The sequence below is a fragment of the Clostridioides sp. ZZV14-6150 genome (assembly GCF_020657875.1).
Lineage (GTDB): Bacteria > Bacillota > Clostridia > Peptostreptococcales > Peptostreptococcaceae > Clostridioides.
Map to the genome: position 1 here is coordinate 1 of NZ_JAGWDA010000009.1, position 57,671 is coordinate 57,671.

At 27.3% G+C, this 57,671-nt stretch carries 65 protein-coding genes and 1 pseudogene (1 of these 66 running past the window's edge); 12 read left to right on the forward strand and 54 right to left on the reverse strand.

Going from position 1 to position 57,671, the window contains the following annotated elements; genetic code table 11:
* From KGF41_RS11500 to KGF41_RS11680, 37 genes are all read right to left on the reverse strand, one after another.
* On the reverse strand, positions 1 to 864 hold an 864-nt coding region (locus tag KGF41_RS11500; protein WP_227856676.1), incomplete at its 3' end, for a BppU family phage baseplate upper protein.
* Positions 840 to 1,061: a hypothetical protein gene (locus tag KGF41_RS11505; RefSeq protein WP_227841709.1), complete on the reverse strand. Its 222-nt coding sequence runs from the start codon at positions 1,059 to 1,061 to the stop codon at positions 840 to 842. The genes KGF41_RS11505 and KGF41_RS11500, both read right to left, overlap by 25 nt.
* A 2-nt stretch (positions 1,062 to 1,063) precedes the next feature.
* Positions 1,064 to 2,992 carry a tail fiber domain-containing protein gene (locus tag KGF41_RS11510; RefSeq protein WP_227841710.1) on the reverse strand — a complete coding sequence of 643 codons (1,929 nt, stop codon included), beginning with the start codon at positions 2,990 to 2,992 and terminating at the stop codon, positions 1,064 to 1,066.
* A gap of 16 nt (positions 2,993 to 3,008) precedes the next feature.
* The gene (locus tag KGF41_RS11515; RefSeq protein WP_227841711.1) at positions 3,009 to 4,655 is read right to left on the reverse strand and encodes a phage tail protein; all 1,647 of its coding nucleotides are present in this window, start codon (positions 4,653 to 4,655) and stop codon (positions 3,009 to 3,011) included.
* 37 nt (positions 4,656 to 4,692) lie between these two features.
* The gene (locus KGF41_RS11520; protein ID WP_227841712.1) at positions 4,693 to 5,478 is read right to left on the reverse strand and encodes a phage tail family protein; all 786 of its coding nucleotides are present in this window, start codon (positions 5,476 to 5,478) and stop codon (positions 4,693 to 4,695) included.
* A gap of 12 nt (positions 5,479 to 5,490) precedes the next feature.
* Complete coding sequence (locus KGF41_RS11525) at positions 5,491 to 12,243, reverse strand: phage tail tape measure protein (protein ID WP_227841713.1); 6,753 nt, start codon at positions 12,241 to 12,243, stop codon at positions 5,491 to 5,493.
* Between the two features lie 189 nt (positions 12,244 to 12,432).
* Positions 12,433 to 12,801 (reverse strand): hypothetical protein, encoded by a 369-nt coding sequence (locus KGF41_RS11530; protein WP_227832651.1) that lies wholly within the window; start codon positions 12,799 to 12,801, stop codon positions 12,433 to 12,435.
* Positions 12,798 to 13,361: a major tail protein gene (locus tag KGF41_RS11535; RefSeq protein WP_227841714.1), complete on the reverse strand. Its 564-nt coding sequence runs from the start codon at positions 13,359 to 13,361 to the stop codon at positions 12,798 to 12,800. The genes KGF41_RS11530 and KGF41_RS11535 overlap by 4 nt, the downstream gene beginning before the upstream one ends.
* Before the next feature lie 52 nt (positions 13,362 to 13,413).
* Positions 13,414 to 14,037: a major tail protein gene (locus KGF41_RS11540; protein ID WP_227841715.1), complete on the reverse strand. Its 624-nt coding sequence runs from the start codon at positions 14,035 to 14,037 to the stop codon at positions 13,414 to 13,416.
* 72 nt (positions 14,038 to 14,109) lie between these two features.
* The gene (locus KGF41_RS11545) at positions 14,110 to 14,439 is read right to left on the reverse strand and encodes a hypothetical protein (RefSeq protein ID WP_227841716.1); all 330 of its coding nucleotides are present in this window, start codon (positions 14,437 to 14,439) and stop codon (positions 14,110 to 14,112) included.
* 12 nt (positions 14,440 to 14,451) lie between these two features.
* Positions 14,452 to 14,835 (reverse strand): HK97-gp10 family putative phage morphogenesis protein, encoded by a 384-nt coding sequence (locus tag KGF41_RS11550; RefSeq protein WP_227841717.1) that lies wholly within the window; start codon positions 14,833 to 14,835, stop codon positions 14,452 to 14,454.
* 13 nt (positions 14,836 to 14,848) lie between these two features.
* Entirely contained in the window at positions 14,849 to 15,184 is a 336-nt protein-coding gene (locus tag KGF41_RS11555) for a phage head closure protein (protein WP_227841718.1), read from the reverse strand.
* On the reverse strand, positions 15,171 to 15,461 hold the full coding sequence (locus KGF41_RS11560; protein ID WP_227841719.1) for a head-tail connector protein: 291 nt from the start codon (positions 15,459 to 15,461) through the stop codon (positions 15,171 to 15,173). The genes KGF41_RS11555 and KGF41_RS11560 overlap by 14 nt, the downstream gene beginning before the upstream one ends.
* 91 nt (positions 15,462 to 15,552) lie before the next feature.
* Positions 15,553 to 16,710, reverse strand: coding sequence for a phage major capsid protein (locus tag KGF41_RS11565; RefSeq protein WP_227841720.1), 1,158 nt, complete (start codon positions 16,708 to 16,710; stop codon positions 15,553 to 15,555).
* A 16-nt stretch (positions 16,711 to 16,726) separates the two neighbouring features.
* The gene (locus KGF41_RS11570; protein WP_227841721.1) at positions 16,727 to 17,503 is read right to left on the reverse strand and encodes a head maturation protease, ClpP-related; all 777 of its coding nucleotides are present in this window, start codon (positions 17,501 to 17,503) and stop codon (positions 16,727 to 16,729) included.
* Positions 17,504 to 18,685, reverse strand: coding sequence for a phage portal protein (locus KGF41_RS11575; protein ID WP_227841722.1), 1,182 nt, complete (start codon positions 18,683 to 18,685; stop codon positions 17,504 to 17,506).
* 33 nt (positions 18,686 to 18,718) lie between these two features.
* Positions 18,719 to 20,434, reverse strand: coding sequence for a terminase TerL endonuclease subunit (locus tag KGF41_RS11580; protein WP_227841723.1), 1,716 nt, complete (start codon positions 20,432 to 20,434; stop codon positions 18,719 to 18,721).
* Positions 20,434 to 20,913, reverse strand: a complete 480-nt coding sequence (locus KGF41_RS11585) for a phage terminase small subunit P27 family (protein ID WP_227841724.1) — start codon at positions 20,911 to 20,913, stop codon at positions 20,434 to 20,436. Before KGF41_RS11585 ends, KGF41_RS11580 begins: the two co-directional genes overlap by 1 nt.
* Positions 20,914 to 21,114: 201 nt before the next feature.
* The gene (locus KGF41_RS11590) at positions 21,115 to 21,558 is read right to left on the reverse strand and encodes an HNH endonuclease (protein WP_227841725.1); all 444 of its coding nucleotides are present in this window, start codon (positions 21,556 to 21,558) and stop codon (positions 21,115 to 21,117) included.
* Positions 21,548 to 21,934, reverse strand: coding sequence for a hypothetical protein (locus tag KGF41_RS11595; protein WP_227841726.1), 387 nt, complete (start codon positions 21,932 to 21,934; stop codon positions 21,548 to 21,550). The genes KGF41_RS11590 and KGF41_RS11595 overlap by 11 nt, the downstream gene beginning before the upstream one ends.
* A 4-nt stretch (positions 21,935 to 21,938) precedes the next feature.
* Complete coding sequence (locus tag KGF41_RS11600; protein WP_227841727.1) at positions 21,939 to 22,151, reverse strand: hypothetical protein; 213 nt, start codon at positions 22,149 to 22,151, stop codon at positions 21,939 to 21,941.
* A gap of 295 nt (positions 22,152 to 22,446) precedes the next feature.
* A complete protein-coding gene (locus KGF41_RS11605) occupies positions 22,447 to 23,019 on the reverse strand; it encodes a hypothetical protein (protein ID WP_227841728.1) in 573 nt (190 codons plus the stop codon).
* Positions 23,020 to 23,089: 70 nt separating this feature from the next.
* Complete coding sequence (locus KGF41_RS11610; protein WP_107612365.1) at positions 23,090 to 23,320, reverse strand: hypothetical protein; 231 nt, start codon at positions 23,318 to 23,320, stop codon at positions 23,090 to 23,092.
* Complete coding sequence (locus KGF41_RS11615) at positions 23,278 to 24,294, reverse strand: ParB/RepB/Spo0J family partition protein (protein ID WP_227841729.1); 1,017 nt, start codon at positions 24,292 to 24,294, stop codon at positions 23,278 to 23,280. Before KGF41_RS11615 ends, KGF41_RS11610 begins: the two co-directional genes overlap by 43 nt.
* A gap of 40 nt (positions 24,295 to 24,334) precedes the next feature.
* Positions 24,335 to 25,084 carry a ParA family protein gene (locus KGF41_RS11620; RefSeq protein WP_227841730.1) on the reverse strand — a complete coding sequence of 250 codons (750 nt, stop codon included), beginning with the start codon at positions 25,082 to 25,084 and terminating at the stop codon, positions 24,335 to 24,337.
* Positions 25,085 to 25,114: 30 nt separating this feature from the next.
* Positions 25,115 to 25,543 carry a hypothetical protein gene (locus KGF41_RS11625; protein ID WP_227841731.1) on the reverse strand — a complete coding sequence of 143 codons (429 nt, stop codon included), beginning with the start codon at positions 25,541 to 25,543 and terminating at the stop codon, positions 25,115 to 25,117.
* 6 nt (positions 25,544 to 25,549) lie between these two features.
* A complete protein-coding gene (locus KGF41_RS11630; RefSeq protein WP_227841732.1) occupies positions 25,550 to 25,738 on the reverse strand; it encodes a hypothetical protein in 189 nt (62 codons plus the stop codon).
* 17 nt (positions 25,739 to 25,755) lie between these two features.
* Positions 25,756 to 26,208 (reverse strand): hypothetical protein, encoded by a 453-nt coding sequence (locus KGF41_RS11635; protein ID WP_227841733.1) that lies wholly within the window; start codon positions 26,206 to 26,208, stop codon positions 25,756 to 25,758.
* Positions 26,209 to 26,223: 15 nt separating this feature from the next.
* Complete coding sequence (locus KGF41_RS11640; protein WP_227841734.1) at positions 26,224 to 26,811, reverse strand: Holliday junction resolvase RecU; 588 nt, start codon at positions 26,809 to 26,811, stop codon at positions 26,224 to 26,226.
* Between the two features lie 47 nt (positions 26,812 to 26,858).
* Complete coding sequence (locus KGF41_RS11645; RefSeq protein ID WP_227841735.1) at positions 26,859 to 27,155, reverse strand: hypothetical protein; 297 nt, start codon at positions 27,153 to 27,155, stop codon at positions 26,859 to 26,861.
* A 33-nt stretch (positions 27,156 to 27,188) separates the two neighbouring features.
* Entirely contained in the window at positions 27,189 to 27,659 is a 471-nt protein-coding gene (locus tag KGF41_RS11650) for a hypothetical protein (protein ID WP_227856677.1), read from the reverse strand.
* A gap of 18 nt (positions 27,660 to 27,677) precedes the next feature.
* On the reverse strand, positions 27,678 to 28,109 hold the full coding sequence (locus KGF41_RS11655) for a hypothetical protein (protein WP_227841737.1): 432 nt from the start codon (positions 28,107 to 28,109) through the stop codon (positions 27,678 to 27,680).
* Positions 28,102 to 28,512 carry a hypothetical protein gene (locus KGF41_RS11660; protein ID WP_227841738.1) on the reverse strand — a complete coding sequence of 137 codons (411 nt, stop codon included), beginning with the start codon at positions 28,510 to 28,512 and terminating at the stop codon, positions 28,102 to 28,104. The genes KGF41_RS11655 and KGF41_RS11660 overlap by 8 nt, the downstream gene beginning before the upstream one ends.
* Before the next feature lie 51 nt (positions 28,513 to 28,563).
* Entirely contained in the window at positions 28,564 to 29,343 is a 780-nt protein-coding gene (locus KGF41_RS11665; protein WP_227856678.1) for a hypothetical protein, read from the reverse strand.
* Positions 29,344 to 29,615: 272 nt separating this feature from the next.
* Positions 29,616 to 29,816, reverse strand: a complete 201-nt coding sequence (locus KGF41_RS11670; RefSeq protein WP_227841740.1) for a hypothetical protein — start codon at positions 29,814 to 29,816, stop codon at positions 29,616 to 29,618.
* A 52-nt stretch (positions 29,817 to 29,868) separates the two neighbouring features.
* Entirely contained in the window at positions 29,869 to 30,138 is a 270-nt protein-coding gene (locus tag KGF41_RS11675; protein ID WP_227841741.1) for a hypothetical protein, read from the reverse strand.
* Positions 30,139 to 30,152: 14 nt separating this feature from the next.
* On the reverse strand, positions 30,153 to 30,302 hold the full coding sequence (locus KGF41_RS11680; RefSeq protein WP_227841742.1) for a hypothetical protein: 150 nt from the start codon (positions 30,300 to 30,302) through the stop codon (positions 30,153 to 30,155).
* Positions 30,303 to 30,424: 122 nt separating this feature from the next.
* On the opposite strand from KGF41_RS11680, the gene KGF41_RS11685 reads away from it, so the two are divergent.
* Positions 30,425 to 30,988: a hypothetical protein gene (locus KGF41_RS11685; RefSeq protein ID WP_227841743.1), complete on the forward strand. Its 564-nt coding sequence runs from the start codon at positions 30,425 to 30,427 to the stop codon at positions 30,986 to 30,988.
* Here the strand turns inward: KGF41_RS11685 and KGF41_RS11690 are convergent.
* Both KGF41_RS11690 and KGF41_RS11695 read right to left on the reverse strand, forming a co-directional pair.
* Positions 30,974 to 31,387, reverse strand: coding sequence for a hypothetical protein (locus tag KGF41_RS11690; protein WP_227841744.1), 414 nt, complete (start codon positions 31,385 to 31,387; stop codon positions 30,974 to 30,976). The genes KGF41_RS11685 and KGF41_RS11690 overlap by 15 nt on opposite strands.
* Positions 31,388 to 31,411: 24 nt before the next feature.
* A complete protein-coding gene (locus KGF41_RS11695) occupies positions 31,412 to 31,615 on the reverse strand; it encodes a hypothetical protein (protein WP_227841745.1) in 204 nt (67 codons plus the stop codon).
* A 130-nt stretch (positions 31,616 to 31,745) separates the two neighbouring features.
* Here KGF41_RS11695 and KGF41_RS11700 point away from each other — a divergent pair, with 130 nt between their 5' ends.
* The 6 genes from KGF41_RS11700 to KGF41_RS11725 all read left to right on the forward strand — a co-directional run bounded on the left by KGF41_RS11700 (position 31,746) and on the right by KGF41_RS11725 (position 35,876).
* On the forward strand, positions 31,746 to 32,243 hold the full coding sequence (locus KGF41_RS11700; RefSeq protein ID WP_227841746.1) for a helix-turn-helix domain-containing protein: 498 nt from the start codon (positions 31,746 to 31,748) through the stop codon (positions 32,241 to 32,243).
* Positions 32,244 to 32,356: 113 nt separating this feature from the next.
* Entirely contained in the window at positions 32,357 to 32,851 is a 495-nt protein-coding gene (locus tag KGF41_RS11705; RefSeq protein WP_227841747.1) for an ImmA/IrrE family metallo-endopeptidase, read from the forward strand.
* Positions 32,852 to 32,967: 116 nt separating this feature from the next.
* Positions 32,968 to 33,657 carry a YbjQ family protein gene (locus KGF41_RS11710; RefSeq protein WP_227841748.1) on the forward strand — a complete coding sequence of 230 codons (690 nt, stop codon included), beginning with the start codon at positions 32,968 to 32,970 and terminating at the stop codon, positions 33,655 to 33,657.
* Positions 33,658 to 33,763: 106 nt separating this feature from the next.
* Complete coding sequence (locus KGF41_RS11715) at positions 33,764 to 33,946, forward strand: type II toxin-antitoxin system HicA family toxin (RefSeq protein ID WP_227841749.1); 183 nt, start codon at positions 33,764 to 33,766, stop codon at positions 33,944 to 33,946.
* A gap of 65 nt (positions 33,947 to 34,011) precedes the next feature.
* Complete coding sequence (locus KGF41_RS11720; RefSeq protein ID WP_227841750.1) at positions 34,012 to 34,416, forward strand: type II toxin-antitoxin system HicB family antitoxin; 405 nt, start codon at positions 34,012 to 34,014, stop codon at positions 34,414 to 34,416.
* Between the two features lie 77 nt (positions 34,417 to 34,493).
* Positions 34,494 to 35,876: a recombinase family protein gene (locus tag KGF41_RS11725; RefSeq protein ID WP_227841751.1), complete on the forward strand. Its 1,383-nt coding sequence runs from the start codon at positions 34,494 to 34,496 to the stop codon at positions 35,874 to 35,876.
* A 30-nt stretch (positions 35,877 to 35,906) separates the two neighbouring features.
* Here KGF41_RS11725 and KGF41_RS11730 read toward each other — a convergent pair.
* Positions 35,907 to 36,023 (reverse strand): annotated as a pseudogene (locus KGF41_RS11730) (ABC transporter ATP-binding protein); the annotation flags it as partial.
* A 113-nt stretch (positions 36,024 to 36,136) separates the two neighbouring features.
* Positions 36,137 to 36,727 (reverse strand): TetR/AcrR family transcriptional regulator, encoded by a 591-nt coding sequence (locus tag KGF41_RS11735; RefSeq protein ID WP_227828477.1) that lies wholly within the window; start codon positions 36,725 to 36,727, stop codon positions 36,137 to 36,139.
* 276 nt (positions 36,728 to 37,003) lie between these two features.
* Here KGF41_RS11735 and KGF41_RS11740 point away from each other — a divergent pair, with 276 nt between their 5' ends.
* Positions 37,004 to 37,237: an ATPase gene (locus KGF41_RS11740; RefSeq protein ID WP_227433254.1), complete on the forward strand. Its 234-nt coding sequence runs from the start codon at positions 37,004 to 37,006 to the stop codon at positions 37,235 to 37,237.
* 229 nt (positions 37,238 to 37,466) lie between these two features.
* Here the strand turns inward: KGF41_RS11740 and KGF41_RS11745 are convergent, their stop codons facing one another.
* From KGF41_RS11745 to add, 5 genes are all read right to left on the reverse strand, one after another.
* Entirely contained in the window at positions 37,467 to 39,854 is a 2,388-nt protein-coding gene (locus KGF41_RS11745) for a cell wall-binding repeat-containing protein (protein ID WP_227841752.1), read from the reverse strand.
* 193 nt (positions 39,855 to 40,047) lie between these two features.
* Positions 40,048 to 40,803, reverse strand: coding sequence for an acyl-CoA dehydratase activase (locus KGF41_RS11750; RefSeq protein ID WP_227841753.1), 756 nt, complete (start codon positions 40,801 to 40,803; stop codon positions 40,048 to 40,050).
* Between the two features lie 22 nt (positions 40,804 to 40,825).
* The gene (locus tag KGF41_RS11755) at positions 40,826 to 41,977 is read right to left on the reverse strand and encodes a double-cubane-cluster-containing anaerobic reductase (RefSeq protein WP_227856679.1); all 1,152 of its coding nucleotides are present in this window, start codon (positions 41,975 to 41,977) and stop codon (positions 40,826 to 40,828) included.
* A 197-nt stretch (positions 41,978 to 42,174) separates the two neighbouring features.
* Positions 42,175 to 42,912, reverse strand: coding sequence for an EcsC family protein (locus tag KGF41_RS11760; protein WP_227828473.1), 738 nt, complete (start codon positions 42,910 to 42,912; stop codon positions 42,175 to 42,177).
* A 74-nt stretch (positions 42,913 to 42,986) separates the two neighbouring features.
* A complete protein-coding gene (add, locus tag KGF41_RS11765) occupies positions 42,987 to 43,976 on the reverse strand; it encodes an adenosine deaminase (protein WP_227828472.1) in 990 nt (329 codons plus the stop codon).
* 261 nt (positions 43,977 to 44,237) lie between these two features.
* Between add and KGF41_RS11770 the strand changes: the two genes are divergently transcribed.
* Together KGF41_RS11770 and KGF41_RS11775 are read left to right on the forward strand one after the other, a co-directional pair.
* Positions 44,238 to 45,491, forward strand: a complete 1,254-nt coding sequence (locus tag KGF41_RS11770) for a sodium/glutamate symporter (RefSeq protein ID WP_227828471.1) — start codon at positions 44,238 to 44,240, stop codon at positions 45,489 to 45,491.
* 96 nt (positions 45,492 to 45,587) lie between these two features.
* Positions 45,588 to 45,812, forward strand: coding sequence for a FeoA family protein (locus KGF41_RS11775; RefSeq protein WP_003423664.1), 225 nt, complete (start codon positions 45,588 to 45,590; stop codon positions 45,810 to 45,812).
* 261 nt (positions 45,813 to 46,073) lie between these two features.
* On the opposite strand, the gene KGF41_RS11780 is transcribed toward KGF41_RS11775, so the two are convergent.
* The 8 genes from KGF41_RS11780 to KGF41_RS11815 all read right to left on the reverse strand — a co-directional run bounded on the left by KGF41_RS11780 (position 46,074) and on the right by KGF41_RS11815 (position 56,586).
* Positions 46,074 to 46,517: a FlxA-like family protein gene (locus KGF41_RS11780; RefSeq protein ID WP_227828470.1), complete on the reverse strand. Its 444-nt coding sequence runs from the start codon at positions 46,515 to 46,517 to the stop codon at positions 46,074 to 46,076.
* Between the two features lie 71 nt (positions 46,518 to 46,588).
* Positions 46,589 to 47,974 carry a sensor histidine kinase gene (locus KGF41_RS11785; protein ID WP_227850409.1) on the reverse strand — a complete coding sequence of 462 codons (1,386 nt, stop codon included), beginning with the start codon at positions 47,972 to 47,974 and terminating at the stop codon, positions 46,589 to 46,591.
* A gap of 1 nt (position 47,975) precedes the next feature.
* A complete protein-coding gene (locus tag KGF41_RS11790; protein ID WP_227856680.1) occupies positions 47,976 to 48,683 on the reverse strand; it encodes a LytR/AlgR family response regulator transcription factor in 708 nt (235 codons plus the stop codon).
* Between the two features lie 296 nt (positions 48,684 to 48,979).
* Positions 48,980 to 50,287: a sarcosine reductase complex component B subunit beta gene (grdF, locus tag KGF41_RS11795; RefSeq protein ID WP_227828467.1), complete on the reverse strand. Its 1,308-nt coding sequence runs from the start codon at positions 50,285 to 50,287 to the stop codon at positions 48,980 to 48,982.
* Positions 50,288 to 50,372: 85 nt separating this feature from the next.
* Entirely contained in the window at positions 50,373 to 51,659 is a 1,287-nt protein-coding gene (grdG, locus tag KGF41_RS11800) for a sarcosine reductase complex component B subunit alpha (RefSeq protein ID WP_227828466.1), read from the reverse strand.
* A 279-nt stretch (positions 51,660 to 51,938) separates the two neighbouring features.
* Entirely contained in the window at positions 51,939 to 53,264 is a 1,326-nt protein-coding gene (locus KGF41_RS11805; RefSeq protein ID WP_227840758.1) for a sigma-54-dependent transcriptional regulator, read from the reverse strand.
* A complete protein-coding gene (locus KGF41_RS11810) occupies positions 53,261 to 55,255 on the reverse strand; it encodes an ATP-binding protein (RefSeq protein WP_227856681.1) in 1,995 nt (664 codons plus the stop codon). The genes KGF41_RS11805 and KGF41_RS11810 overlap by 4 nt, the downstream gene beginning before the upstream one ends.
* Before the next feature lie 83 nt (positions 55,256 to 55,338).
* Positions 55,339 to 56,586 (reverse strand): GntP family permease, encoded by a 1,248-nt coding sequence (locus KGF41_RS11815; protein WP_227850412.1) that lies wholly within the window; start codon positions 56,584 to 56,586, stop codon positions 55,339 to 55,341.
* 232 nt (positions 56,587 to 56,818) lie between these two features.
* Between KGF41_RS11815 and KGF41_RS11820 the strand changes: the two genes are divergently transcribed.
* Both KGF41_RS11820 and KGF41_RS11825 read left to right on the forward strand, forming a co-directional pair.
* Entirely contained in the window at positions 56,819 to 57,364 is a 546-nt protein-coding gene (locus tag KGF41_RS11820; RefSeq protein WP_227840755.1) for a helix-turn-helix domain-containing protein, read from the forward strand.
* Between the two features lie 12 nt (positions 57,365 to 57,376).
* A protein-coding gene (locus KGF41_RS11825) for a YjjG family noncanonical pyrimidine nucleotidase (protein ID WP_227856682.1) crosses the window boundary here: on the forward strand, positions 57,377 to 57,671 show its start. It continues 392 nt past the right edge of the window; 295 of the gene's 687 nt are visible here — the first part of the coding sequence; it begins with the start codon at positions 57,377 to 57,379; its stop codon lies off the right edge, out of view.

Here is a 57,671-nt window from a genome sequence, read left to right on the forward strand (position 1 = left end):
TACTAACTCATTAGCTTCTCTTGCTTCTTCACTGGTTTTTCTTACCTCTTCACTTTCTTTTCTTACTAACTCATTAGCTTCTCTTGCTTCTTCACTGGTTTTTCTTACCTCTTCACTTTCTTTTCTTACTAACTCATTAGTTTCTCTTGTTTCTTCACTGGTTTTTCTTACTTCTTCACTTTCTTTTCTTACTAACTCATTAGCTTCTCTTGTTTCTTCACTACTATTTCTTGTTTCTTCATTACTATTTCTTACTAATTCACTTGATTTTCTTACCTCTTCATTTTCTTTTCTTTTTAATTCATTAGCTTCTCTTGTTTCTTCATTATTATTTCTTGTTTCTTCATTTTCTTCTATTAAATTTTCCAATTTTTCAACTCTGGTAACTAAAATATCATTATCTTTTAAAACTTCTTTGACTTGACTTATTAATAATACTAAAACGCCAAATTCATCCGCATTTTCAATATCATCATCATTTACAAGCCCTTCTTCTACTCTATAATAAAATCTTGGAGATTCTAAAGACCCCTCACTATTTATAGCCATAAGTGTAAATGGGTTTATACCTGCACCTTTCAAAGCTTCCCTAGTAATTGGAATCTCTACTTCTCCATTTTCTGCATCTAATATGACACATGGAGAGTTCACCTTATTACCTACATTCTTCCATATGTTAACTATTACATCATAGTTACTTAAATCAATTATCTTTCCATCATTTTTTAGTTGTGCTTTAATAAAAGCTGTATTAATATCATTTTCACTATATATTATCTTTTTTACTATATTTTTCCTATTTTCATATTCTGAAAAATCTATTTCTAAAAAATATTGTTTTACTTCATAATCTCTGTTTCGCATTGTTCAACACCCTCTACATTTTCAGATAGTTTTTTAAGCGATATAATATTTTCTTCTAATTCTTTTATTTTTTTATTATTATCTTTTAATTCTACATCTTTTTGCATTGCTATACTCTTATAGAGCAACATATTCGACATACTCTTATTTAGTTCTTCTTTTACATTCTCATATAAAATTTTAAAATCTACATCCATTTTTATTCTCCTTTACGCAAGCCTTGTATATTTTCTTCCAATTTTTTTATTTTATTTTCCAATTCTTCTCTTTTTAATACTTCTTCTTTTAATGCTGCTGCCACAACAGTTGTATAACCAGATACACTAAATTTTAATCCTTCATCGCCATAATCATAAATAAACATTTCTCCAACTTTTGTATCTTTTATATCATTTGCTATAAATCCAACCTGTTTGTTATTCTCTTCTTCACTAAAATTTTTATAATTAAATGTAGCTATTTTTAAATCATTTTTTAAAAAGTCTAGAAAAGGAGTTTCTGTATTCATCAAAAAAGACCTTTTTCTTGATAAACCTATATAGCTAATATTTTCTTTAAATTTACTGTCTGATGTACTTCTAACATCATCACATCTTAAAGTATCGCAATAAACATTTCTCCATGTGTTATAGTTTTGACCTAAATCAGTTCTGCTTTGGTCTGGAAAAAAAGAATATGGGTCATTAGTAAAACAAAATCTTGCATTTCCACACTGAACAAAAGCATCATCTTGTTTCACTTGTAATCTTACCTCACCATCAACAAATATGTTTGCTCCATATCTATTTATAAACAAATAATTTTCATTATATTTTAATCTTACTGCACTTCCTTTTACAGAACCGTCACTTTCTTGTGCATCTAAACATATAGTTGCACTACTATCTTCAAACAGCCGAATAATAGGGTCGTGACCTTTCGGAGTTGTTAAACAATCACATGCAATAGAACCATTCAAAACTGTTAACCCTCTATAATCTATAGTAACAGAAGCTGAACTTATTTTATTAAAAGCTATCCTTACACTATCATATTTTTGTTCTATTAAAGAACTAAATTCTCCTTTACTAACTTTTAGTGCTATTTCATCAGACAATATTTTGATTTCAGATTTTATATTTTTTTCTGTTTCTTGTACACTCATAGTCATCTGATTAGATTTCATATTAAAATTTGCTAACTCTTCTGATATACTTCCACCTGCTCCAAGCAGAATTATATTATCCAGAACATTTTTTAATTCATTTATTTTTATATTATATTTAGAAAAAGTATTTATAACTAAAATTTTGTCACTAGGAGTTGCAACACTATCTGCTATAACTGAATTTATTGCAGTTTTTAAATTTTCATGAGCTTCATTTAAAGCATTTTTAGCATTATTTATATTTAATTTTCCAGTTGTATCAAAATTTTTATCACATATTGAAACAACTTTTTCAATTTGTATATATAATAATTTTTTCTTATCATCAATAATAGTATTTTGGATATTTATTTCTGTTTTTTCTTCATTGGTTATTTTATCATCTTTGAAGTATTCTGTTATCTTAGAACTATATAAACCAATCGCTGCATTTAATTCTATTATAGTTTTATTTACATTTTCTCTTAGTTCATTTATTTCTTTATTATCTGTAAAGTCTTTCCTAACACTCTTAACACTAGCGTCTATTTCATCAGATTTTAATTCTAATTTTGTTATATTTTCTTTTATCTTTGTATCTTCTTCTTTTAAATCTCCTATAGTCGTTTTTACTCCTGTTATATCTGTTTCTATAGAAACAAATCTTTTGTCATTTTCCTCATCTTTTTCATATAATCCATATATGTGCTTTTCAATAGATTTTATAGAATCCCCATCAAAAGATATACTGAAATTCGTATCCTCACTTTGTGGAACTATATTATGCATACCCATATTATTAGTTATTACAAGAAATTTTTCATCTGAATTATCAAATAAAATTTCTGAATCTTCTAATTGATATGGATTTTTTCTATTCCAATAAATATATTTCATGCAGGAATATTTTTCTGCAACATTGTAAACTTCATCGTAGTAATGTACTATTATACCAGTTGCACGAATATATGAAAAAACAGGGCTATTATCTAATATAGCCAATAACTTTCACCCCTTTTTAGATATTTCTATTTTTTCTTATTTTATTGTATTTCTGTTGCATCAATAAGTATTTTTTAGATTCTAAAACTTGAAGTGACTCTTTTGCCATTTTCAAATAATCTGCAATAGTTTTTATATCATCATTTTTTAATTTTTTATTTGATAATTCTATTGTCAAACTATTAGGATTAAATTTTTGCGAATACCCTACAAAGTATATAAGCTTTCTTACATGTTCTTTATAACTATAAAGTTCTATCACATCACCAAGACCTAATTTTCCATCCCAATGTTGCCTGCCATTATCTAAAATTCTATCTAAAAAATTTATTATATCTATCGACCATTCATTCGTTGTTTTACATTTTAATTCTAAAATTCTTTCACCAGCTTTTATTAAATCTTCAACTTTAATAAAAGCTGAATTAGTATATGTATCATAATACACAAACTCTTTCAGCTCTTCTAATAATTCATCATTAAATATTAATTTTCCACTTTCATCTGTTGCAGTTTCACGTTTACAAAGTAAATTTATATTATCTATACTTTTTCTTAGATTTTCAATTTCTTCTTCTAAATTTCTTACAGCAACTTCTAATATTACTTTTTCATCATTTTTTTTAGTTATCTCTGCTATAATCCTAGCTAAATTAATATCATCTTTTGACGCTTCATATGCTCTCTTTTCTCCTTGTAAGCCTGTTATAAACGCATAAACAAGTTGTAATTCATTTTTTTTATCTGTCAATTCATTGCCTTTATTACTTTTCAAATCTGCTAATTCTCTCCACTGTACTTTTCTTTTTTTTACCATTTCTTCATATACATTTATTGCTTTTATCAGTTCTGGACTCATTTCTCCATTTTCTATAAAATAAGAATAATTTTCAACATAGGGATACCCTGTTTCTGTCGCATCTATTATGTCCATTTCTTCGTTTCCTTCAAGTTTCAGCCTTGTTACTATATCATTTGTATTTAAAGTTTTTTCAATAGATTTTATATAATTATCTTCTGTTAATGTTATTTTTATTTCATCTCCAAAACTATCTATATTATATAGATTAACTAGTTTATTAAATGTATCAAACTCAATTACACAATTAAATTCCTCTTTTATATTTTTTGTAATAAAGTCATACCAGTTGGTGTTTATGCTCTCTTGCCATCTAATTTTTTCTTGCTTGCTTCCATTTTCTAATACATCATATGCTATATCTTCATCTACATAACCTAGTTGCCACCCTGTTTCAGTTTTCATATATTCAGACATAGAAATTATTTTATTTTCTATGTCTGATGTAAATAGTTGTATATTTATATTTTCTATATTTATATCTATCTTAGATAATTTAATTTCTCTTGAATATGCTTTGACTACTTTACTTTTATAATTATCTTCCTTTATTTCTTTTATAACAAAATATTCTTTATTATTAATACATATAAATCTTTCGTTTTTAGTCATATCATACATAGTATTTATTTTTCTTTGCAATGTATCTCTATCAAAAACATATTTTGGTATTGTAAATTCTAACTCGTCAATACCATCAATTTTCCTAGTCATAGAATTTAAACAATATTCTGGTATTTGCCCAATCATATTTTTATTAACTTTATGTAATGTTATATCATAATCTTTTTTTATTTCTTTCAAATTAATTTTCTCTCTTAAAATAAATACCACCTCATTATTAAGTTAAAATAGGATATTTTGACTTTATTGTAAGTTTACAGTTACCCACAATTTTTAATTCATTTTCTCCTTTTTTTAATCTCAACCAATTCCTATTACATTTTTTAAATCTATTTTCATTTTTAGAATTAATTACTGTGCAATATAAATTATCTATTATAACTTTCTCATTTTTTTCTATTCCAGTAATCTCAAATTGTTCATTTTCTATACTAGTATTTTTTATTATATTTACAGTAGATTCATCCCCTAAATTAATTAATTCAATTATAGGCATATAATCATCTTGTACATTACTTTTATTATTTATAATTATTTTTCTTTCAATATTTTCTTTTATTATAATTGTTTTAACATCTGATTTATAAGCAAAATTTGTAAATGGTTGGAATGTAACTTCAAGATAACCTTCTAAATTATCCGTAAACTTTTTAGCTATTTTAGTTGCTTTTACATAATAAATCAGTTCAACATTATCTTCGCTGATAAACTCTACAAAATCATCTGTTTTAATCCATGCACAAATTTCTTCTATATCATAATCAGACCATTTTCTAGGAACATAGTTCCCATCTACCAAACATATTTTTAATACTATTTCACTAGTATCTTTTTCCCCTTTAAAAAAAGTTGGATTATCATTATAACTTTTTACCTTTTCTATTGTTTCAGAATATATAAATCCATAGTCATTAAATATATCATTGTTTGATTCTGTAATTAAAATTACACCCATTGAGTCGCTAGTTCTTTTATTTAAAATAAATTTTTCTGAAATAAACAATTTTTATCTCCTTTATTTAACAATTTCTTTTGCAAAATCATTTATTGCTTCTTTTATAGACTTATCAATAATTCTTTGTAAGTCTGGTATGGAATCTTTTGTAGCATTTTCTACTACAACTAGTGGTTTACTAGGATTAAAAATAAACTGGTTATTATTAGTAGTATTATTGTTTAACATACGACTAGTCGGTTGACTGTATCTTTGTGAATTATAGTCTAAAGATTTTAAATTTGTATTAAATTCTTTTACTCCTAATTTTTCATTTATTTCTGCTAAATCTTCCATTTTGTCAAGAGCTTCATCCAGCTTGTCTAGCCATTCAGTTTTTATTTTATCTCCTGCAATAGTCAACCCATCTTGATATTTATTTATAAATTCAATCATGGTATCCTGTAAATCTTTTACATTACCATCTATATCTGTAAAAATTCCACTATCCAATACCTCTTTTACTATTTCTGCAAGCTTTGTATCAGAAAACTTTTCTTCAAGATTTTTAACAGTCTCTTCCGCTTCTTTTTCTAGTCTTTCACTTTCTTTGTCAAACTTATTATTTACTTGTTTGTCGATGTTATCTTGTACTAATTTTTCTAGTTTTTTCTGTTCTTCTTGCAATTTTTTTTCTAAGTCTTGTACTCTTTTTTGACCAGACAGACTTGTATTTTTTCTAGCTATTTCTAATTCTTTTTCTATTTCAGCAATAGCATCTTTTTGCTCTTTTTCATCATTCTTATAATTCATCTCTTCTCTTGCATCATTATAAGCTTTTTTCTCTTTATCAAGAGCATCTGTTCTTTTCTTTAATTCTTCATCAATTAATTTTTTTCTTTCTTCAACTTGCTTTTTATATATATCTGTTATTTCTTTTTCTACATCTGTAATAGTGTTTAATTGTTCTTCATATAGCTTTTTTTGTTCCTCTTTTAAATCTGCTATTGCTCCAGTTATTCCTTCAAGCTCTCGTTGTGCAGATGGTATTTTTTCTAATAATAAATCTAAATACCCTTTTGCGAGTTCTTCTGCTTCTTCAAAATCTTTGTTTTCTTCTTTTAACTTTTGTATCTGTTGTATATAATTAGAAATATCTCCATTGTCTCTAAATTCAAATCCTAATTTTTGCAGCTTGCCTTTAAGCTGGTTTTGAACTTGTTTCATGTACTCAGTTGTTTCAGTTAATTCTTTATTATACTTTTTTTGTAACTCTATTTTTTTCTTAATTATTTCTTCTTTTTCTTCTGTAGATGCATTTTTTAATTTTACATCTAACATGTCTAATTCATTTTTTACTTGCTGAACATCTTTGTACATAGATGTCCATGTGGACTCCATGAATAATTTTTCTTGTTCTCTTTTTATGTTTTTTATACTTTGTTCATTTTCTTTGATTTTCTGATTAAGTTCATTCCACTGACCTATACATTCTGGTAAACTAGTTAAAGTAACTTTTATGTATTCATCATAAAGTTTTTGGATTTCTTCCAGACTATTCTTTTCTTTTTCAGCTTTTTTTTGCAATGAATCACTATTCTTATCTTTTGCTTTTTCAGCCTTTTCTTCTAAGTCTGCAACTATTTTCTTTTTCTTTAATATTTCCTCTTCATAATTTGTTGAATTTCCATCACTATTAAATTTTAGTCCTTTTTGTTCAAGTGCAGATTTATAATAATTTTTTTGTCTTATTAATTTATCTTCTAAATCTTTTTGTACTTCTGCCTGTTCTTTGTACAATTCATTTTGTTTTTGTAGATATTTTATTTTATCTGCATCAGTTGCATTTTCTGCTAACTTATCTAGTCTAGTTAATTCATTATTTATTTTTTGTAATCTATTCTCTAATTCTTGCAATAAATTAACATCATATTTTAATGCATCTGCTATATCTTTTCCAGTTATTGCAATTGGTGTTGAACTAGTAAATCCTCTAGCTCTAGGGATTATATTTTCTCTCGTAGCTGGTGTTGGTGAATCATTTAATAATTTAGGTGCAGGTATCGCCCTTTCTATTGGTAATGATGCAGGTTTTCCAGCCTCATTTTTTTCTGTTTTTTCTGTTGTTGTAACATTCTTATTAACTTGCACATTTGCTGTCATTGATGTTGTAAATGACCTTGCATAACTAGCCTTATATGAATCTATCTTACGCATCAAGCCCGATATATTTTTAGCTGCTTGTGCTGTTTCTGCTTTAAATGTTGTTGTTATAGTTTTTCCACCATATTTGCTTTTGTAACTAGCTACTTTTTTATCTAAACCAGTAACATTTTTAGCTGCTTGTGCTGTCTCTGTTTTAAATACTAATTGTTTTACTTTTACTTTACTAAATTGATTTATCTTTGTTATTAATCCAGATACGTTTTTAGCTGCTTGTGCTGTTTTAGCTGTTATACTTATTTCATATTTGCCTTTTCCTATTTCTTTTGCTTTAGTTGCTAATTGATTCAGTTGTTCGGCTGTACCTTCAACCCCTTTAGCTTCTACCGTCTGTACATGCTTCTCTCCATCATTCTTTGATGCTTCTTCATTTGCCTTTTTAGCATCCTTTTCACTTTTTGCAGCACCTTCAACTTCCATTTTTTGCGTAGAGGTTTGACCTTTATTTTTATCTACTTCTTTATTAGTACCCTCAGCTTTTTTCTTGCTTTCCTCAGCACCTTCAACTTCCATTTTTTGTGTAGAGGTCTGACCTTTGTTTTTATCAGTTTCCTTGTTGGTTTCTTTTGCTTTTTCTAAACCTTCTACTTTAATATTATATTTTTGTGCAATTTCTGGATTATCTTTTAAATATTTAATTATATCATCATAATTTTTTGCTTTATTAATCGCTTCTGTATTATCTAATATAAATTTTGTTCTATATTCAGTTGGTATTTTATCAAATATTTCTCCAACTAATTTAATTTTATCAGAATTTATATCTCCATTTTCAATTGCAACATTAATTTTAGCTGATACTTTATCTTGTGCAAATTTATCTTTTATTTTTTGTTCAACATCATCTGTTTTTACATTAGATGTGTCAATTTCTCCTTCTGTAATTTCCAAATCTTCCGTTACTTTTACTTTATTATTTCCAAACAGTTTATCAGCTTCTGCTTGCAAATTATCAAAATTAGGATTTTCTTGTTGTAGTTCAAACAATAAATCTGCTGTAAATTTTATAACTTCTTCCGAATTAGTTATATTTCCATTTGCATCTTTTTTTATTAAGCTATTTACAAAATTTCTAACATCTTCTGGTATATTTTGGTCATTAGTAAAATCAATAACAGTCTGTATGTCTACCTCTTCTTTTCCTGTTATCTGCAAACCTTCAAGAGCAGTATTTAACGCTTCATATTGTTGTTGTACTGCAACAGCTAAACTGTCACCAGCTTCTAATTGTTGTCTAGTTCTATTAAACTTTTTAAGAAAGACATCTGTTGAATCACTAGTTTTTAAAAATTCTTTATCTAAAGTAGTTAATAAGCTTACCCAATCACTAGCCTGCGTTCCTGTTTTACTAGCAATAGTTTTAGCTAAATCTTGCATTTTTTTATTATAAGAATTTAAATTTCCATCTTTAGCTAATGCATCATTAGCCCCTTCGATTTCTTTTTTAACATCAGATAAGTTTATTTTCCCAGCTGATGCTGACTTAAACAATTTATTCATAGCATTTTCTGCATTAGATAATTGTTCTTTAGTCTTTATCTCACTAAAATCTAAAAATCCTTTTAATTCATCAAACTGTTTTTTAGCATCATTGTTTTTGCTAGATTTAAAACTACTACTAGACTTTACTGTAGCAAATACACCTTCTTCGACTTCTTGTGCTACTTTCTTAGCTTCTTCTAAACTTCTTTCATTTTCTTTTTGTGCATCTTGTGTTAATTTTTCTCTTTTTCTTAAATGTTCATTATATTTCTGTATATATTTTTCTCTGTCTTTGCCTTCTGAATTTCTTATTTTACCTCTTAAAATAGTTCCTTCTTTTTCTATTTTTGCTATATCATCGTTATACTTTTTTTGTATTGTTAAAATTTTCTCGCCTTCTGTTTGGTATGAATCAGCCGCTTTTCCTGTAAGTTTATTGCCATCTTTATCTCTTTTACCAGCTTGCTTATCAACAGCGATTTCAGCATTATCCATTTTGTCAAAATTTATAAGACGTTCTTTCTTCTCTATTGCTCTATCTAGTTCAGAACACAATTCTGTAGCTGAACCTTTCATTTTTAATATTGGATTGCCTTCTTCATCATATCCAGAAACTAGTTCGGGCATTATTTCAGCGATTTCTTTAGTTAATGTTTTTAGTCTTTCAGCTTCTTCTGAACTTAGTTTAGATTTACCTTTTAACTTGTCATATTCTTGAGCTATATATCCAATTTTTTGTCGTGACTCTTCATAGCCTTTCTTTTCTCTCTCTAATGATTCAATATTCTTTTTTCTTTGTTCATACGCTTTACCATCTGCAACACTATAGTCATGCAAAGCTTTTGTAGCTAATACAATCCCACCTGCTGCTAACAGTGCAAAAGCTCCTTGCAAAGAAAATAGTTTAGGTATTAAAGCACCAACCTTTGCTGCTAATCCTCCAAAACCACTAGCTCCTACTGCGGTTGTAGCTCTCTTAATTTTTCCCATTAAATTAGTTAAATGACTACTGACAATTATAAGTTGACCAAAAACCATTAAAACAGGTGCAAGTGCTACGGCTATTGCTGCCATTTTAACTATGTTTTGTTGTGATGATTCACTTAAATTAGTAAACCAGTTAGATAATTCAGTGATTTTTTGTATAAGATTTGCAAGGACTGGCTCCATCGCTTTGAACGCTTTTATTCCAGCACCCTCTAAAGCCGATTTCATATTTATAATTGCTCCACCCAAGTTATCTTTCATAGTTGTAGCAACTTCCATCAATGAACCTTTAGAATTTTTTAAAGAATCTTCTAACTCATCGTATTCATCATTCACACCTGCTAACAATTTCATCAATGTGTCATATTGTGTCTTACCGCCAATCATTGTTGCAAACCTTGCTCGCTCTTCTTGCGTCAATTTAGTTGTTTCATCAGACGTTACACCTAGTGCATTACTCATTTCTTTCAAAACTGCAACTGTATCCTTCTGCTTCCCTTGCGAATCAAACAGAGATATATTTAATGCATCTAACGCTTTTCCTGCTCTTCCATTTTCACCAATTATATTACTAAAAACACTTATTAATGCATTTGCAGCTTCACTTGCCTTTGTTCCTCTATTAGCTAATATTCCAATAAGTGCGGCAGACTGTTCGAGTGGCATATTTAAGTTTTTAAACATTCCTCCTGCTGTTACATATGCTTCTAGCATTTGTTGCATATTAGTATTAGATTTTCTTTGTGCTTGTGCTGTTATATCTAAATATTTAGTAAAATCTTGACTTGCAATTCCAGCACTTGCCATACTATCTGTAACCAAATCGGAACACAATGCTAAATCCATACCACCTGCCTCGGCAGCTCTCAATACTGGTTCTATCCTTGACAAAGATGTCTCTACATCCCAACCAGCAAGGCTTAAATATGTTAAACCATCTGCTGCTTGTGCTGCTGAAAATGAAGTTCTAGCTCCTAAATCTTGAGCTTTTTCTTGTAACTTTTGAAATGATACACTGCTTTTGTCTGCAATTCCTGCTGTTGCTTGTAGTTTAGACATGCTTGTATCAAAGTTAACACCTGCTTTTGCTGCTGCTATACCTAACATCCCGAGTGGCATTGATACATACATACCTAAACTCATACCAACGCTTTTCAAGTTTTGTCCAGCTGTTAGCAGCGAACGACTTAATGTTGTAAAAGGCATTTGTCTAAGTTGTGCCGATAATCTTGTTATATTTGCACTAGTCTGATTGAGTTCTGCTTGATAGCCATTTAGTGCTGTTTCTGCTTGTTTTATTTCTATTTCTTGTTTATTATAAGCATCTTTTAACCTGTATAATTCTTGTGTAAGTTGTTGTGCTTCATGTGAATTTTTACCATAATATGCTGCTACTTGGCTTAAAATGCTTTCAGTTTTCCTAATCTCAGCACCAAGCTGTGCATGTTTTTGTTTATTTTGATTTAATTCATTATTTAATTTGTTAAATTCAGCTTGATATATTGCTAATCTAGCTTTATTTGATTGTATTTTACTTCCCAGCTGATTCATTTCATTCCCAAGCCTTTGGAAATACGACCCGTTTCGTGCAAGTTCTGCTCCAAGTCGATTAAATTCAGATTCTGTTAATCTCGCTTGGCTATTCAATCTGCTTAGTTTTTGGTCAATAGTTAATGTTTTATTTCCAAGTTCTTGAAATTTTTGACCTGTTTGTGTTAGCTCTGTTCTAAGTCTACTAATTGTACTTTTAGTTTGATTTATATTACTTCCTAATCTACTTAACTTTTCAGCGTTTTTTTGTACAAGTTGAGCTTGTTTTTTCCATTCATTAGAATTTTTACCTAGTGTACTTTCTAAACTATCTAATTTGGCTTTTTGCGTGGTTAAAGTAGATTGCAAACTTTTATACTGGTTTTTTTGACTCTCTAACTTTTTATTATACAAATCAATCTGTTTTGTAAGCTTTTGCATCTTAGCACCAAGACCAGTAAAACTATTTTCAAATTGTTTATTACCTTGTGCTGCTGTTTTAAATTCTCTATCTAAATTACCTATTTCTTTATTTATTGCACTGATTTGTTTAGTAAAGTTATTTGCTTCTAATGCTAACGTGACCGATAGCTTCTCTATCTCCTCTGACATTTAACCACCACCTTTTTACATAAATTCTGTAGAATTAACAATCTCAACATTCTTTTTTTCTTTATCTACACCTTTAAATTTTCCATGTGCATCAATTTGTGCGAATAATTTTTTTGGTGTAGTTTTTAAAAAATCTCTAACTGGTCTTTTTAATACTGTAGTCCATAAATATTCTAAGTACTCAAAGTCTCAATCATCTTGTTTTTCTTCTATGTCCTCAATTTCATCTTCACTGTTATTTTTTTCTTTTGCTGGCATAGCTTTCTCAAGTAACAAATTTAAATATTCATGTATTTTGGGCATTTCTCTAAACTTCAAATTTGTTATTATATCTTCTCTATTTAATTGTTTGTGACATCTTAATATTGACTGGATAATTAATTCATTTACCACCATAAAATCGCCTTTACCAACCCATTTCAGAACCTCTGGTACTGTCATAAAATCATTTCTTAACTTAAAAAAATGCTGTGTTTCTGCTATTGCTCCCATATCCAATCTAGCATCATACACAACACTTTCTTCATTTAACTTAATTGTTATCTTATCATCTATCATAATTCATAATTTTCCTTTTCTGGAATTTGTATTTCTTTAAACCAATTCTCTAATATTTCTTTTTCACCACTTTTTGTATCCATAGAAAAGAATGTTAGTTTTATTTTTTTATCAGCAAATACATTAAAACTTAACTCTCTTTTACTACTACTTCTTTTCGCTGCATCTGTTTCAGCTAAAATACCATCTATATCAAAGATTACATTATATATACAATAATAAATTATTGCTCCATCACGTCTTTTTCTTGTAAATAACAACCTTAGATTATTTGGTTTTATACTATCTTCAACAATTATTCCGTTTTTGTATCTTTTAAAATTCCAAATTAACTCTTCTTCATCTGCTGTTAACCCTAATAAATTCAATTTGCCTGTTCCACTTACTTTTCCGTAAAAAATTATATTTTCATTTCCACCAGATTTCATAATTTTATAGGGTTGCTTTAATTCTATGCTTACAGATATGCCACCTAATATTTTTACAGGAACAGAATTTTCGTCTATTTTGCATAAATGTATATTATCAAAACCATGTATAATTTTTTCTTTATAACTCATTTTTTTCACCTTTAATTAAATATAGAGGGCTTATAAGCCCTCTATATTATTTTTATGATTCTGGAATATTTGGAGTGTTCTCTACTGTTTTTTTCGGAACTTGAACTGTTTTATACCAGTTTTCAATCATTTCTTGACTTACATTTTTATCTTTTGTGTCTACTGTGTAATAAAAATAGTTTTTATCATCAACACTTGTTACAGCTGGCAATGAAGTAAATTCTAACTCAACAGTTTCTTTTTCTTTTTTTTCTTCTACTGTAGTTGCATTGATTCCGGCTGGTTTAAATTGTGCATTATATATTACACTTAATATTTTCCCACCATCTCTTTTTTGCTGTTCAAATAAAATCGCTAGATTAGGCACTTGCATATTAGTAGACAGCCCCCAACCTCCAGACATATTATCTCCACCATAAATTAGTGCTTTTTCATCCATCAGCAATCCCAAAACTGTCATTTTTCCAGAACCATTCGAAACAGTCATATCGTTATCAACTGCCATGTCATCTGCATAAGTTATATCTTCGCTTACCTCATAAGATGATTCAACTTTTTTTCCACCTAAGATAGGCACTGGAACAGCAAAAGTTCCATCATCATTCACTTTTGCAACATGTATGTTTTTAAGACCAGATATTATTTTACTTTTATAATTTTTTTCTGCATTTGGCATATTATATTACCCTCTTTCTTTTTTATTTTTTGCATAAAAAATGTGTCCAATTTGGACACCTCAACAATTTTATTATTCATCTTTTTCATATAAGAAGTCGAATGTTTTACCATAAAACTCGCCTTCTTTTCTATCTGCTACTGATTTAAGATAAAAACCATTTTTTTTCATTTCATTTTTTATATCTTCATACAAAGTAATATCACTAGGTCTTTTATACCAAAACGACATTTGTATGTTATATGTAGTAGATATATAATCATCATCATACAAGTTTTGGTCAAGTCTATTTTCATTGTAAATAGTAAAAATAACATACTTATCTTTCTTGCAATTAGCTTCTAAATAATAACAATCTATATTTAGGCCTTTCATTATTTTACAAATCAATTCATTTATCATTTTTATACTCCATTAGCGTTTTAATGATTCTTTTAGCACTTCTTTTATTTTTGAACTAGCTTCTCCTATTTTCATATTCCAAGCTCTTCGCATCCAGCTAGTTCCTGCCATCTTAGTAGTTCCATTTTCTTGATAATATCCATAAGTGGCAGCTCTATCTTGATTATGTGCTATACCTATATCTACTTTTTTATTAGCACCAGAACCTTTTTTATCAAAAGTACCCAAACTTTGTAACAGGTTCCCTGTTAAAACAGATACAGTCTCTTTTTGACCATTTAAAAGTACTTCTGAGCCTTCATTTAATGCCTTGTCAACTATTTCATTACTTACCTTTTTCTCCAAGTTTTCTAATTTTTGTTGTAATGTTGAAAAACCATTCCATTCCATACTCATTTTATTCACATCCCTAAGACACAAGTTTACATTTAAAATCAACAAATCTATGTTTATTTTCAAAATCAGAAATATAAATTATGTCATAGATTTTATTTCTATATCTAATTCTATATATTTTAGTACTTTCTATATCTTCTATTATTAATCTTACCTTTTGGGAGTATCTAATAGTAAAAGTTACTATATTTTCACTTGATACAGCTTTTGCAGATATATATTCTTTACCGCTTACAGCTTTAAAATCTGACCAACAAGTATAATATGCTTGCCAATCATCAAGAGGAAAGCCCATTTCGTTTGTATTATTCTCAGAAAGTTTTTCTATGGTTATTCTATAGTCTAACACTTTTTCCTATTGACCTCCCTAATTGTAGTTGGTTTATTATAGGAGTTATTCCGTATAATATTTCCGTATTCTTGCCCACAATACCTTTATTATCATAAAAATGTAAAATAAGTTTTTTTATAGCTAAAAAATACAACTTATTTTCATAATCTTTTTCAACACCTGCATTTTTTAAATATTCCTCGCAAGCTTCTTTTAATTCTTTTATTTCTTCTTCTGGACAATCATCTAACCTACAATACAATTTTATAGAGTCTAGTATTTCACTCTCTTCCAAGATATTCACCTACTTTGTTTCTGTTTTTTTAATGCTTTTAGTTTTTAATATATTAGCTTTGGGTTGACCTTCTTCTTCTGGAAGGTCTGGTTTAGGGTGTATTACTTTTTACTGTTGCTAATCTAAAAGCAGATTTCATTTTAATTTTGTGGTCTAAATATGCGGTTAGAACAAAGCTTTCTATACCAGTTTTAACATTTTTGTCTCTATCATAGAACATTTCTAAATCATAATTAAAATGTGAATATCTAAAATCCCCTACAACTGGTATTGTAGCTAAATCACAATAAATAACGGGTACTCCTAACACTTGTTCTGGTTGAGCTGTATATAAACTTGCGTTTCCATTAGCTAAAGTCTTTATTATTTTAAAATAATCAACTTTTCTCATAACAACACTGGCATTTTCTGAATAATCATCCTCTAGGTCTGCAAGACAATTTATTATTGCTTCAAACAATGTATCTCCCTCTATTGATTTTATTAAAAATGGATTTCCACTTTCTGTTGATTTTTTATAAAAAGACATTTCTGTTGGATTATTCGATTCAAACGCTACCTTTTTTTCTTTTTTAGCTAAACCACTTTGTAGACCTGCGTCTACAACTTGTACTAAATTTGTTTCTGTACCTTTCAGAACAGTTTCTGTTATATCACAAAAAACTTTAAATTTATTTCTATCAAAAGATACATTAGCTCCATCTGCGTTTAATTCTTTCGCTGATGCTGAATCTGAATCTAAAAAATCATCATCATCTAAAGAGAATATAATTTTTGGTATTTCTAAATTAGTTATATTTGTCATTGTTGAAATCCCTCGCAACGGATTTTTTGACATTGGTTCATATAACAATTCATTTGTCATTGTAGTAGGTAGTATTTTATTACCACCTCCAAGAGCATCACCATCTCCAAGTACATTTTTTATCTCTTTTGTTACTTCTTTACCAGACATTACATTTCTTATTAATTCAGCTTTCGCATTTATTTTAATATCTTTTTCACTGTTTCCTAAATTTTTATTTTTATTCTTAAAAGCTATTTGTTGAGCTTCTCTATCATCATTTTCCTTTATTTTATTTTTTATACCTTCAAATCTTTCATCTAAATCTTTAACTATTTTTTGTTGTTCTTGTCTTGCTTCCATAGTAGTTTTAGAATCAAGATACATTTTAGATAGATTTTCATTTTCTATCTTTAATTGTTCTTTTACTCCATCTTTCATTTGTTCCAACTGGTATCTATTCATTATAAATTCACTCCTTTTATTTTGTTTTATTTTTTATTCTTTCTATTAATATTTTTACTTCTTCTTCCATAGCTGGTAACTCTAAATTATTCTTAGTATTTTTTAATTTACCAATCTTATCCTTTGGTGTATTTTTATATCTGTCAAAATAATTAGAATAACAAGCGACTGTATTTACATTTCCCTCTAACTCTATTTCAAAGTATTTACTTGCTTCTTCTCCAGTTAACCAAGTTTCAGCATTTATCAAATCATTTATTTCTTCTTCCTTAATATTTGGTTTTGCTTTTGTCATATATACATTTAAAATTGACTTTTGACATGTATCTAGTATTTCAATTTCTTTTTTAAAATCATCTGCATTACCTCCGCACCAACTCAAAGGTTTATGTATCATCAACAAGGCATTAGATGGCATAACAATACGATTACCAGCCATAGCGATTACGCTCGCTATACTTGCTGCTAATCCATCTATATATGTAGTTATATTCGCATCATATCTTTTCAACTGATTATATATAGCAAGTCCAGAAAATGCAGACCCTCCACCAGAATTCACATGTACATTTATATTTTTTACTCCTTCTAATTCCTCTAAAAACTTACTAATATCACTAGGACATTTATCATCTTCATACCATTCACTTAACCAGCTTTCAGAAACAATATCACCATAAAAAAATAATTCTGCACTATTTTCATCTTGATTTTTTATTTCTATACTACCAACATTCTTTAAATTTTTAGAATTTGAATCTTTATTTTTTAACTCTAGTATTTTATTTTTCATTTAATCACCCCCCTTCAAATTATTTTTATTAGACAATAGTAAATGTAAATCTTTAATTTTTATTAAATCTCTACTCACCATCAAATCATCACCATCTTGTTTTGGGGGTCTATCTTCTAATTCTCGTATTTCGTTAGGTGTCAAACCTCCACACCTAACCATTTTTTGGTAAAATTCTCCACGAGTTTTCATATCTGCTCTAGCAAATCCACTTAAATTAAATTTAATTTCATATTTATTTCTATCAATAGTAGTTAAGCATTTTTTATTAAATTCTTGTTCATACATTCGTATAATTGGCAATATTGTATCAACCAAGTACTCTAAGTCTGCCTGTTCAGAACTTGAATATGATTGTTTCCCAGCATACAGTTTATGTGCTGGCATAGTAAAGACTCTTGCCACTCTACTTACAGTTATTTCTTCAACTTCAAAAATTTTAGGGTCGATAAAAGATTTATTTTTTAACTCTTCAAGTGATTTTCCATTGTCTAAATATATAATTCCTTTGTCCATATAACTTTTTATCATTTCATGATATTCAGTCAATTTTTCTTTACTTAAATTCCCAGAAATTTTAAAAGCATACTTAGCATCTATATTATTAGAAAGTTGTGCTAAACTTAATTCTTTTACTTCTCTGTCATAATTTAAAGTATTTTTTAAGACACTAATTGGACTTATCCCACGTTCTGAACCTTCTTTTATATGATTAACAGCTATTATATGGCTATTGTGAAAATAACTATCTCCATCTTTTGTTGATATTCTATACCACATTTCTTTTGTGTCTGTATCGATAACAGGTGTTACAAAATCAGAATCTAACACCCATATATCACTTATATTATCGTAATAATCATATTCTTTGATTGCATAAGCACTGCCTTTTGTATTTCTTATCACTTCCATTAATCTTATAAATTCAAACATGGTATCATTTTTGTTAAATCCATCTCTAAGCATAGTAGCAATATAATGTTCGCTTGGTTTAACTTTTTCATAACCATTTCTAAGACTAATCGGAACACTAGCAATTGAATTAGCTAACATTGTAATTGCTGCAAAGATAGTTTCATTGCTCGCTAATGTATCATTACAAAATGAAAATGGACTACTTTTATTTCTTTGACCTACTCTTATACTTGGTGTTCCAAAACTAAGATTTCTTAGCCAGTTCATTATTCCCACTTTTTTCTTATTCTCCTTTTTTAATTAATCTGGTACATATGCAATATCTCCATTTTGTTTTACATCTTCAAAATAAATCTTCCAACCATCAAGAATTGAATCTATCGGGTCTATTCTATTTTCTTGTTCTAACTTATCAACTTTTATTTCTCCAAAACTATTCTTAGTTATAGTTGCATTTATAGCACTCCATTTAAACAGTTTGTTTTTTCTATTATATAAAACTTGACCAGCTTTCATTGATAATTTAAAATCTACAGTTGCATCATTTAGTGACCTAGCACTTTGTGGTACATCTATCAAATCGCAACCTAAGAAGTCTAAATCTGATATAAAAGCACTTGCATTGTGATTGTCATAAGCACATTTTATTACATTTATTTCATATTCTGTTAATATATCTTCTAAATGTTTTATTATAAATTTATAGTCTGTTTTAATAGCAAAGGCTCCTGTAGTTAGTGTTAGAAGTTTTTCATTTACCCACATTCTATATGGTGCATCATCCGTTTGTTCATGTTCAAGAATTCTTAACTCTGGCATAAATGAATGGCTATAAATATAAACTTTTTCATCTTCAAGTGGGAATATTAATGCTATAGAAGTTAAATCTCCACCAGATGATAAGTCAATGCCTAGATAACATTCTCTACCTCTCATATCCTCAAGAGTTAAGTCACATGCACAGATTTCAAGCCAATTGGCATCAAGATATTTTCCATCTTTATAAGTAACCCATATATTTAACCATTTTGTCATGAAGTCCATGAGTTCGCTTCCACCTTTTTCTTTAGCATCTATTGCTACCTCACTCGTTTTTGCAACTTCATACATATTTATGCTGTCATCTTCATTTAAAAGTAACAGTGGATTTGCTTTTACCCAATTATGATAATCCCAAATATCATCCTCTTTGTCCATTTCAGCAATATATATGAATAAACTTTCTTTAGTTATGGCTCCAGATAGTATTTTTTTACAAAAAGTATAATGTTCATAACAATAGCTATTCAAATCAAAACCTGCTGTAGTTATGGCTAATATCAGAGCATTATTAACTCTTCTTTGACCACCTAGAAGTAATTTATATACTTGATTTGTTTTATGTGCATGCAGTTCGTCTGGTATTGCTAATATCGAACGGAATCCATCCAAACTTTTTGTATCTCTTCCAATCGGTTTTATTGTTGTACCTGTCATTCCTGCAATTATTTCATAATCAGAACGTTTTATTTTATACATTTCTTTTAAATCTTCGTCTGCCAATATAAATTTTTCTATTTCTTCCCAAACAATTCTAGCTTGCTCTTTTTTCGTAGCTGCACAAATAATTTTTCCTTTTATATATGTAGAAAAATTGCTTGTTTTTATACTTTTAGCTCCAGATAAAAAAGACTTTCCATTTTGTCTGGCGAGCTGGATATATGCTTCTCTAAATCTTACATATCCAGTTCTTTTTTCAATCCAGCCTTCTAAGCTACCTAAAATAAAATCTTGAAATCCTCGTGTTTTTAGAGTTTGTACTTCATCACCTTCTAAAATAGTAAGTTCATTGTAAAGGTCAAGTGCTTCCTCTGATGCTTCAACATCCCATTTGTATTTAAATTCTTTTGTTTTACTTCTTTTTAAATCATTTAAATGTCTTTTACACGCTAGAATAACACTTTCACCAGCTATTATTTTTTTAGCAACTACTTTTTTGGCGTATTCTGTTACTCTATCTTTTTTTCTTTTAGCCATTATGTTCCTACTTTTATAAATTTAGCAAATTTATTTTCCTTCGGGTTTTCATTTCCTGGAACAACTAACTTTAATCTATCTGTAGTTGCTAATCCTAACTTAGTAGAACATTTTAGTATCAATTCAGCGTATTTAAATTTTGCAGTTACATGAGGACTTATTTTTTCAGTATCTTTTCCAGAGACAACATGACCTGTTTTTTCTATATATTCTTTTAACTTAATATAATTACTATATGCATCACTGTACATCAGCACTATTGGTAGGTCTAGATTATCCCACAAGTCAATTTTACCAGCTTCCTCTACTACCCTTGAAAATTCTTTATATGCTAAAATATCACTATTTAAAAACTCTGGAACTGTTACTAAATCATCCCTATCAAGTTTTATTTGTTTCTCTACATTTTGCCGAGTCTGTTTTTCTTTTTTAGTTAAATGTTTTTTAGTTGTAGATGTCATTTGTTTTTTTCTTCCCATTTTTACACCTCCAATCCACTTTAAATTTGTACAAAAAAATAATAGCTATCAGCTATTTTTTAAAAACAGTTTATTTTCTTGCAAGACATCCTGCATATTTTTTTACAAAAAAATCTTAAAAAGGGAAAATCTCCGTATATATATACCCCTGCTCGCTGTTCGAATCCCCTTTTCTTTTTTTCATAGGTAGGGGGGATAGTCTTAATCGTTATATATTTTATGAAGTCTCAATATTTCTTTTAATTTTACTTGGGTTTCTTTCTTTGTTCTCTCATTTTTCTCATATAATGTATGTATTTTTTTATGTGTTCTGGATGATAAAGGTACAAGATTATCTTCTTCTAATGCAAGTTCTTCATCTTCTGACAACTCAATTATATGATGTACTGTATTTGCTGTAGTTATTTTTTTATTAATATAATAATCCCATAAATCCAAATATACATTTTTTTCTAATACATATTCTCTAGTTTCTCTCCATTCTTTTCCGTTATAAAATTTATCTCTTTCTTTATTTCTATTTTTAGAATTATATACCTTGTTGCTCTGCTTTCTACTTTTAACATATTTTTTAACGCACTCACTACATGCCTTTTCACTATAGTCTATCATTTTGCCACACTTACATATTTTTTTAAGCTTCATATACTCCACTCGGTTCTTCTCTTAATAGTTCTTCCATGTGCTTCTCTATATCTTTTATTTCATATTCTGTTTTATTAAGATATTTATTACATACTTCTTTTAATGTATTTACATATGCAATCATTTCAGCAAAAACTTTTTCTCTTTCAGGCTTCGTTGTTCTATCTGTAAATCCACCTTGTTCTTCATAAATAAGTTCTTTGTATAATTCTTTCAGTTCTCTTAATGTTTCATCTTCATAATATATAATATATTTTTCTTTGCACTTTCTGCATATAAAATATTTTATTTTTATATCTCCAATAGTTTCTGTTCTTACATCTTTATAAGCTACTTTAAATTTATTATTACACTTATCACATACTATTCTTCTCATTTGTTTACTCCTCTTCTAGTGCTGATAGATAGTCCAGCTTCTCACAAATAGTTTCAACTACTTTTTCATATTTTTTTACTAACCTTTCTTGTTTCTTAGCTTCTTCTTCTGTTAAACTTTCTATTTCATCTTCTAGCTTCATACTTTTATCAAATAATTTTGCTAAGTCTCTAAATGTATCTCTCATTTTAATTCTTGATTCTCTATTATCATTCATAGATTTCCACCTCACAAAATAAAAAAGGACTATCTCAATTATTTAAAGAGATAATCCTTTTTTATAATATTATATATATTTCTGGTTCACAATAAATCTAATCTTACACTTTATATATTATCATTTTGAAATTGTTTTGTATATGAACACTTATTGACACATCATTCTTATTGTATAGCGTTCCATATTAATTAAACCATATCACTGTATATATTGAAATAGCTATACTATATTCCTTTAGCTAATTAACAGTTTATTTTATTAATCTATAGAAACATGACATTTAACTATTATATTAGAATTTATTTACTCCATCTATACCAAATATAAATACTGACAATTTTTCGCAAGCTAGGTTTATATCTCTATATACAGTTCTATTGTCTATATTTTCGGAGATAGCTATTTCTTTTATACTCCATCTTTTTTCATCTATAAATCTTTTATATATTATTCTATATTTTCTTACTTCTAATTCTCCACATTGTTTACTATAAGCTTCATAAATATTTATCATAGTATTTATATGAGAGATGATTATATTTGTACGTGATACACTATTGCTTATACTTTCTACAAATAAATTCTCTGTTATTTTAGAGTTTATTAATTCCTCCAATATTTCAATAGCATTTTCATTTACATTGGATACCTTAAAAATAGAATTATTAACATGTCTTTTAAAATCTTTATAATGTTTCAGTAACAGTTTTGTATTTCTAAGCTTTCTATCATATAAATACTTAATTTCCTCTTTTCTTCTATTCTCATATGTAGTTATAGCTTTCTCTGCTGCTATATTTGTTATCTTTTCAATTAACATATCAATATTTATATTTTCAGTCCCTTCTTCTATTCCTTTTAGCATGCAATAACTTCCTTTCTACTCTTGTTCTCTGATTAATGTAATCATGGTTATCAATCTCTTTAAATTTATATTACTTATATAAAACACCTGTTTTTTTATTTCTAAGCTCTATTCTCCCTATTACTTCAAAACCTGCTACCTTAGCCATTTTTTTAATTAAATCAATCAATATATTCGCTTCTTGTTTCTCTTTGTCAATTTTTCTTATAGCTTCATATGCTGTACTATCTAAGTATCCACTTTTATTATGTCTTATATCTACTCCATTTCTTGTGCTTCCATCTTTAGCCACTTTATGCATATATCAACACTTCCTTTTCCGTTTTTATCATTACATTCCATTGCATAGTCGCAAAATGTACCAGTTACATTACATTGAGAACAAATAAACTCTGCAAACTTTCTGATTTTCATATCTTTTAATATTTCAAAAACTGTTTTAATAACTTTTTCTTCTATTTCTATAGTCGGAAAGCTAATTATATTTTCAATCTCTTCTGTTTCTTCAACTTCAATTTCACCTTCTTCAAATTCATAATCTGTCGTCATATTTATTTCACTTTTTTTCTCTTCGGATTTCTCTGTAACATCCTTAATGCTTAAGTTTCCTTTTTCTCGATACTCTTCAAATAAGCTTTGTTGTTCAGCTTCTTCTAATCTTGATAATTCGTATGCTGTAGATACATTTATATTTTCTTTTTCAAACTCATTTTTAAAATCTGGCATTAGCTTCTTGGATATATTCTCTAGTCTTGCTATTTGACCAGCTGATGTATTTAACATTTTAGCAACTAAATCCCTAGTTTTACCTTTTATATCTTCTTCTGCTCTTAGTTCTTCTAATAACTTCTTCATTTCTACTGCCTGCTTCATTTTTTCAAAATCTGTTAATTCTCTTGCAGTTGAATTAGTTGTTATTAATAAAATCTTCTCCCTTATTCCAGTTACCTTTTCTATCATACAAGGCATCATTTTAAATTTTTCATTCTCTTCGTTTTCTTCTAATAGCTTCAATACTGCTAATCTTCTTCTATGACCTGCTATTATTGTATATTTATTATCCTTACTTTCTTTTACCAATAGATTCTGTTTTACTCCAAACATTTCTATAGAAGATTTTAAATCTTCTATATCTTCAACTGAATAAAAATTATCTTCTGATGGTACTAAATCATAAACACTTATACTTTTTATTTCTGTTTTTTCATTTTTAATATTTTGATTGTCATTTTCTAGTTTACTATTATTAATTGCTTCAAACATATTAAAAGCCATTTTACTTTTCCTTTCTATGTGTCCAATTCGGACACATTTTTTATTCTATATTTAGATACTCATTAACTAACTTTTTGTAATCTATCGTTGCACCACATCTTTTGTTGTATTTCATTATTGTTTTTTGATAAAATGTACTCTCAGATACATTTTTATTTAATCTTATTACAGTTTTAAATACTTTACATATATTCTGTAGTAAAGTTAAAAATTGATTATTTACATCATTATTTTGATAATGAGTTACTATGCACCCTTTAAATTTTAATTTTTCATTTACATGTTTAGCATTTTCTATTTGCTCTAGTAATTCTTTTATCCCCTTAAGAGAAAAGCTATCTGCTCTTACTGTTATAATTACTTCATCTGATGCTACTAAAGAATTTACTGTTACTATATCTGCGCTTGGTGCATTATCAATTATACAAAAGTCATATTCATTTTTAACTTTTTCCAGCAATCTCTTTAATATACTAAATTTATCTTTTTCACTATCGAATAGCATCCTGTCAGCTTGGTACAAGTGCATATTACTAGTTATAATATCTATATTTTTATTTTCAGTCCTACATATGTATTCATGTATATCTGCATCTTCAAGCAACATTTCTGCTGTTCCTTTTCTTTTTTCATCAAATTTTGAGAAGTACTGTGATAAGTTACCTTGTTTATCTGCATCTATCAGTAATACTTTCTTCTTATGTACTACAGATAAAATATCTGCCATGTTTGCACTTGTTATTGTTTTACCTGTTCCTCCTTTAAAACTTAAAATCGATATGATTTTCATAGCTTTACCTTCTTTCTTTTATTTTAATATTTAAAAATTTTCTGATGTCCTTATTGGTAATAAGTAGCCTATTATATGCCCTTTTATAGATATGCGAACAAGAGAGTTACTGTCTATTCCTTCTACCTTATCAAATTTTCCAAAAATTTTTATATAGTTTTCATCAAGATAAATTACAAAATCTTCACATATATATTTATGATAAGTAAGCTCTCTTACTGGTATATAATATTTTAATAACAGTTCTCTATATCCATCTTTTTTTATGTTATCCATTATTATCTGAGATTTCTTATTGTTAGCTTCAAATAGTTTAGGATTTAATACCATTTCATTTTTATCTACTATAAAAACACATGCACCATCTGATATATAGTATTTATTGTCTTTTTCTATCAATATCCTAGTTTTATTTTTCTTTATACAATCCACAAAATAATTTATTACTTTCTTTTCCATAAACTTTCAGCTCCTTATATTTTTTTCAATCAATTTTAGAAGCCTGTTATATTCATCTTCTCCTATAATTCCATTTAACTCTATTTTTTCTAAGTACTGTATAGCTTTTATTGTTGCTTCTAACTCTCCAGTATTGCATATTTCTACTATTTTACTTGCAAGATATATTATTTTATCTTTGTTAGCTAATAACATAATAATCAACCTTTTTTTTATTCTAAGAAACTTTTTAATTCTAGTTCTTCAATAATCTTTTCTATTTTTTTCTTTATTCTAAACCTTTTTGTTCTCGCTTTTATAGCTTCAAGCCTAGTTATTTTATCATTTAGCATCTTTTTAAATTTTAATTCTATTTCTTTAATTTTATTGTTAAAAGTTTCTATTGTTTTTTTCAAAATCTCATTTTCTTCTTTTAATTTTTCTATTTCTTCTCTTAAAATTCCAGCTCCAGCTTCCATTCCTTTTTTCACGTTTTGGTCATTTTCATATCTAATTTTTAAAGACATTTTTTCTGTATGTAGTGCAGCGTTTTTATTTTCTAAGTCTGAAATTATTTTTTCTTTCTTTGAACATTTATCTTTTAGTTCTTCTATTCTTCTAAGAGATATTTCATATTCTGCTTTTATTTCATCAAAATCTTTTTTAGTATATAAGTTTAAAAACATTTTATCCCCACCTTTTTAAATACTATCATCTATTTCATTTTCAAATTCTTTTCTTAATAAGCTATAATTCTCATTTAATATTTTCTCGTCTTTAGTTATATAGTCTAAAAATAATACAGCTCCATTGAAAAATTTTATTTCAAATCTTTTTATATCTTCTTGTTTTACATATTGTCTACCAAAACAATTCTTCATATTTTTCCATACTAGAAAAGGTATGAAGTAAAACTTATCTTGTATCCCTACACAAACCCCTGCTATTGCTCCCATGCGATAATATCTATCTAATGTTTCTAATTGTGTATTGGTTAAAACACTTCTTTTTATATTATCTTTAAGTGTATATTTAGCTTCAAAGCATATACATACTCCATGTTTTAGAGTACCTTTGAAGTCTGGTTGTGCATTAGCTATAAATCTTCCCGTAAATTTCCCTGTTTTATCCTTGTTTAACACTCTAAATGGTTCTGGTGTTTTTTCTATTTCTGCTCTATTATCATTTCTATAGATTATACAAGCTGAGTTTATATAGTTTTCAAAATGCTGTCCTTGCGCATTAGCAACTTTATTTTTATATCTTTGTTGTAGTTTTTTATCATCCATGTTTTACACTCCAATCTTTTCTACGAGGAATTTATACTTAAAATTTATTACTCATTATATATAAAATTTATTTCTTCTGTCTTACATAGTTCAGTTAACCAATGATATTCTTTATCTTTCAAGCCACAATGTTCTAATATAATTTTATTAATTTTATTTATATCTAAATTTATACTAGCTTTAGCATTACAAATTTCACATCTTTCAGTTTTGCAATTACTACAGTTTACTTTAATATCCATTAAATCCGTTATTTGTATTTCTAATAACCTTAACTCATTACTTCTTCTTCTCAGTTCATCTAATTCTTTTAGTTTTATATTCACCCTTGCAGACTCTAACATTTTTTACTTACCTCCAAGTTTGTTTTTTCCAGATTATATTTCATCCTCAAAGATTACAAAACTTTCTCCACAACTTGTTGTAACTACTCTATAAGTTTTTTCATTCATGTGACAATGATAATCTAAAATTTTTTCATCTATTCCTGCTCTTTGAATATCTTTTAATCTTATTACCATTTTTTCTTGTATAATTTCATGTATATTTGATGTTGTTATCTCTCCTGTGTATAATTTTGTCTTGAAATTTTTCTCTTTTTGTATTTCTTTTTCTATTTTTCTTCTATCTAATACAACATCTTTTACAAATTCTCCAAATCTTTCATTGAAATTATATAATTCTATGTGATACTTTCCATCTTCTTCTGCAAAGTAAAAATTAAGTTGTCCTTTTTCTGCTAATTCTTTGTAAGCTTCTAATTCTTTTTCTAACATTTTTATTTTCTTTTCTTTACTTGAAATTATTTTTAATAATCTTGTTAACAAAATTTTATCTTTATAAACCATTTCTACCACTCCTTCACATTACCAGATAACATTTTCATTTAACCAATTTTTATATGCTTTTTCACAATCAAAACTTTCACAATCAATCTCAGTATTATTACATGAATTACATATATCTTCTGAGTATTTTTTACATGCTTTATTTTCTCTCATCGAAGTGAAAGTTACTAATTCTTCATTAGTCATATTTTTAAGAGCTTTTTTAAAACTTACAATTCTAAAACAGTTACGAATACATTTTTTATTTAATACATTAAGTTCTCTCTTAGCTTCTTTTTTAGTTTTATATACTTTAGCTTTATTTATATCCTTCATTAACACAGGGTATAAGTCGTAGTTAAAAGTATGATTTTTCCCTGCATAGTAAGTGTCTTTTTCTCTTCTTTTACTAGATTCATCTTGGCATAAATCAGCTAGCACAAAGCCTTTTATTTTATCCTTATTAGTCATTAGTTTTTATACTCTCCTTATCTGTAAATATTATTATTTGTCCTTTTCCCCATCCGCTTATTTCTATTTTTTTATTATTTTCTTCACAGTAAGATGCAACTTCTTTCATACTTATATTCTTTAATTGAAAATCTATAGCGGTTATAAAATTACCTTTTTCCAATATTTTTTCTATCTTGCTCTTTACTTCAAAGCGACCACACATGCACCCATTTTTATTTTCAGCTCTACAAATATTATTAAATTTACATATTTTACAAATACGTTCTCCCGCTTTGTCACATATCGCTTCTATTTCTTTATCCATTCTTATTACCTTCTTTCTTTTCTTTTTTTCTCTCATTCTTGAACTTGTTTTTACAAACATAAGAACAATATGTCTTTGAATACAAATTTGTTTCAAATTCCTTCTTGCAGCACTTACACACTCTTAAATACATACAATCACCTCATTTCAATTTAATCTTCGCATCTTTATGTATAAGCTAACTCCTGTTATATCGTTATATGTAGCCTTACATTCTGTAAATATATAACCCTTGTATTGTTTTTCCCAGAACACGCTATTATCTAGGTCATTCCTTACTAGTTCCATAACTTTCTTTCTGCTATATCTACTATCATTGCAACGCTGATAAGGTTTTTCTAAATTCTGTGATGAACTCCATCTTTTTCTACCTTGAGGGTCTTTCATGAGATAATTGCATAAACTTTGTAAGCCAAATTCGTTTGGTTGCAATCTATGCGTGTTTATCCATCCAAGTTTTTCACCCTCTTTTTTTCCTCTTGATTTTCTAACCCATAAACTTTCAATTATATCTCTATCAAGTTCTCCATTGAGTATCATGTGATGGTGTACTCTCTTAGTTCCATTTTTCTTTTCACCAAACTCAGTTATTAGCAAATACTTAATCGCTCCTAATCCCTCTTTTTTTCTTTTATGGTTTATTCTTCTTATATAATTTCTAGCTTCTTTTTCAGCTTCTTCAACTGTACTAGGTAAAAATTTTGGTGCATATGTAAAATGTACAACTAGGTCTTTATTATTAAAATTTGTATTAGCTAGTTGCATAAAGTATCTTTTAGCGTTTTTATCATTTAGATTCTTTTGCTTTGGTTTAGATACATATCCTCTTTTACCTCTTTTACCTTTTGTTCCATCTACTCTTGGTATTATGTCTATCTCTAAATAGTCATTACAATATATCTTTTTCTCTCTTATAAAACTCTTCATATAGCAGTACCTCTTTAGTCTTTTATTAGCATCTATATATTAGTATCTAGTGTTATATATTTGTATAGATACTTTATATCGTTATAATGTTAATACCTATTACAAGCTCGTTAATCGCTCTATTTAGCGTATTTATTGAACTCTATTGTCTTATCTGCTATAATAAAAAATAGATATGTTTTTATAGCTTTGACAACAAAGTTATTTTGTGAAGTGTCTTATAACTGCGAATTATAAGACACTTTTTGTTTGCATAATTTTTAGACTTCAATTTAAATTACTTCCTTTTCTAACTTTTTTTCTTTTTCAATTTTCATTTCTTCTTCTGTTTTCTTTCTATATGTACACTTTATTTCTAAATCTACGTCAAAAAGTCTTTTTGCCATCATTTCTTTTGCTCTTGCTAATCCCTTACAAAAGTAATCCATGTTCATTTCGCCTTTAAATTCAACTTTTTCGTATGGTTTTGACATATGTATTCCCCCCATTTTTTATTTTAATTATGTATTAAATAGTGTTATTAACTTATTTTACAAAGTGATTTTTAGTACTTTCTAGTATTTCAATAACACTATTCTTTTCTATAAATTCTCTTGAATAAAAATAAATATTTCCTTCACACTTTATCGCAATTAAAAATTCTTTTTTAAAATTTCCGTTTAAGTGTTCTTCAATATGCTTTCTATATAAAGCACTTTTTTTATTTACATTTTGCAATATGTAATCTTTATCTACTCTAAAGTAACCATACTTTTCTAATCCATTTATTTTTATTTCTATATCTAAATCATTCATGTTTCTATCACTCCTTATCTAACTTTTATCAAATCAGAAAATGAGTTCAATTCATTTTTGAGTTCTTCATACAATCCTTTAATTTTACTTATTTTCTGATTCAAAAGTTCCTCGTCTATTTCTACACTCACTTTTAAAGTTATTACTTCTTTTTCCTCTTTCATTTTTATCTCCCATTCTTACCTATTTTTATTTATTGAATAAGACACTATCTTATTTTTTGATTTTTTTTATAAATTTTATGTTATAATTTTCTTATTAAAATATAATGAAAGGACTATAAAAAATGGACTACTTAGCAGTAAATTGGATTGCCATTTTAGCACTAATAATATCATTTTCAAGTCTTTATATTTCTGTAAAAGTATATAGAAAAGCTAGTGTTAAACTTAAAATCTCTTATGATATAGAGAAAAGTTATTGTTTTGGTTTTAATTGGTTCGAAAAATACGAACTTTTAATATGTTATTTGACTATAGAAAATCTTTCTACTAGCAATGTATCTATTACTAAAATTAAATTACTGGATAATCTTCTATCTTCAAACGCTACTAAACTTGATATACATGATTATTATAATAATAATGGAATTTCATTGATTAATTTTGAAGGTAATAATAATTCATACATACCTATCAATACAAATAGTGAAAATATTTTAAAATATACAAGAATTCCATCACTTGGTACTATACATGGATACGCTGTATTTGAAGGAATACATCCAATAAGCGAATCGAAAGATTTTAAAATAATTGTAGATACTCCAGATGGCTCATTTGATACTAAAGTAACTATTAATCCACTACCAAAAGATTTTAAACCTATACATCCATTAGATGAAGATTAAAGATATTAGGCTTAATACAATACCTAATATTGACATCAATATAGCAATTTTTATTTCATATTCATCTTTTTTCTTCATGATATTTCTAAATTCTTTATGTAAAATAATATTTTGCGATATGAATAATATATCCCCTTCTGATAAGTTCTTATCTTTACAAAAGATTAAGAACTTATCACTCTTTTTCAAAGTAATACTTTTAACTCTTATGATATATTCTTTTTTTAAAATTGATTTTTTTATATACTTTTTTATGTAAATATTCTCTAAAATGAATTTTATATCTTTATTAGACAACTCTTTAGATTTACAAAAGTTCAAAAAACTATTTTTATCTTTATTCGCAAGTATTTTTAATTCTAAATCTCTTGTAATTTTTTCACTAATATCTTGTTCCATTTTTACCACCTCAAATACTTATTTTTATTTCATTATTGATACATCTGAATCATTTGTAATATTTGCACCTTTTAGTATGTAAAACATCTTTACTCTTTCTTCATATGGCATTTTTACAATTTCTTTCATTAAATCGTCGCTATCAATTTTTTTACTAAGAAATTCATTTGCTGAACTTCCTTTAGTTCCGATTAGTTTTTGTGTTTTATTTTCAATTATTTTATTCATATTTCCAACCCCTTTCACTCGCTCTGTAAGTACATATTACCACTAAGCAAGTAACAAGTCAACACTTTAGTCTATTTTCACTTGCTTTGTGAGTATCATTATGTTAATATCCTTAATAGGAGGCGATTTTATGAATGAAAGATTGAAGCAAATTAGAAGTCACTTCGGTATGAGTCAAGCCGAATTTAGCAAACATATACTTGTAGGTTCTTCAACATTAGCTATGTGGGAAATTGGTACAAGAACTCCAAAAGATATTCATATATCCAAAATTTGTTCTGAATTTGGTATAAGAGAAGAGTGGTTTCGCAATGGAATTGGGGAAATGTTTATAGAAAATGATAATACAATAATTTCAGAACTATCTAATAAATATAGCCTTGATAGTTTAGATGTAAAAATACTTGAAAGTTATCTAAAGCTTTCTGGAGAACAAAGAAAAGCAATAAAAAAATATGTATACTCACTTGTTGATACAATATTGGAAGATGATGAATTATATCAAGATTACAGAGGCGAGTATATAGAAGAAAACTCACAACTATCAGCTGCTAGGAATGGCAATACTGAAAATATAGAAGAAGCAATAAATTTATACGACAATTTAGATGACACTTTAGAAAGGTAAATAAAAACAAATAATGCATAAATTTTTACGACAAATAGCTTACGAATTCATTTTAAGAGAAAAAATTACGACATTACCCTATTTGTCCTTTTCAAGTTATTAAAAATAATAACTTGAAAGTTTATTCCTATGACGAATTTTCAAAATTAATAAGAAGAGATACCAATTTTATTATTGAAAAATATGACAAGCAAGGTTTTGTGTTCTGGAGCAAAAGAGATAATACTTTTGTAATTTGTTACAATACGTGTTATCCCTTTCATTCCATTCGTTGGACACTTATGCATGAACTATCACACATTTTTCTAGGACATGCAACAAAAACTAATGTTTTAAAACTTCATTCCAAAAGTAACAAATTATTTGAAGTAGAAGCAGAGGCTTTTACAAAATATATATTATGTCCTCATACAGTCTTATCATATTGTAAAATTTTGGAAATTTCTGAAATTATGTATTTCTGTGGAGTTGATAAGAATATTGCTCTTAAAAAAAGTCTTTCTTTGAAAAAAGAGAAAAATACTACTACTGGTTTAGATAATTTAGTTATAAAACAGTTTAATGTTTTTATTAAAAATTACATAAAATATAGAAAAAAAGGTACTTAGTTGACTAAGTACCTTTTTTTCTATATTTTCTTTCCATACTTATACAAATCTTCCATTTATATACTATATTATGATACTATAATTTTATTAACATGTTTTTAGGGAGGTTTTATATTATGACTGAATATATTGTAGTTCTAAATAATTTAAATAATTGGGATTTGAAAGAATTTATAGATGAAAATAATACATATTCAATTTATAGCTCTACAGATAAAGAAATGGTTATTGACTATGCAAAAAGTTTAGCTTCTTCTATGAAACCAAGTCATTTAATTATCAAGGATGAAAATAATATTGTAGAGAAAGATGAACTTTTTTTAAACAATAAATGTAGAAAATGTGGCAAACAGCTTCCAGAGAACTCAGAAGATGATTTATGCTTGATATGTAAAGATGTGCTTAAGGTTCAAGCTAAAGAAATCTCTAAATTAGAAGAGAAGAAAAAAGAACTTAAGAGGCTGAAAGTTAATCCAAGTATGGTAATAATCTCAACAACACCTTTTCTTGATGGTTATTCAATAGAAGAATACATTTCTATTGAAGCAGCTGAGGTAGTTATTGGTTCTGGATTCTATGCAGATTTAACAGCAGGTTTAACAGATTTTTTAGGCGATAGGTCTTTGCCTTATGAAAAAAAATTAACTCAAGCACGAAAACAAGCATTCAATATATTAAAAGAGAAGGCAGTTGCATGTGGAGGAAATGCAGTTGTCGGCATAGATATAGATTATATGGAAATAGGAAGATTATTTTCTGTAATAGTGAACGGAACAGTTGTAAAGGTAAAATCAAACGATAAGTAAAAATATATAAAATATATTATAATAAAAAAACGAATGCGTATTGATACGCATTCATTTTTATGTTATAATATATATATAGAAAGTTAGAGAGAGGAGGGAAATAATATTGAGAGTAAGAGAAATTTTAAAAATCGCTTTTGAAAATGGTTGGAAAGTAAAAAGCCAAAGAGGTTCACATATTAAGCTAATACATAAAGATACAAATAAGACAGCCATTATACCAAACCATACTGGCGATATACCAAAAGGTACTCTTAAATCAATTTATAAAATGTTAGGGCTTAAATAGCCCTAGCAGTTTATAAATATATACTCTCTCTAACTTATTTAAAAACCTCATAAGGTGGTGATTAGATGTATAAAAACGATTATATATTTCCTGCTACTATTACAAAGCATGATGATAATGACTACGAAGTAAACTTTTTTGATTTCGATAATATTGTCACTTATGGAGAAACATTAGAAAATGCGTATTTAATGGCAGAGGATGCTTTAAAACTAGAATTATTTGATTTATATTCAGATACTAAGGAAATACCAACAGCTACTAATTTAAACAATTTAAGTATTGAACAAAATCAAACTGTAATCTTAGTAAAAGTTAGTTTGAAAGAAACAATAAAACAATATGATGGAAAATATATAAAAAAATCTGTATCAATCCCTTCTTGGTTGGAGAAAGAAGCAAAGAAAAATAACATTAATTTTTCTCAAACATTACAAGAAGCATTGAAAAATAAGCTTGATATTAATTAATAATAACCTTATTCAATATTAAATAGTGCCTAGTGATTTTTTTACTAGGCACAAGACATAAACAGGAGGATTTTATAATGGATAATATAAAACGTGTAGCTCTTTATATACGTGTCAGCACGGAAGAGCAAGTATTACATGGTGATAGTATTAGAACTCAAACAGAAGCTTTAGAACAGTATGCAAAAGATAATGGTTTTATTGTAGTTGATAAATATATTGATGAAGGTTATAGTGCAACAAACTTAAAAAGACCTAGCTTACAACGTATGCTCGAAGATATAAAAGAAAATAAAATTGATTTAATTCTCTTAACTAAAATTGATAGGTTTAGTAGAGGTGTTAAAAACTTCTATAAAATCATGGAAACACTAGAAAAGCATAAATGTGATTGGAAAACTATTTTGGAAAATTATGATTCTTCAACTGCTGCTGGTAGATTGCACATAAATATTATGCTTTCTGTAGCTGAAAATGAAGCAGCACAAACATCTGAAAGAATTAAGTTCGTTTTCCAAGATAAATTAAGACGCAAAGAAATTGTAAGTGGCAGTAATCCATTTGGATACAAAATAGTTGATAAACACTTAGTAATTGATGACGAAAAAGCTGAAATAGTAAGAGAATGTTTTAATTCTTATGAGAAATTTACTTCAATGATAAGAGCTTTACAACATATAAACAGTTCTTTCAATACTAACTTTTCTTATAATTTTGTTTACAGAATATTAAAAAATAATATATATGTAGGAACATACATTCACAATGATTTAGTTGTAGAAAATTTTTGCGATGCAATTATAAGTTCTGAACAGTTTAATATTGTTCAAAAACTGTTATCAAAAAATACTAAAGTTTATAATAATAAATATCTTAATTCACTAGGAATGCAGTATATTTTTTCTGGTATGGTAATATGTCAGTGTGGTCGTAAAATGAGTGGTACATATTCTTTAAGCACTGATAAAAGAATATATAAGTATTATAGATGTCATGTATCGCAAACAAGTAAAAAGTGTGATAATACAAAACGATTGTCAGAAAAAAAGATTGAAGCTTTTTTATTGAAAAATGTAAGAAAACAATTAGAAGAAACTATTCTTAAACATGAATCTAATAATAAAAAAGTAAAAAGTAAAAATAATAATAACCAGATTAAAAGCAAGATAAAAAAACAAATAAATAAACTACAAGATTTATATTTTGATGATTTAATAGATAAAGAAGATTACAAGCTTAAATACCAAAAACTCAATGCACAACTAATTGAATTAGAGAAAAATAACATGGAAGGAAAAAGTTCTATAATAAATTTACAAGATATTAGAAGTTTTTTAGAAATTAACTTTGAAGAAATATATGCTGATTTAAATGACCAAGAAAAGAGAACATTATGGACTAGCATAATAGACACTATCTCTATTGATAAGAATAAGAATTTTACTATAAATTTTTTATAGTAGTTTATTTTGATTTATTTGTACTAATACACCATTACCTGATGGTCCTAAAAATCCTAGTATTTCTCCTTTTCCCACTTCAAAATTAATATTTTGTAAAAATTTTTTATCTGTATAACTAAATGATAAATTATCAACTTTAATCATTTTTATCCCACCTTTTTATATATTTGACTAATTTAATTATATAGTCAATAAAAACCAATTTTTTTGTTTGTTAATACTTTTTAGTAAAAATACTAGCAAACAAGTTTAAAAATTTATTCCATAAGTTGTATAACTAGACCTCTTATCATCAATCTTAAAGCATCATCAAAACAATTCTCACCAACTTCATGTTTGTATAACATAGTAAGAAATACTGCTCTAAATGCCCCACTAAAGTTTTCTACATGTTTATTTTTTGCATTTGGTATATAAGATATCATCTTACTAATTTCAAAATCATCATGCTTAAAATGTTCTTCAATTATATAATCTGGTAATTTTCGCATTAGTATTTCAAACTCTCCATTAATTAACAGATTTAAAATTGAAGTATCATCAACTAGCTTATAAAATTTCATAAATATATCTGTCAACTTATCATATGTAACACTTTCATCAAGTTTTTTTAATTCGTATAACATTTGGTTTTGTATTGAATCATGTATATCTTTCAATACTTCAAAAAAAAGTAATTCTTTCGATTGAAAAAACAGATAAAAAGTTCCCTTTGGAATCTTTACTCGCCTTACAAGTTCATCAACAGTAGTTTTTCTAATACCATATTGCTCAATACACAAACTAGCCTCTTCTTTAAGTCTTTTAACTATGTACTCTCTTTCTTTATCAGAATATGATTTAGGCATCCTCTCATCTCCTATTTGACTAAATTAATCTTTATAGTCAATATAATTCTTTTACTCTTTAATGTCAATAAATTTATTAATTCTATTAAAAATCTTCGAAAATTCTGAATTTTATATAGCTTTTTTTATTCTATAATGTTATAATTAAAATATAAATAATATATTATTCTATTTTCATATCTATTTGCTTATTTTTTAACTTAGTTTCTAATAGCAGTAATCATATTTATCTTTTTAAATGTTCCATTTTTAATAAAAAATGAAGGAGTTGATTTTATGACTACTACTACAAAAAATCGTTTTTATGATTTTGTTCAAGAAAACTTAAATAAATATGTTGAAGTAAATTCTTATTTTAGCAGTTGCCCTCTATATGGGGAAATTATAGAAGCAGACAGCTTATCAATTACACTTTGTTCAAGATATATAGACGAATCTAATCCATCTTTAAACGAGACTTACACACTATATTTACCACTTAGCTCTATAATAGCTATTAGAACTATATAAAAAGGTTAATTAAATACAGGTTATTTTTATATAGTATGTAAGACTTTCTATATAAAAATAACCCTTTTCTATTTATACATTTTATACATTGAAAATATTAATACGTATATTTAAAGCTGTAAATAGAATCTTATAATTATTGATTGTTTCAGTTATCAATAATTCAAAATGGCTATTTACAGCTTCAATTTGTCATTATCTACTAGAAATATATTAATCTACTAGTATCTTATTTAACACTTTTTAATTTTACTAACTCCTTAAAGGCGTTTTGATTTGCACCTCCACCAACTTGAGTTACTTTTTCTAAAGTTTTATTTTTAAGAATATCTTTTTGACTATCAGCTAATTTATCACCAACCAAAATTACTGGTGACCCATTTTTTGCTCCTAGAGGACCAACTGCTAGACCGTCTATTAAATCATTTTGACTCTTTATTCCATTTTTAACTACATATGCATTTTTCAAAGTATCTTTTTTATAAAAATTATCTATTATCTTTGAATTTGTTTCGTCTCTACTACTACCAGATAATCTAGTTGGGTTTTTAAGTTTACTTTCCAAACTAGTTGATAAAGATACTGTACCTCCAATAATATAAGACTTCTCTATATTTAGTGAGTTTAAAAATTCATCTGCTCCTTGCAATTCGCTTTTTTCATTTGCAAGTATAATTGGAATATTATTTTCTGCTGCGGCTGCACCTACACTAATTGCATCAGCTAAACCTTTTACACCATTTACAACAGCTATTTGAGAGACATTTTTTATACTATTCAACTTTTGAGCTAATAGCAAGCTTGTCTTATATCTGTCACTTCCTGATATTCTTTCAGTTGATATATTTAAGTTTTTTAATTGTTGTTCAGTTTCTTTACTTATGGAATTTTCTCCACCTATTAAGTATACTTTTTTTGCACCTAATCTCTGTATTTCAGCTTTAGTTTTTGAATTCAAAGCTTCTTTTTGTGTTAATAGTATCGGTGAATTGATGGCAGATGTAAAAGGAGTTGCTGCCAATGCATCTACTATTGAACCTCCATTTACTAAAACTACATTTTCTGAAGAACTAAATCCATTTTGGCTAACTTTAATGGCAGTTTCATATCTATCACTACCAATTAAAGATTCATTTGGAATACTTTCATCAGAAGATTTTTCTGTAACAGCTTTTATAGTAAAGTTACATGGATAAAACTTGCTATCTCTATTTATATCATAGAATTTTCCAGTACTATCTATAATGTAACTTTCTCCTAAGTTTGCTTTTGCTTTAAACGTATCATAACCTGGCACATTTGATTCAGAACCTATAGTTGATTCTCCATTTTTATCTTCTATGCTAACTACTATAGCACCTTTTCCTTCTGGTATATCAAAAGAATCGATTGGAACGGTTATGTATCCTGAATATTGCGTAGTACCCTCTTTTAATTTTTTCATATTATTTTCTTGAGGTATGCTATTTACTACTGGAGCATAATATATTTCATACTTAGCTCCTATACTCTCAGTTAAAAACATTACAGATTTTAGAGTCTCATCTCCCCTATTAAAGTCAAATACATTTGCAGCTGTTATTTTATTTGAAATTAAAGGAACAATACTTGCGTAGTCATGTTGATACATTTTTTCATCATCATTAGGTTTTTGACCTCCTCTGATTGAGAAATTATCTATATCAGACATAAGTGTCTTATCTTCATAAGATATCCAGAAGTATCCACGTTCAGAATTATAATCTCCCCAACTATTTTTTATTAGCCATGCACCATTTTTTGATGGTCTATTACTTGAATTAAAGTTATCTTTAGAATAATTATCATCCCAACCTACAACTGAAATAGCATGGTTAGTATTGAAACTTTTTGTTGGACAATAATATGAATTGGTGTCTTCACTTTGATACTTAATATCTTCATAATAACCTGATGTTACTGCTCCATACTGTAATATAGCATTTTTTGTAGAGTTCATATCATTACTTACACATACAGCATCTGTTACATTAAAAACAGTTGGTGCTGTATTCATATTAGCTGGTTTTGTTGCTCCTTGTGCTTTAGATATTTTACCGTTATATGGAATATCTTTTTCCAATTTAGGACCTGACCAAGATGTTAAGTATCCCATAGCTTCATAATTTAAAGCACCATCCATATCATTTACAGTCCATCCATATTCACCTTCTGAAGCCCACCATCTTAAATGTTCTTCTGATAAATCATAGTCTCCATAATTCTTTAATTTTAGAAAACTTTCTAAAGTTGCCATGGCTGCAAAATCCCAGCATATTCCAAGATTTTCTTGATTTTTTATTGAGGTCATTAATCCCAACTTTCTTGGGTCATAAGATGCTGGAGCTGTTCTTCCTTTACTTCGAACTTTAGTACCTTCCAATTGATATGGATTTGGTATAATCCCATTATATTTTTCTGTACGTCCATTTTTAGCATCTTCTAGATATTGTTTATAAGTCTCACTGTATTCAGCTTTTTTTATCTGATTCAATGTATTTCCATTTTCAGCTGATACAGGAATCGTTGACATTACTAAAATAGATATTAAAAATAATGCAATAAACCTTGATGCTTTTCTTGAAGCAAACTTTTTCATACTTTCTCCCCCTAACTTCGAGCTAATTTTTTAAAATTTAATACTATATATGACTAAATATTAATTATTTCTAAATATATAATCATTTAAATCAATTATACCAAAGTTTTCCTTTAAAAATAAATAGAATAAAATAAAAAGCTGAAATTATCTTGGATAAATTCAGCTTTTTATTTTATTATTTAAGATATTTTTATTTAAATCCAATTACTGCAGCCCCTAATGCTCCTATTATCTGAGTATGTTCTGCAATAAATATTTTTTTATCTAATATTTCTTCTATCATTTTTACTAATACTTTACTCTTCGCAAGACCTCCAGTAAATGCAACTTCATCTACTATTTCTCCTCTTGCCAACATCGATGTTGACTTATTTGCAATAGATTTAAGTATTCCTGCTGCTACATCTCCAGTAGAAATATTTTGAGCTAAGAGACTTACTATTTCGGACTCTGCAAAAACTGTACACATGCTAGATATATTAACTGGTTCATTTCCTTGAGCTAGCGTATCAATACTTTCTATATCACTTCCCAAAAGATTAGAGGTAATTTCTAAAAACCTACCAGTACCAGCAGCACACTTATCATTCATTATAAAATTAAATACATTTCCATCTCTATCTAAATTTATAACTTTACTATCTTGACCACCTACATCTAAAATAGTCCTTACATTCTCATTTAAAAAGTAAACGCCTCTAGTGTGACACGTTATTTCTGTTACTTTCTTATCGGCAAAGTCCATTACCCCTCTGCCATAGCCTGTACCTACTACTTTTTTTATATCTTTTTTATCAATTCCATCGCTTAACAACTCATAAACTTGTTTAGATGTACTTTTAGGGCTCCATCCAGTTGGTATAATTATTTTTTTGACAATTTTTTCACCATCAAATAACACACCTTTTGTTGCTACTGACCCTGAGTCCACTCCTATACTAAACATAACCCCTCCTATTATTACTCTCCTATAACATCTCTACAAACGCTTCAAATCTAGTTCTTAATTGTTCAGTATCTGATTTTGAATAATCAGTTTCAAGAGACATAAATGGCTTATTTTTTTCTTTTGTAACAAATTCTCTTACTCTGTAACTTTCTATATTAAATGTATGACAGGCTTGTAAAACTACATCTATTACACCATCTACATTATATTCATCTATTATTCTATCTAGTAGTTCAATCCTATGGTCATTGTTCATCATACAAGAACAACCTATATTTATGTATTTTTGTGTTAAAGCATCATACACATCTTCTGTTTCTTCATCAACTAATAAATCATTTGATCTTATAGCTCCACAAAGTTCATATGCCACAACTGATGCTCCAGCATCTTCTAAAGTTTTAACTATCTTTTCACTTATTCCACCAATTGGAGAACCTGTTATAAGAATTCTTGGTTTATCTTTTGTAACTGGACATTCTCCTTTTTCATATCTTTCTTTCATATCATCTATAACTTTTCTTAAAGATTGCTTAAGTTCAGTACGGTCAAATTTAAAACCTGCTTGATATAGTACATTATGAAGTTCAAGACCTGTAAGTGCAGATGGTTGTAATTTACCAAGTGCATAAAACTCTTTTAAAAGTTCTCTCTCTTCATTCTTATCTTTTATGGCCGCTCTTATATCATCTTCTGTTATAGTCACGCCTAAAGATTTTTCAACCTCATCTTTTAATTTTACCATTTCATCTTTCCAAAGCTTATAAGCAAACTCACCTTTTGCAGTATTTGGTAAATGCATTACATATGTTGGTTTAACCTTTGCAAGCTCTTCATACATTTTTTTCTTGCCATCACAAGTAGTTTCTCCTATTAATAAATCAGAAAAATAGAAATATGGACATGTATCTGTTATTGCATGCCCATAACTTGATTTTATTAAAGGACAAAGATTTCTTGGTAACACTTTTTCTGCATCTGGAATTGGTTCTTCACTAACTCCACAAACACCTACTACTGTTGCTCCTGCTGCCATTGGAATCTCAACTGGAGTAAATGTGCAGAACACTCCAACCATTTTTTTCCCACTTTCTTTAAGTTCCTTTGCATTTATAAATCCTTTTTGTCTAGCTTCATTAAAACTATCAAATTGTTTTGGTAAATTTGCCATGAAAATATTCCTCCCAATTACTTCTCTTTATAATTCATTTTGTATTTTAAACAATAAAACGTAAATATTTCCATTAAAATACAAACCTCTACATTAGATTTTATCATGCTTTACCTTTCATCCATCATTGTTTTTATCAATGCAAATCAATATATATATAGATATATTTTATATCTATTTAAAAATTTTACCATTTATCAATTAAGCTCTCTAATCCTCAATCTATAAGCAAATACTGCTGTTTCATGTAATTTATCAATTAATTTTCCATTTACATAAAATCCTACAAATGCCCCTATTCCAGGCATTAGTTGCAAAAGTTTAGCTAAATCTAAATAATCCCTGTATTCTTGCTGAAATGTTCTCCAATCAAAATCATTGATATCATTTGGTAAATTTTTTATATACTCATCCCAATTACTCATCAATTTAAATGTTGTATTTATATTCGATTGACTAGAAAAAGCCAACTGCAATATACTTAGTATATAAATTCTTTCTCTATAATCTTTAACATCATATCCATATATTGAAGCAACATCATATAAAAATTTTATCTTAATACCTAAAAGTAGAGGAAAATCAGAAAGCCCCAAAAAAATACCTCCAGCTCCTGTACCTGCTCCTTCAATCATTGCTGTAGTTTTATAATTTTTAGCCTTTTCTTCAACTAACTTTTCCCTTTCTTCTAAGGATATATTTCTAATTGGTGACTTTGTAGCATATTTATATCCAAAAAATACAGTTTTTGTCATTCCTTTTATTGAAGAAGTCATTATTTCATGGTATTTATCTGGCAACACTCCATTGAATTTATTTTGTATACCTTTTGAAGCTTTATCAAATATAGACGGTTTTTTCAATATATCTTTCTTCCATTGTTCTAATTCTTTTTTTGCTAATTCATTATAAGAAATCTCTTTATAATTTTTCAAATTTATCTCCTACTCTAAAATATATGTTTAATTAACTTACTTAATTAATTTAAATTTTTAATCTATTTAACCTACTAAATTAGACTATATAAATATTTTTTAGTTTCTTTATCTGCAAAACTTGCTTCTACTGTGTTTTTATAAATTATTTTATAGTCTTCTAAACTTAGATTAAATATATCAAATATTAGATTTAGTTCTGAATTTAAACTTATATCTGATACAGTTCTATTATCAGTATTTATACTTACAGGTAAATTATCTTTATAAAAATCGTAAAATGGATGTGTTTTATAAGAATCTACTGTCTTAGTTTGTACATTACTGGTTGGACATATTTCCAGTAATACTTTTTTATTTTTAACTAAATCGTATGCTTCTTTTTCTCCATTAATTTTTATACCATGACCAATTCTATCTGCCTTTAAAATACTTATAGCATCTAATACATTTTTTCCACTTGCTGCTTCTCCTGCATGCACTGTAATTTTATATCCATAATCTCTTGCTAGTTTAAAAGCTTCTTCATATTCATTACAAAAGCCTTCTTTCTCTGGACCACATAAATCTACCGCTACAACACCTCTATTTATAAAGGATTTACCTGCTTCAATTACCAATAATGCCTCTTTTGGGGTCATTGTTCTCATACAACCTAATATTAAATTCCCTTTTATATCATAAAGACTTTCAGCATCTCTAATTCCTTCAACTACACTTTCAATTATGCTCTTAATACTCAACCCTCTTTGAATATGAAGTAATGGAGCAAATCTAATTTCTATATATTTAATATTTTCTTTACTTGCATCCTCCAAAAGTTCAAAAGTAATTCTTTTTAAACTTTCTTTAGACTGCATAACTTTTAGAGGTAAATCAAATCTTTTTAAATATTCATCAAGTGAAGTACAATCATGTGGAACCTTCGATAATTTTTTTATTTCATTAATATTATCTGAAGGCAAATCTATTTTCTCTTTAAGCGCTATATCAAATATAGTTTCCACTCTAACACTTCCATCTAAATGGCAATGCAATTCTACCTTAGGTAAATTTTCAAACATTTTATCCTCCTTTTACACTTATAAATAACATATCTTATTGATAAATTTTTAAGTCTTATTTCTATTATAACAATATACTAAAATTTTTCATGTTAAAAGCTGTATATTAGTAAAATATTCTTATTTAATTTATGATTATCTAATTATATCCATTGATTTTTTTTAATATACATTTATTAATATACATTTGATAGTAAAAATTCCATTACATAATAATTTAAATTATACAAAGACGATTTTAAATTACAAGGAGGATTTATTTTGATTACTTTAACTTTTAATACTGTACAAACTTTAACCTTATCTATGCTATTCTTTTTAATTGGTAATCTGTTAAAAAATAAGATTAAATTTTTAAATAACTTCTGTATACCTGCACCAGTAATAGGAGGTCTATTATTTTGTTTTTTAAATTTATTTCTTAAATATTTTCATATAGCAGACATATCTGTAAGTGGAAACTTAATGCCAAATTTCATAACTTTCTTTTTTACAACTATTGGGCTTGAAATAAGCATAAACCTTATAAAAAAAGGTGGTAGTGTATTATTTAGATATTGGATTTTATGCGGAATACTAGCTTTTTGTCAAAACATTATAGCTATATCAATATCAAAAATTATAAAATTTGAACCACTTTTAGGGCTTATGTGTGGTAATGTATCTATGGAAGGTGGTCACGGTTATTCAGCTGCATTTGGACTTACAATAGAAAGTCTTGGTGTAGATGGTGCAGTTGGTGTTGGTTTATCTGCTGCAACAATAGGTCTTATTATAGGTGGGATATTAGGATGTCCTGTTGCTAGATTTCTGATAGAAAAATATAAATTGCAACCTTCAACAAAAATAGATTTATCAGGTTTTAGATATAAAAAAGATTCAATGAGATTAAAAAATAAATTTTTTAGAAGCAAAAATAGAGCAATCAAAAACGAATTTTCTCAAACTATAAATCCTACTATATTTTTAGAGCAAGTTCTTCTTATATTTATTTGTATAAATACAGGCGAAATTATAAGTAGAATATTTTATATGACATGTAACATTCTTTTACCTTCTGTTGTGACTTGTATGTTTTCAGCAGTTATTTTTAGAAATTTAAATGACAAGATAAATATACTAGAGTTAAACTTTAAACTTATAGAGTTTCTAAAAGAACTTTCATTAGGAATTTTTCTAACATTATCGCTTATGAATATAGATTTATTTGAATTATCAACACTATTGCCTCCAATTCTCTTAATAGTAACTTTCCAAGTAATCTTTATAATTTTATTTTCAGTATTTATTTGTTTTAGGATACTTGGAAAAGATTTTGATTCTGCCATCATAATAAGTGGTTTAATTGGACATGGAATAGGTGCTACTCCAAATGCTTTAGCCAATATGAGCTCTTTAACACAAAAATATGGAGATTCTCCAAAAGCATTTTTGGTTGTTCCCTTAGTAAGTGGTTTTTTACTAGATGCCATTAGTATCCCTTGTATACTACTTTTTATAAACATACTGAGTTAGTATGTTTATTTTTTGTTATATATTGACAATTTAGCTTTTTTATTATATATTATAAATATAGAACTTGATAATGATTTTCATTAGGAGGTGTTAATAATGACTGTTTACAACTTAAAACTTGGGCAAAAGGGAATTATAGATAATATAGCTGGGAATGAAAAACTTATGAAGAGACTTCTTGCTTTAGGATTAATAGATGGCACTGAAGTTGAAGTAAAAAAAATAGCCCCTCTTAATGATCCGATAGTGATTAGATTTAGAGGATTTGATTTAGCTATTAGAAAATCTGATGCAAAAAATATAAATTTAAAAAATAATTAATATAGAATAAAAATAAAAAAAGAGATTTTAAAATCTCTTTTTTTATTTGCATTAGAACCATAAGTAAACTTAAGAGGATATTCACTAATATTTATATTCGGTATAAAACTTAAAATAGAAATTTATAAATAATAGTTGTAAAGCTATATGTAAATTTGAATAAATATAGTATATTTATTTACAATTAATATATTTATGTAATTATTACTTAAGAGTATAAAATACTAATTACCATTTCAATAAGTTAATTTTCTAGATAAACTATATAGGTCTATTAAATTTTACTTTTAAATTTTTATCATCTTGAACAAGGCTATAAGTATTGTCCCATTGTTCTTCTTCATTGCCTTTTTCAAAAACATCACACGGTGTTTTTGCATTTTTATTATTAGAATTTTCTTCTTTTCTATCTAATGTACTATTTTTCACTTCAGAAACAGTATTTTGTCCTCCATCTGACTCTTGTGTTTTTTCTCCTTTTAGTTCTTGAATTTTACTTTCTATATCTTTTATTTCTTTTTTTAAATCTTCTATTTTTGACTTAGCCATTTCACTATCAATGCTTTTATTGCTCTTAACTTTCTCCAGTTCTTCTTGTAATACTTTTTTTTGTTGTTCTAAACTTTGTATTTCGCTTTGGTTATTATTTGAACCATCTATATTAGATGTTCTTGGTGTTTGACCATTTATACTTCCAATTTTCATTTTAGTAACCTCCTATTTCTATATGTTAAACTTTTTATTTACATATATAATATTGGTTACAAATTCTATTTTCAAGTTAATTGTTCTGAAATGTCAGTACAGTGTAATGAAATAATTAGTAATATATTTATTTGAAAATACTCTTGTGTATTCTCTATACTTATAGCCCCTTGATATTTCTTAGCAATCTCTCTTATATTTGAAATTCCGATACCTGAGCCACTTGTGTAATTATTTACTGCATTATAACTATTTTTTATTTCTATCATAAAAAAGCCACCCTCTAGTTTAGTTGAGAGTTTTAAATATCTATTTTGTTTATCTACAAGTTTACAGGCTTTAATTGCATTGTCAATAGCATTGGCAAATACTATACAGAGGTCAACATCATTTATACTAGTATCACTTGGTATAATTACATCACAATCCACCTGTATTCCTAATTGTTTTGCTATGCTTAATTTATTGTTGAAAAGGGCATCAATTACAACATTTCCTGTATTACAAGAAAATGATAGGTCACTGGTTATTTTTTCGAGTTTATTTAAATACTCTTGTGCTTTTAAAATTTCGCCTTTTTTTAGCAGTCCATTTACAATAGCTAGATGATTGTTAAAATCATGCCTAAAAGACATTGTTTGTGACAATCGAGATTTTGCTTCTTCAATGTAATTTTTTTGAGAATGAATTTGTTGATTTAAAATCGCTTTATTTTTCTCTTCTTTTAAATATTGCATCAATTTCTTAAACTCAAATAAAGAGAAAAATACACATATAATTCCAATTGAAGAAAAAAGGAAAGCTTGAATTTCTTTAGTAAGAGACGTATTCATTAATAATTTTACAGTTTGAAGTTTCGTATCGATATTTATGGTTGAACTTGAATAACCAGTATTCTCAAATGATTGCCAAAATAATATTATGAGTAACAATGGAGTTATCAAAATTATTGAATATCTATCAAATTTTACAGTTTTAATATTAAATTTTTTAGCACTATACCAATATATAAATCCAACTATTATAATCGTAATAAAAAATGAAATCTCCGTATTTACAACAAATTTATAAATATTTATATCTGTATTATTTATAAATAGTAAATAATTAAATGGAGCCATAAATCCATATGCTAACTGCTCAATTACATATACTAATAGAGATAATACTATAGATAAAACTGTAGATTTTTTTATTACATACTTTACAAACAAAAAAGTCAGTAGAAAAAATATAAGCTGTGAATAAAATAAATTATATAAATTAAAATATGTATTTATACTAATTGACAAAACTGATACTAACAAGTATAAAATACAGTACCAAAATTTTGACTTAGTATTTGTAAAACTAATTAGAAAATAATATTGCAATATGGCTATTAGACTTCTATCTATTGCAAAGACGAATAAAATACTATATTCTAATAATGAATTAGAATAAGGTAAATTAGCCATGTTATCTCCTCCTATTTTTCATATTCTTAAGCATAGCTTCAGAAAATTCTTGTTGGCGTAACCTGGAAACAGGTATCATATCTCCATTTTCCATAACTACATTACCATTTTCATAGCTATATACAGATTGTAAATTAATTATATAACTACGATGACATCTAAAAAAATTTATTGGCAAGCTTCTTTCTAGACTATCAATAGTTTCATAATAATCAATAATTTCTTTTTTTAAATGGATATAAATCTTTCTTTTTATAATTTCACAATATAAAATATCTGCTATTTTCAATCTCCAATATGAGTGCCCTTTTTGTATTGTTATATAATTCTTTTCATTACTCTCCAGCTTTATAATTATCCTATCCATTGTCTTAGCTAGTTTTTCGTTAGACAATGGTTTTATCAAATAATTTATAGCATCTACTTCAAAAGCATCATATACAAATTCCTTTAAAACTGTCACAAAAATTATAAAGCAATCATTATCACATGACCTTAATTTTTTAGCTGCTTGCATTCCATTAATACCTTCCATCTGTATATCTAAAAAGATAATATCAAATACTTCATGATTATATAATAGAGTCTCAGCTTTATCAAAAAGTTCTATATTATACAATAAATTATTTCTATTCATATATAGCTCTATATTTTCTTTTAAATCATTTAACATATACGATTCATCATCACAAATAGCAATTGAAATCAATATGTAACACCTTCTTTCTCATATTATTTTATTATATAAAGTTAACTTCTTTATTTCAATTAATCTGTTCTAATATGCTGAATATATGTTCCAAAGTGAATAACTTTACTTTTCATAGTATATCTAATTTAAATTTATGTATCAATACTCTAAATTTAATCTTTCATTCTAGTAAATTTAATTTAAAAATATATTCAATGTTTTTAAATTACTTAATAAAAAAAGATATCATAAAATAATTTTCAGAAACTATTTTATGATATCTATTTTAATTTTAGTGTTGTGTTATATTTTTATTATTCAAATACGGTTTGATCTTCTACATCTTCTTTTAATGCATTTAAGGCCTTTAAAACTATGTTCTTTCTAATTTTTTTACTTTCTTCTTCCCCTAGCTTTGGATTTCCAAGTGGATATGGTATACCTACTGCTGGAACAATTCTATTTGCTCCTATTGTAAGTGATATTGGTACTACAGTACAAACATGGACAACTGCTATACCTGCTCTTTCAATCTCTTTTACCATCGTTGCTCCACAACGAGTACAAGTACCTCATGTAGATGTTAAAATTACAGCCTCTACTTTATCTTCTACCAATTTTTTAGAAAATTCTTCTCCAAATCTCTTAGAATTACCTACACTTGTTCCAGTCCCTGTAGTAGTTATAAAGTAATTTGCCAATTCTCCAATTACACCATCTTTTTCAAATTCTCTAACCACGTCTAATGGCACAACTAAGTTTGGATTTTCAAGTACATATGCTCTATCATAACCTCCATGTATAGTTGTAAAATCTTTATTTGACATAGAATTCATGCCTGTTAAATCATAAATACCATACTTAGTAGCACTTGAAGATTCGATTTTATCTGGATTATCAGTTGGAACTATACCTCCAGAAGTTACTAATGCAAGTTTTATTTTAGATAAGTCTTTGATAGCCTCTACAGGTGTAACTCTATCAAATTCAGGCATTGGATACTCAGTCTCAAATTTTTCTCCATTCATTTTCTTAACCAACATTTCAATCGCTCTTTCAGAACCTCTAAGTTCATGGAAGAAATTTTTTCTTATTCCCCTCATTATATATCCTTCTACCTCAGGAGGCCCTACTTCTTCACCATTAACTAATTTAAGCCCTAGTCTTGACATTATTGGAACTACCTTTCTAAGACTAGCTGCTGAATTTCCTGTAGCTATTATGTGTAAATCTAGTTTAAACATATCTACACCTGGATTTTCTTTATACATTCCTGTGACTACAGGAATATTTAGTTCTTCTTCAACTGCTTTACAAATAGTTCCACAGGCTACTCCATATCTACCTGCATTAAATGCTGGCCCTGCAATAAATAAATCAGGTTTTTCTTCTTTTATCATTTTTAAAAGTTCTCTAGTAGCATCTTCAATATTTTCTCCAAAATATGTGTCTCCACAAATTACAGTTGAAACTATCTCCGCTTCGTCTTTAAATTGACTTTGAAATGCCATTCCAGGCCCTACTACTCCCGTTCTTTTTTCTGGTGGAATATCTGCTTTTTCTTCTCCTCCTATACCAGCAAAGAAATTATTTATATAGTGAACAACTCTGATTTTACTCATATCTTAATCCTCCAAATCAATTTATAGTTATTACATCAATTAAATTAATAATGGTATTAACAATAATCTATACTCAAATATTTATTTAATAATATCTTGCTGTCAAATGATTGTAACCATTTGCTATAGTTGATGCTATTATAATCTGTAATTCCGCATCCATACTTCCATCGTCATTTAAGCATCCTTTATATCCACCAATCATCATTTCTACATAATCCAAAGTTCCTATAACTTTTTCCATAGCAGGAAAATGGACTACTAAGTTTCCTTGACCACAAGAAACAAGTGCATCTGCCTCTTTCGTAGCATCTGCTATAGATTGACTCTTTCCATCTTTTCCAGGAAACTCATCAGTGATTAAAACTACACTTGCTCCAACTTCACTACATTTTCTACAATTCATCATAAGGTCAGTATCTGGATTCCCATATCCTTCTTCTGTTACTAATACTCCATCAACACCTAAAAATTCTACTAACTTTGCAACCATATCAGAACTTCTTTCTTTGTCAACTAAAAATACGTTTTCATTAGTTAAAATTACTCCTATAAAATTTAGGTCTTTTCCATGTCTTTTATACAAGTCATGTATAACTGGATTATTTAAATGGTGGAAAGTAGTCACTTTATCACATGGTGCAACACAATTACCAGATATTATGGCTCCATCCATTATTTCAGTTGGATACATAAATGTTGGGACTATTTGCTTAGCATCAACTCCATAATAATAAGTATCATGTAAAAGTCCCTGTGATTGTAACATATGGACATATGCTACTGTTGGTAGGTCTGGATATTCTTTCACTTGTTTTAATAGTGGTTTTGTTTCATATACTATTATTTCATCTGGTTCAATTTCCTTGCCTGCTTCTCCTATATATGCACCTATCTTTAATCCAGCTATTCTAGCTGCTTCTTCATAATCATGAGTTTCTATACCCTCTTTTGCTTTTATCACAATACATACATTATTTGTTTTTGAAAAAGGTGTATATTTAGCAGTAGGACCACTCATATCAATTACACCTTCCTGAAATCCAACTATATTTCCACAAGTTATAACACAAGCTCCTGAAAGTACATGAGTTCTTCCACTTCCTACAGTCTTTACTTTGTTAATAATTCCAGGAAATATTTTGCTTTCATCTCCAATTTTAACCCTAGGTTCTATGACATCTTTAACTGGTGCTATTCTTATTGATTCGCCAGGTCTTGCAAGTTCAACATTTACACTTACAATTCTTTCATCTTCTAAAGCTATCTGTTCTATTTCTTTACTATTCACATATAATATGCCATCTTTTACTTCTGTTTTCTCTCCAAATTCAATATTTTTTATAAATATATTCCCTAGCTCTAGCTTCATATGAAAATCCCCCTTAATACATTTAATCGCAATTAAAAATATTTATTATTACGTTTATTTATATACAAAGCATTTTATATGCCAATTATTTAAAATATAGCTTTTTTATGTTGATTCTATAGATATTTTCATTTTTTACTTATATAAACATTGAATCTACCTATAATTATTGTAAGTCTTAAATTTAAAAATTATAATAAAAAAGATAAGTAGAATTTTTCTACTTATCTTTTAATAATTGTGAGAAATTTTTTGCTCAGTACATGAGAAGTTTTTTTCTCACTTAATATTGTACTCTGATATTTTATTAGTTAATTGTCTTCTGCTAATCTCCAATTTTTTTGCTGTATTTGAAATATTATTTCCACATAGAGATAGAACCTTTTCAATATATTCACACTCAAATTCTTTTCTTATTTCTCTTAGAGGTCTAATACTTATTTTATCATCTATGTTTATATTGTTTGATATTAAGTTCAAATTGTCTTTTGATAACTTACTTTCTTCACTTAAAACTACTAATCTATTGATTATATTTTTTAATTCTCTTATATTCCCTGGATAATCGTAATTTATCAAAAAATCCACTACTTCTTTATCAATTGAGGATATTTTTTTATCATGTTCAATCTGGTATTTATTTAAGAAAAAGTCTATAAGTGTATTTAAATCCTCTCTTCTATTTCTTAAAGGTGGTATAGTTATTGTTATTGTACTTATTCTATAAAAAAAATCTTCTCTTATATTACCATTTAATATTTCTATTTTAGGTTCTTTATTCATTGCACAAATTAATCTAAAGTCAACTTTAATAGACTTATTACTTCCTATTCTCTCTATAGATTTCTCTTCAAGTGTCCTTAACAATTTTACTTGCACATTTAAAGGTATATCTCCTATTTCATCTAAAAATAAAGTACCCCTATTTGAAAGTTCAAATCTACCTTTTCTGCTATCTATTGCTCCAGTAAAAGAACCTTTCTCATGTCCAAATAACTCAGACTCTAATAAATTTTCGGAAAAAGAACAACAGTTTACAGGTACAAATATTTCATCTCTTCTTGGGCTTAGACTATGTATATATCTAGCTAAAACATCTTTTCCTACTCCAGATTCTCCAAGAATTAGTATATTTACATCTTTACAGGCAGCTTTTTCTGCGATTTTTATTATATTATTAAAATCCTTATTTTTAGATTCTAAAGTAAAGCCCAAATTATTTTTTTGTGTGCAAACTACTTCTTTTTCTCTTTTTACTTTTTCAATTTCTTCTAATAAAGTTTCAATAGGATTACTTTTTATAAAATAAGATAAAGCTCCTCTTTTCATAGCTTCAACTGCATTTTCAATACTTCCATATCCAGTAACTAATATAACTTCTATATTTTTATTAATAGATTTAATTTTATCTAAAAGTTGTACTCCATCCATGTTTTTCATCATAACATCAGATAAAATCAAATCGTAATTTTTATCTTTCTTAATAATACTCACAGCTTCTTCTCCACTTAGTGCTATATCTACCACATATCCATTCTTTTGCAAAATTTTTTTCATTATTGTTCCATACTCTAATTCATCATCAACTACTAGTATCTTCATCATATAGTCACCTCTTTATTTAGTGGAATTTTTATATAAAAACAAGTACCAACTCCCAATTGACTTTTGACACTTATATCTCCATTATTCTTTTTAATCTCGTTATATGTAATGTACAAACCTAATCCAGTTCCTTCACCAATTGGCTTTGTGGTATAAAAAGGATTAAATATATCCTTTAAAACGTTTTCTTTTATACCATCACCATTGTCCTTAAAATCTATAAATAAACAGCACTCTTTCACATAGCAATTTATAATAATTTTACCGCCTTCATGTACTGCATCTACTGAGTTAGATATTAAATTTATAAATACGTGTTTCAAAGATTCTCCATTTATGTAGCACACTAAATCCTTATTGCAGTTTATCTTTATTTCAACATCTTTTAACTGTAAAACTTTATACTGAAGTTTGACTATATTTTCAATAAAATTTCTTATATTTATATTTTCTAAACTATCATCTGATATTCTTGCAAAATTTAATAAATTCGTTATTATATTACTTGCTCTATCTACATTACTTTCTATTGATTTTACACAATCATTTACCTCTTCTATAGTAACATTATCTTTTAAAAGATAACAATTATTTCTTATTATTCCTAGAGGATTTCTTATCTCATGTGCTACTCCAGAAGCTAATTGCCCTATAGATATCATTTTATTATCTCTCAGCAATTTTGCTTCTATTATTTTATCATTAGTTATATCTTTAATCACGGCTACTATATATTCAATATTATTTTTTTTATATTCTACAGGGAAAGTACTTATTTTCAAAATCTTATTAATCAGTTCTATTTCACTTGTTTTATGTGTATTTTCAGAAAATGTATTCTCAATAATATTTTTTATTATGTCAATTAATTCTTCTTTTTTATATTGTATCTCATTGATAAAATCATAGAATACTTTATTTGATTCAACTATATTGTAATTGTCATCTATAAGCATTATTATGTCTGTGATACTATTAAATGTGGCCTCTAAAGCCTTTTTATTTTCTATTACTTCTTCTGTTTTCCTTTTTATTTCTATTTTTAATAAATATGTATAACTATAAAAAATATAAATAGATATCAAAATTATGCCTATAAAAATATAAATGATTGGCATGACTCCTCTATCATATAATACATCATCAACTTCATTATATATAGAATACCATTTTTTATTTAAATCTTTATATACACCATTTTTCTGAAGTTTAAAAATTCCCTTATTTAAAATACCAACTAATTCTTTATATTGTTTAGGAACAGCGAGAACTGCCTTTTTGGTATAAATAGGAGTATTTAAAATACTGTATTTCTCTGAGAGTTCATAGTTTATCACATAATATCGTAATACTGGTTCATCACCAACAACTGCATCTACTTTGCCTGACATTAAATAATTTACTCCAGTCTTTATATCTGGAGTCAACACAATATCTATATTGTCAACTCTTTCTTTTAAAAAGTTTATAGAATAGTCACCCTCTGGTATTGCTATTGTTTTTCCCTTTAAATCTCTATAACTATTTATATTCTGTGCTTTTTTATCTTTTAATATATTTGCACTTAATGTATAAACGGGATCAGTAAATATAAACTTATTTGCTCTTTCTTTTGATGGAATTAAGTCAAAAAATCTTATACTATCATCCACTGGATTTATAAAGGATTCTTTCCACCATGTATTTGGTTTAAAATAGAAATCTCTACCTATTTGGATTGATAGGGAATTAATTAAATCAACAACAATTCCTTTATATTGACCATCTTCTTGGCCTTTATATCTAAGAGGAGGAGAGCTCTGGTCAGAACTATAAATTAAATTTTTATGTTTTTTTAGCCATTGTTTTTCCTCTTCTGTAAATGGAAGTGATTTCTTAACATATTCAAATATATTCAAATTATACTCCATGCCTACATACATATTTGTGAGTGAAACTACAACTAAAAATGAATAAATAATCCCTATAATTACTATCTTTTTTTTATTCACCTTAAAACTCCAATCTTTCTTTTTTATATAAATTCAATATTTAATAACAAAATCCTACTTTTTTCATTAAATATCTATATTTATTATAAGATTAATTGTATAGATGTTGAAACTATAGTCATTACTATCCCTATTAGTGCTTCATACGGAATCAATTTAAATCTTTCACCTATATCCATATTTATACTGCCTGCACTAGTATGAAATAATGAACCATGTGGTAATTGTTCAAATACACTGGAACCTGCATTAACAATTGATGCTCCTGAAATTGGTGATAATCCACCACTTAATATAGCATCAGAAAAAGTTGATGATGCTATAGTGGCTCCAGCTGTTGATGATGCTGTTGCCAGTGACATAAGTATACCTGAAATCGGTGCTAATAAAAATTGTGGCATATTTAAATATTGTAGTATACCTATTGTACTCTGTTGTAATTCAGACATTTGTATAATCCCCGCAATAGTCCCTGTTCCAAGTAATAATATGCATACACCTTGCATCTTAGATAATCCAAAAGACAAATACTCTCTTGTATTTTTCAAATTTCCTGTCGCGATTAAGGTTACTACTCCTCCTACAGGAAGTGCAACCATAGGGTCTATTACTATAGGTGATATATTTCCTAGAAACAATAAAAATATAGCTACAATTGGACCACATAATGACTTAAACAAATTTGGTAAATCCTCTCTTTGTTCCAAAAGTTCATATGATTCTACATTGTTTCCTTTATTTGTTAATGCACTTGCCAAAACAACAGTAAACACAATACCAACAATTGCTGGAATTACGTTTGCTATCATAACACTAGATAGATTTACAGAAAAATTTCCTGCTACTGCAATAGTATTTGGATTTGGTGATATTATATTACCTGCTTTGCCTCCACCTAACATAGCTAAAAGTATTGCTAATTTAGAATAGTTTAATTTTCTTCCTATGTATAAACCTATTGGTGCTACAGTTATTACAGATACATCCAAATTTACTCCTACTCCTGCAAGTACCATAGTTGAAGCAGCTATAGAAAGTAAGGCTCTCTTTTCTCCTAATATCCTTACGATTTGTTCTGATATTTTATCAACTGCTCCTGTTTTTATTAAACTTCCAGCCAATACACCTGATGCTAAAGCTCTAAGAATTGATGGTGAGATATTCATAGCTCCAGTTGCCATAAAATCTACAGTTTCTGTTATACTTGCGCCTCCAATTATTCCCCCAACAAATGCCCCTAACATTAAACTATATACAGCTTGAAATTTCTTTATAATTAAAATAATTGCTACTAATAAGCCAAATATAGCTCCAAAAGTTGTTATTTGCACAATATCCCCTCCTATCTTAAAGTAAGTTAATTATTTTTTATTTAATTTTATTTAAATATATTTTAAGTATTCTGTATCCACTTGTCAATTATATTTTAATTTATTCAATTAGATTTAACATTATTTATTCAAAATTATATCTTATATGTTATAATGATTTCATACTATATAATCTTTTTATTTAGATTATTTTAAAGTAATATTTTTAAAACGAAAAAGAGAGGATATTTATATGAATGATTTAAATTTAGGAGAAAAAATAGCTGAAGTTCGAAAAAAACAAAATCTAAGTATTCGAGATTTAGCAAAACTAGCAGATGTTACACCATCATTATTGAGCCAAATAGAACGAGGTCTTGCTAATCCATCTGTAAATTCATTAAAATCTATAGCCTCTTCTCTAAATGTTCCTCTATTTACATTTTTTGTATCTGAAGTAGACAAAAAAAGTTTAATAGTGAGACACGATAGTAGAAAGAAAGTTATTTTACCTGGAAGTAATGATGTTGTATATGAAGTTTTAGTTCCAGATTCTAGTGGTAATTTAGAATTTGCTATTATGGATTTGGCTCCAAATACATCTTCTTGTGTAGATAGAATTACTCATAATGGAGATGAAATTGCATACATTTTAGAGGGAGAAGTCAAACTCTTTATGGATGATGATGAATTTACTTTATTTAAGGGTGATAGCGTTAAGGTTCCTTTAGGAACAAAGCATAAATGGCAAAATGATTCTGATAGTGAAAGCAAAGTAGTTTTTGCAGTTATACTATAAAGGGTAGACCTTATGAAGAGATATAAATTTATATTTTTTGATGCAGATGATACTTTATTTGATTTTAAAAAGAGTGAATCTTATGCTTTTAAGAAACTTTTATCTAAATTTAAATTAGATTTTGACTTTGAAAAATTTATAAAAATATATAGAAATATAAGTGATAAACTTTGGCTTGACCTTGAAAAAAACACTATAACTTTAGATGAGCTTAAACTACTTAGATTTGAACTTTTTGCAAAGGAAATGAACTTAAATGTTGACCCTATAATTCTTAGTAAAATGTACTTAAATCTTTTGGCAGAAT

Coding starts and splice junctions, on each gene's coding strand:
- KGF41_RS11505 (WP_227841709.1), bottom strand. CDS start 1,061: ATGGATGTAGATTTTAAAATTTTATATGAGAATGTAAAAGAAGAACTA.
- KGF41_RS11525 (WP_227841713.1), bottom strand. CDS start 12,243: ATGTCAGAGGAGATAGAGAAGCTATCGGTCACGTTAGCATTAGAAGCA.
- KGF41_RS11530 (WP_227832651.1), bottom strand. CDS start 12,801: ATGATAGATGATAAGATAACAATTAAGTTAAATGAAGAAAGTGTTGTG.
- KGF41_RS11535 (WP_227841714.1), bottom strand. CDS start 13,361: ATGAGTTATAAAGAAAAAATTATACATGGTTTTGATAATATACATTTA.
- KGF41_RS11540 (WP_227841715.1), bottom strand. CDS start 14,037: ATGCCAAATGCAGAAAAAAATTATAAAAGTAAAATAATATCTGGTCTT.
- KGF41_RS11545 (WP_227841716.1), bottom strand. CDS start 14,439: ATGATAAATGAATTGATTTGTAAAATAATGAAAGGCCTAAATATAGAT.
- KGF41_RS11550 (WP_227841717.1), bottom strand. CDS start 14,835: ATGAGTATGGAATGGAATGGTTTTTCAACATTACAACAAAAATTAGAA.
- KGF41_RS11565 (WP_227841720.1), bottom strand. CDS start 16,710: ATGAATAGATACCAGTTGGAACAAATGAAAGATGGAGTAAAAGAACAA.
- KGF41_RS11570 (WP_227841721.1), bottom strand. CDS start 17,503: ATGAAAAATAAAATACTAGAGTTAAAAAATAAAGATTCAAATTCTAAA.
- KGF41_RS11575 (WP_227841722.1), bottom strand. CDS start 18,685: ATGAACTGGCTAAGAAATCTTAGTTTTGGAACACCAAGTATAAGAGTA.
- KGF41_RS11580 (WP_227841723.1), bottom strand. CDS start 20,434: ATGGCTAAAAGAAAAAAAGATAGAGTAACAGAATACGCCAAAAAAGTA.
- KGF41_RS11585 (WP_227841724.1), bottom strand. CDS start 20,913: ATGGGAAGAAAAAAACAAATGACATCTACAACTAAAAAACATTTAACT.
- KGF41_RS11590 (WP_227841725.1), bottom strand. CDS start 21,558: ATGAAGCTTAAAAAAATATGTAAGTGTGGCAAAATGATAGACTATAGT.
- KGF41_RS11595 (WP_227841726.1), bottom strand. CDS start 21,934: ATGAGAAGAATAGTATGTGATAAGTGTAATAATAAATTTAAAGTAGCT.
- KGF41_RS11600 (WP_227841727.1), bottom strand. CDS start 22,151: ATGAATGATAATAGAGAATCAAGAATTAAAATGAGAGATACATTTAGA.
- KGF41_RS11605 (WP_227841728.1), bottom strand. CDS start 23,019: ATGCTAAAAGGAATAGAAGAAGGGACTGAAAATATAAATATTGATATG.
- KGF41_RS11610 (WP_107612365.1), bottom strand. CDS start 23,320: ATGCATAAAGTGGCTAAAGATGGAAGCACAAGAAATGGAGTAGATATA.
- KGF41_RS11615 (WP_227841729.1), bottom strand. CDS start 24,294: ATGGCTTTTAATATGTTTGAAGCAATTAATAATAGTAAACTAGAAAAT.
- KGF41_RS11620 (WP_227841730.1), bottom strand. CDS start 25,084: ATGAAAATCATATCGATTTTAAGTTTTAAAGGAGGAACAGGTAAAACA.
- KGF41_RS11625 (WP_227841731.1), bottom strand. CDS start 25,543: ATGGAAAAGAAAGTAATAAATTATTTTGTGGATTGTATAAAGAAAAAT.
- KGF41_RS11630 (WP_227841732.1), bottom strand. CDS start 25,738: ATGTTATTAGCTAACAAAGATAAAATAATATATCTTGCAAGTAAAATA.
- KGF41_RS11635 (WP_227841733.1), bottom strand. CDS start 26,208: ATGTTTTTAAACTTATATACTAAAAAAGATTTTGATGAAATAAAAGCA.
- KGF41_RS11640 (WP_227841734.1), bottom strand. CDS start 26,811: ATGGATGATAAAAAACTACAACAAAGATATAAAAATAAAGTTGCTAAT.
- KGF41_RS11645 (WP_227841735.1), bottom strand. CDS start 27,155: ATGTTAGAGTCTGCAAGGGTGAATATAAAACTAAAAGAATTAGATGAA.
- KGF41_RS11650 (WP_227856677.1), bottom strand. CDS start 27,659: ATGGTTTATAAAGATAAAATTTTGTTAACAAGATTATTAAAAATAATT.
- KGF41_RS11655 (WP_227841737.1), bottom strand. CDS start 28,109: ATGACTAATAAGGATAAAATAAAAGGCTTTGTGCTAGCTGATTTATGC.
- KGF41_RS11665 (WP_227856678.1), bottom strand. CDS start 29,343: ATGAAGAGTTTTATAAGAGAGAAAAAGATATATTGTAATGACTATTTA.
- KGF41_RS11670 (WP_227841740.1), bottom strand. CDS start 29,816: ATGTCAAAACCATACGAAAAAGTTGAATTTAAAGGCGAAATGAACATG.
- KGF41_RS11675 (WP_227841741.1), bottom strand. CDS start 30,138: ATGAATGATTTAGATATAGAAATAAAAATAAATGGATTAGAAAAGTAT.
- KGF41_RS11680 (WP_227841742.1), bottom strand. CDS start 30,302: ATGAAAGAGGAAAAAGAAGTAATAACTTTAAAAGTGAGTGTAGAAATA.
- KGF41_RS11685 (WP_227841743.1), top strand. CDS start 30,425: ATGGACTACTTAGCAGTAAATTGGATTGCCATTTTAGCACTAATAATA.
- KGF41_RS11690 (WP_227841744.1), bottom strand. CDS start 31,387: ATGGAACAAGATATTAGTGAAAAAATTACAAGAGATTTAGAATTAAAA.
- KGF41_RS11695 (WP_227841745.1), bottom strand. CDS start 31,615: ATGAATAAAATAATTGAAAATAAAACACAAAAACTAATCGGAACTAAA.
- KGF41_RS11700 (WP_227841746.1), top strand. CDS start 31,746: ATGAATGAAAGATTGAAGCAAATTAGAAGTCACTTCGGTATGAGTCAA.
- KGF41_RS11710 (WP_227841748.1), top strand. CDS start 32,968: ATGACTGAATATATTGTAGTTCTAAATAATTTAAATAATTGGGATTTG.
- KGF41_RS11720 (WP_227841750.1), top strand. CDS start 34,012: ATGTATAAAAACGATTATATATTTCCTGCTACTATTACAAAGCATGAT.
- KGF41_RS11725 (WP_227841751.1), top strand. CDS start 34,494: ATGGATAATATAAAACGTGTAGCTCTTTATATACGTGTCAGCACGGAA.
- KGF41_RS11735 (WP_227828477.1), bottom strand. CDS start 36,727: ATGCCTAAATCATATTCTGATAAAGAAAGAGAGTACATAGTTAAAAGA.
- KGF41_RS11740 (WP_227433254.1), top strand. CDS start 37,004: ATGACTACTACTACAAAAAATCGTTTTTATGATTTTGTTCAAGAAAAC.
- KGF41_RS11745 (WP_227841752.1), bottom strand. CDS start 39,854: ATGAAAAAGTTTGCTTCAAGAAAAGCATCAAGGTTTATTGCATTATTT.
- KGF41_RS11750 (WP_227841753.1), bottom strand. CDS start 40,803: ATGTTTAGTATAGGAGTGGACTCAGGGTCAGTAGCAACAAAAGGTGTG.
- KGF41_RS11755 (WP_227856679.1), bottom strand. CDS start 41,977: ATGGCAAATTTACCAAAACAATTTGATAGTTTTAATGAAGCTAGACAA.
- add (WP_227828472.1), bottom strand. CDS start 43,976: ATGTTTGAAAATTTACCTAAGGTAGAATTGCATTGCCATTTAGATGGA.
- KGF41_RS11775 (WP_003423664.1), top strand. CDS start 45,588: ATGACTGTTTACAACTTAAAACTTGGGCAAAAGGGAATTATAGATAAT.
- KGF41_RS11780 (WP_227828470.1), bottom strand. CDS start 46,517: ATGAAAATTGGAAGTATAAATGGTCAAACACCAAGAACATCTAATATA.
- KGF41_RS11785 (WP_227850409.1), bottom strand. CDS start 47,974: ATGGCTAATTTACCTTATTCTAATTCATTATTAGAATATAGTATTTTA.
- grdG (WP_227828466.1), bottom strand. CDS start 51,659: ATGAAGCTAGAGCTAGGGAATATATTTATAAAAAATATTGAATTTGGA.
- KGF41_RS11805 (WP_227840758.1), bottom strand. CDS start 53,264: ATGATGAAGATACTAGTAGTTGATGATGAATTAGAGTATGGAACAATA.
- KGF41_RS11820 (WP_227840755.1), top strand. CDS start 56,819: ATGAATGATTTAAATTTAGGAGAAAAAATAGCTGAAGTTCGAAAAAAA.